Annotated in this window: 55 protein-coding genes (1 of these 55 cut by a window edge); 22 read left to right on the forward strand and 33 right to left on the reverse strand. The window is 68.7% G+C overall.

Features of this window, described 5'->3' with window-relative positions:
- Positions 1–76: 76 nt before the first annotated feature.
- The 3 genes from P3H15_RS03535 to P3H15_RS03545 are packed head-to-tail and all read left to right on the forward strand — an operon-like array spanning position 77 to position 2,372.
- Positions 77–619, forward strand: a complete 543-nt coding sequence (locus tag P3H15_RS03535) for a hypothetical protein (RefSeq protein ID WP_276136194.1) — start codon at positions 77–79, stop codon at positions 617–619.
- A complete protein-coding gene (locus P3H15_RS03540) occupies positions 619–942 on the forward strand; it encodes an NAD(P) transhydrogenase subunit alpha (RefSeq protein WP_276135970.1) in 324 nt (107 codons plus the stop codon). The genes P3H15_RS03535 and P3H15_RS03540 overlap by 1 nt, the downstream gene beginning before the upstream one ends.
- Positions 942–2,372, forward strand: a complete 1,431-nt coding sequence (locus P3H15_RS03545) for an NAD(P)(+) transhydrogenase (Re/Si-specific) subunit beta (RefSeq protein WP_276135971.1) — start codon at positions 942–944, stop codon at positions 2,370–2,372. Before P3H15_RS03540 ends, P3H15_RS03545 begins: the two co-directional genes overlap by 1 nt.
- Before the next feature lie 8 nt (positions 2,373–2,380).
- Here P3H15_RS03545 and P3H15_RS03550 read toward each other — a convergent pair whose 3' ends face one another.
- Complete coding sequence (locus tag P3H15_RS03550; RefSeq protein WP_276135972.1) at positions 2,381–3,682, reverse strand: glutamine synthetase family protein; 1,302 nt, start codon at positions 3,680–3,682, stop codon at positions 2,381–2,383.
- A 22-nt stretch (positions 3,683–3,704) separates the two neighbouring features.
- Positions 3,705–4,886 carry a CdaR family transcriptional regulator gene (locus tag P3H15_RS03555; protein ID WP_276135973.1) on the reverse strand — a complete coding sequence of 394 codons (1,182 nt, stop codon included), beginning with the start codon at positions 4,884–4,886 and terminating at the stop codon, positions 3,705–3,707.
- A 186-nt stretch (positions 4,887–5,072) separates the two neighbouring features.
- Here P3H15_RS03555 and P3H15_RS03560 point away from each other — a divergent pair, with 186 nt between their 5' ends.
- Together P3H15_RS03560 and P3H15_RS03565 are read left to right on the forward strand one after the other, a co-directional pair.
- The gene (locus tag P3H15_RS03560; RefSeq protein ID WP_276135974.1) at positions 5,073–6,809 is read left to right on the forward strand and encodes an aldehyde dehydrogenase family protein; all 1,737 of its coding nucleotides are present in this window, start codon (positions 5,073–5,075) and stop codon (positions 6,807–6,809) included.
- A gap of 48 nt (positions 6,810–6,857) precedes the next feature.
- Positions 6,858–8,447 carry a GMC family oxidoreductase gene (locus P3H15_RS03565; protein WP_276135975.1) on the forward strand — a complete coding sequence of 530 codons (1,590 nt, stop codon included), beginning with the start codon at positions 6,858–6,860 and terminating at the stop codon, positions 8,445–8,447.
- 70 nt (positions 8,448–8,517) lie between these two features.
- Here the strand turns inward: P3H15_RS03565 and P3H15_RS03570 are convergent, their stop codons facing one another.
- Entirely contained in the window at positions 8,518–9,111 is a 594-nt protein-coding gene (locus P3H15_RS03570; protein WP_276135976.1) for a C40 family peptidase, read from the reverse strand.
- Between the two features lie 243 nt (positions 9,112–9,354).
- On the opposite strand from P3H15_RS03570, the gene P3H15_RS03575 reads away from it, so the two are divergent.
- Positions 9,355–10,182, forward strand: a complete 828-nt coding sequence (locus P3H15_RS03575; protein WP_346348745.1) for an alpha/beta hydrolase — start codon at positions 9,355–9,357, stop codon at positions 10,180–10,182.
- 51 nt (positions 10,183–10,233) lie between these two features.
- On the opposite strand, the gene P3H15_RS03580 is transcribed toward P3H15_RS03575, so the two are convergent.
- The 7 genes from P3H15_RS03580 to P3H15_RS03610 all read right to left on the reverse strand — a co-directional run bounded on the left by P3H15_RS03580 (position 10,234) and on the right by P3H15_RS03610 (position 17,560).
- Positions 10,234–11,241 carry an ABC transporter substrate-binding protein gene (locus P3H15_RS03580; RefSeq protein ID WP_276135978.1) on the reverse strand — a complete coding sequence of 336 codons (1,008 nt, stop codon included), beginning with the start codon at positions 11,239–11,241 and terminating at the stop codon, positions 10,234–10,236.
- A gap of 17 nt (positions 11,242–11,258) precedes the next feature.
- On the reverse strand, positions 11,259–12,200 hold the full coding sequence (locus tag P3H15_RS03585; protein WP_276135979.1) for a TauD/TfdA family dioxygenase: 942 nt from the start codon (positions 12,198–12,200) through the stop codon (positions 11,259–11,261).
- Positions 12,201–12,273: 73 nt separating this feature from the next.
- Positions 12,274–13,230: a TauD/TfdA family dioxygenase gene (locus tag P3H15_RS03590; RefSeq protein WP_276135980.1), complete on the reverse strand. Its 957-nt coding sequence runs from the start codon at positions 13,228–13,230 to the stop codon at positions 12,274–12,276.
- Positions 13,231–13,344: 114 nt separating this feature from the next.
- Positions 13,345–14,076 (reverse strand): IclR family transcriptional regulator, encoded by a 732-nt coding sequence (locus P3H15_RS03595; protein ID WP_276135981.1) that lies wholly within the window; start codon positions 14,074–14,076, stop codon positions 13,345–13,347.
- A gap of 26 nt (positions 14,077–14,102) precedes the next feature.
- A complete protein-coding gene (locus P3H15_RS03600; RefSeq protein WP_276135982.1) occupies positions 14,103–15,398 on the reverse strand; it encodes an LLM class flavin-dependent oxidoreductase in 1,296 nt (431 codons plus the stop codon).
- A gap of 16 nt (positions 15,399–15,414) precedes the next feature.
- Complete coding sequence (locus P3H15_RS03605) at positions 15,415–16,644, reverse strand: acyl-CoA dehydrogenase family protein (RefSeq protein WP_276135983.1); 1,230 nt, start codon at positions 16,642–16,644, stop codon at positions 15,415–15,417.
- 28 nt (positions 16,645–16,672) lie between these two features.
- On the reverse strand, positions 16,673–17,560 hold the full coding sequence (locus P3H15_RS03610) for an LLM class flavin-dependent oxidoreductase (protein ID WP_276135984.1): 888 nt from the start codon (positions 17,558–17,560) through the stop codon (positions 16,673–16,675).
- A 216-nt stretch (positions 17,561–17,776) separates the two neighbouring features.
- On the opposite strand from P3H15_RS03610, the gene P3H15_RS03615 reads away from it, so the two are divergent.
- The 6 genes from P3H15_RS03615 (at position 17,777) to P3H15_RS03640 (ending at position 23,256) form a co-directional block, all read left to right on the forward strand.
- Positions 17,777–18,169 carry a DUF3592 domain-containing protein gene (locus P3H15_RS03615; RefSeq protein ID WP_276135985.1) on the forward strand — a complete coding sequence of 131 codons (393 nt, stop codon included), beginning with the start codon at positions 17,777–17,779 and terminating at the stop codon, positions 18,167–18,169.
- Positions 18,170–18,242: 73 nt separating this feature from the next.
- The gene (locus tag P3H15_RS03620; RefSeq protein ID WP_276135986.1) at positions 18,243–19,160 is read left to right on the forward strand and encodes an LLM class flavin-dependent oxidoreductase; all 918 of its coding nucleotides are present in this window, start codon (positions 18,243–18,245) and stop codon (positions 19,158–19,160) included.
- A gap of 150 nt (positions 19,161–19,310) precedes the next feature.
- Positions 19,311–20,324: a methionine ABC transporter ATP-binding protein gene (locus tag P3H15_RS03625; RefSeq protein ID WP_276135987.1), complete on the forward strand. Its 1,014-nt coding sequence runs from the start codon at positions 19,311–19,313 to the stop codon at positions 20,322–20,324.
- Complete coding sequence (locus tag P3H15_RS03630) at positions 20,321–21,010, forward strand: methionine ABC transporter permease (RefSeq protein WP_276135988.1); 690 nt, start codon at positions 20,321–20,323, stop codon at positions 21,008–21,010. Before P3H15_RS03625 ends, P3H15_RS03630 begins: the two co-directional genes overlap by 4 nt.
- A 36-nt stretch (positions 21,011–21,046) precedes the next feature.
- Positions 21,047–21,973, forward strand: coding sequence for a MetQ/NlpA family ABC transporter substrate-binding protein (locus tag P3H15_RS03635; protein WP_276135989.1), 927 nt, complete (start codon positions 21,047–21,049; stop codon positions 21,971–21,973).
- Positions 21,973–23,256, forward strand: a complete 1,284-nt coding sequence (locus P3H15_RS03640; RefSeq protein ID WP_276135990.1) for an LLM class flavin-dependent oxidoreductase — start codon at positions 21,973–21,975, stop codon at positions 23,254–23,256. The genes P3H15_RS03635 and P3H15_RS03640 overlap by 1 nt, the downstream gene beginning before the upstream one ends.
- Before the next feature lie 23 nt (positions 23,257–23,279).
- Here P3H15_RS03640 and P3H15_RS03645 read toward each other — a convergent pair whose 3' ends face one another.
- The 3 genes from P3H15_RS03645 to P3H15_RS03655 are packed head-to-tail and all read right to left on the reverse strand — an operon-like array spanning position 23,280 to position 25,006.
- A complete protein-coding gene (locus P3H15_RS03645; protein WP_276135991.1) occupies positions 23,280–23,990 on the reverse strand; it encodes a GNAT family N-acetyltransferase in 711 nt (236 codons plus the stop codon).
- A 9-nt stretch (positions 23,991–23,999) separates the two neighbouring features.
- Entirely contained in the window at positions 24,000–24,500 is a 501-nt protein-coding gene (locus P3H15_RS03650; RefSeq protein ID WP_276135992.1) for a flavin reductase family protein, read from the reverse strand.
- Positions 24,497–25,006: an NADPH-dependent FMN reductase gene (locus P3H15_RS03655; RefSeq protein WP_276135993.1), complete on the reverse strand. Its 510-nt coding sequence runs from the start codon at positions 25,004–25,006 to the stop codon at positions 24,497–24,499. Before P3H15_RS03655 ends, P3H15_RS03650 begins: the two co-directional genes overlap by 4 nt.
- A 199-nt stretch (positions 25,007–25,205) precedes the next feature.
- On the opposite strand from P3H15_RS03655, the gene P3H15_RS03660 reads away from it, so the two are divergent.
- Genes P3H15_RS03660 through P3H15_RS03670 form a run of 3 tightly spaced genes read left to right on the forward strand, consistent with a single transcriptional unit; the run spans position 25,206 to position 27,760 of the window.
- The gene (locus tag P3H15_RS03660) at positions 25,206–26,078 is read left to right on the forward strand and encodes a MetQ/NlpA family ABC transporter substrate-binding protein (RefSeq protein WP_276135994.1); all 873 of its coding nucleotides are present in this window, start codon (positions 25,206–25,208) and stop codon (positions 26,076–26,078) included.
- Complete coding sequence (locus P3H15_RS03665) at positions 26,079–27,101, forward strand: methionine ABC transporter ATP-binding protein (protein ID WP_276135995.1); 1,023 nt, start codon at positions 26,079–26,081, stop codon at positions 27,099–27,101. It begins immediately after the preceding gene.
- Positions 27,098–27,760: a methionine ABC transporter permease gene (locus P3H15_RS03670; RefSeq protein ID WP_276135996.1), complete on the forward strand. Its 663-nt coding sequence runs from the start codon at positions 27,098–27,100 to the stop codon at positions 27,758–27,760. Before P3H15_RS03665 ends, P3H15_RS03670 begins: the two co-directional genes overlap by 4 nt.
- Here P3H15_RS03670 and P3H15_RS03675 read toward each other — a convergent pair.
- The 8 genes from P3H15_RS03675 to P3H15_RS03710 all read right to left on the reverse strand — a co-directional run bounded on the left by P3H15_RS03675 (position 27,693) and on the right by P3H15_RS03710 (position 36,525).
- Positions 27,693–28,583, reverse strand: a complete 891-nt coding sequence (locus tag P3H15_RS03675; RefSeq protein ID WP_276135997.1) for an ABC transporter ATP-binding protein — start codon at positions 28,581–28,583, stop codon at positions 27,693–27,695. The genes P3H15_RS03670 and P3H15_RS03675 overlap by 68 nt on opposite strands.
- On the reverse strand, positions 28,576–29,442 hold the full coding sequence (locus P3H15_RS03680; RefSeq protein ID WP_276135998.1) for an ABC transporter ATP-binding protein: 867 nt from the start codon (positions 29,440–29,442) through the stop codon (positions 28,576–28,578). The genes P3H15_RS03675 and P3H15_RS03680 overlap by 8 nt, the downstream gene beginning before the upstream one ends.
- Positions 29,432–30,289, reverse strand: a complete 858-nt coding sequence (locus tag P3H15_RS03685; RefSeq protein ID WP_276135999.1) for an ABC transporter permease — start codon at positions 30,287–30,289, stop codon at positions 29,432–29,434. The genes P3H15_RS03680 and P3H15_RS03685 overlap by 11 nt, the downstream gene beginning before the upstream one ends.
- A 6-nt stretch (positions 30,290–30,295) precedes the next feature.
- Complete coding sequence (locus tag P3H15_RS03690; RefSeq protein ID WP_276136000.1) at positions 30,296–31,321, reverse strand: ABC transporter permease; 1,026 nt, start codon at positions 31,319–31,321, stop codon at positions 30,296–30,298.
- Positions 31,318–32,841: an ABC transporter substrate-binding protein gene (locus tag P3H15_RS03695; protein WP_276136001.1), complete on the reverse strand. Its 1,524-nt coding sequence runs from the start codon at positions 32,839–32,841 to the stop codon at positions 31,318–31,320. Before P3H15_RS03695 ends, P3H15_RS03690 begins: the two co-directional genes overlap by 4 nt.
- Before the next feature lie 36 nt (positions 32,842–32,877).
- A complete protein-coding gene (locus tag P3H15_RS03700) occupies positions 32,878–34,269 on the reverse strand; it encodes an LLM class flavin-dependent oxidoreductase (protein ID WP_276136002.1) in 1,392 nt (463 codons plus the stop codon).
- 150 nt (positions 34,270–34,419) lie between these two features.
- Entirely contained in the window at positions 34,420–35,784 is a 1,365-nt protein-coding gene (locus P3H15_RS03705) for an aminotransferase class I/II-fold pyridoxal phosphate-dependent enzyme (RefSeq protein WP_276136003.1), read from the reverse strand.
- A gap of 42 nt (positions 35,785–35,826) precedes the next feature.
- Complete coding sequence (locus P3H15_RS03710) at positions 35,827–36,525, reverse strand: alpha/beta hydrolase (RefSeq protein WP_276136004.1); 699 nt, start codon at positions 36,523–36,525, stop codon at positions 35,827–35,829.
- A 199-nt stretch (positions 36,526–36,724) separates the two neighbouring features.
- Here P3H15_RS03710 and P3H15_RS03715 point away from each other — a divergent pair, with 199 nt between their 5' ends.
- The 3 genes from P3H15_RS03715 (at position 36,725) to P3H15_RS03725 (ending at position 40,549) form a co-directional block, all read left to right on the forward strand.
- Positions 36,725–38,023 carry an O-acetylhomoserine aminocarboxypropyltransferase/cysteine synthase family protein gene (locus P3H15_RS03715; RefSeq protein WP_276136005.1) on the forward strand — a complete coding sequence of 433 codons (1,299 nt, stop codon included), beginning with the start codon at positions 36,725–36,727 and terminating at the stop codon, positions 38,021–38,023.
- 1 nt (position 38,024) lies between these two features.
- The gene (locus P3H15_RS03720; RefSeq protein ID WP_072944096.1) at positions 38,025–39,095 is read left to right on the forward strand and encodes an LLM class flavin-dependent oxidoreductase; all 1,071 of its coding nucleotides are present in this window, start codon (positions 38,025–38,027) and stop codon (positions 39,093–39,095) included.
- A 71-nt stretch (positions 39,096–39,166) separates the two neighbouring features.
- Positions 39,167–40,549: an FAD-dependent oxidoreductase gene (locus tag P3H15_RS03725; protein ID WP_276136006.1), complete on the forward strand. Its 1,383-nt coding sequence runs from the start codon at positions 39,167–39,169 to the stop codon at positions 40,547–40,549.
- Here P3H15_RS03725 and P3H15_RS03730 read toward each other — a convergent pair.
- Entirely contained in the window at positions 40,543–41,340 is a 798-nt protein-coding gene (locus tag P3H15_RS03730; RefSeq protein ID WP_276136007.1) for an SDR family NAD(P)-dependent oxidoreductase, read from the reverse strand. The genes P3H15_RS03725 and P3H15_RS03730 overlap by 7 nt on opposite strands.
- Before the next feature lie 161 nt (positions 41,341–41,501).
- Positions 41,502–42,926: an aldehyde dehydrogenase family protein gene (locus tag P3H15_RS03735; protein WP_276136008.1), complete on the reverse strand. Its 1,425-nt coding sequence runs from the start codon at positions 42,924–42,926 to the stop codon at positions 41,502–41,504.
- Between the two features lie 164 nt (positions 42,927–43,090).
- On the opposite strand from P3H15_RS03735, the gene P3H15_RS03740 reads away from it, so the two are divergent.
- Positions 43,091–43,723 carry a DUF4232 domain-containing protein gene (locus tag P3H15_RS03740; protein WP_276136009.1) on the forward strand — a complete coding sequence of 211 codons (633 nt, stop codon included), beginning with the start codon at positions 43,091–43,093 and terminating at the stop codon, positions 43,721–43,723.
- Between the two features lie 29 nt (positions 43,724–43,752).
- Here the strand turns inward: P3H15_RS03740 and P3H15_RS03745 are convergent, their stop codons facing one another.
- Positions 43,753–43,923: a hypothetical protein gene (locus P3H15_RS03745; protein ID WP_276136010.1), complete on the reverse strand. Its 171-nt coding sequence runs from the start codon at positions 43,921–43,923 to the stop codon at positions 43,753–43,755.
- 124 nt (positions 43,924–44,047) lie between these two features.
- On the opposite strand from P3H15_RS03745, the gene P3H15_RS03750 reads away from it, so the two are divergent.
- Positions 44,048–47,320 carry an arabinosyltransferase domain-containing protein gene (locus tag P3H15_RS03750; RefSeq protein ID WP_276136195.1) on the forward strand — a complete coding sequence of 1,091 codons (3,273 nt, stop codon included), beginning with the start codon at positions 44,048–44,050 and terminating at the stop codon, positions 47,318–47,320.
- A 42-nt stretch (positions 47,321–47,362) separates the two neighbouring features.
- Here the strand turns inward: P3H15_RS03750 and P3H15_RS03755 are convergent, their stop codons facing one another.
- The 3 genes from P3H15_RS03755 to P3H15_RS03765 form a co-directional block, all read right to left on the reverse strand.
- Entirely contained in the window at positions 47,363–47,818 is a 456-nt protein-coding gene (locus P3H15_RS03755; protein WP_072944086.1) for a tellurite resistance TerB family protein, read from the reverse strand.
- 106 nt (positions 47,819–47,924) lie between these two features.
- Positions 47,925–48,569, reverse strand: a complete 645-nt coding sequence (locus P3H15_RS03760; RefSeq protein WP_276136196.1) for a DNA alkylation repair protein — start codon at positions 48,567–48,569, stop codon at positions 47,925–47,927.
- A 107-nt stretch (positions 48,570–48,676) separates the two neighbouring features.
- On the reverse strand, positions 48,677–49,420 hold the full coding sequence (locus P3H15_RS03765) for a DUF429 domain-containing protein (RefSeq protein WP_276136011.1): 744 nt from the start codon (positions 49,418–49,420) through the stop codon (positions 48,677–48,679).
- A 210-nt stretch (positions 49,421–49,630) separates the two neighbouring features.
- On the opposite strand from P3H15_RS03765, the gene P3H15_RS03770 reads away from it, so the two are divergent.
- Positions 49,631–50,044 (forward strand): VOC family protein, encoded by a 414-nt coding sequence (locus tag P3H15_RS03770; RefSeq protein WP_276136012.1) that lies wholly within the window; start codon positions 49,631–49,633, stop codon positions 50,042–50,044.
- On the opposite strand, the gene P3H15_RS03775 is transcribed toward P3H15_RS03770, so the two are convergent.
- The 5 genes from P3H15_RS03775 to P3H15_RS03795 are packed head-to-tail and all read right to left on the reverse strand — an operon-like array spanning position 50,041 to position 54,350.
- A complete protein-coding gene (locus P3H15_RS03775; protein ID WP_276136013.1) occupies positions 50,041–51,198 on the reverse strand; it encodes a M20 family metallopeptidase in 1,158 nt (385 codons plus the stop codon). The two genes, P3H15_RS03770 and P3H15_RS03775, sit on opposite strands and share 4 nt — an antisense overlap.
- Positions 51,195–51,866, reverse strand: coding sequence for a DUF1028 domain-containing protein (locus tag P3H15_RS03780; RefSeq protein WP_276136014.1), 672 nt, complete (start codon positions 51,864–51,866; stop codon positions 51,195–51,197). Before P3H15_RS03780 ends, P3H15_RS03775 begins: the two co-directional genes overlap by 4 nt.
- On the reverse strand, positions 51,863–52,276 hold the full coding sequence (locus tag P3H15_RS03785) for a RidA family protein (protein ID WP_276136015.1): 414 nt from the start codon (positions 52,274–52,276) through the stop codon (positions 51,863–51,865). Before P3H15_RS03785 ends, P3H15_RS03780 begins: the two co-directional genes overlap by 4 nt.
- A complete protein-coding gene (locus tag P3H15_RS03790; protein WP_276136016.1) occupies positions 52,273–53,733 on the reverse strand; it encodes a 4-hydroxyphenylacetate 3-hydroxylase family protein in 1,461 nt (486 codons plus the stop codon). The genes P3H15_RS03785 and P3H15_RS03790 overlap by 4 nt, the downstream gene beginning before the upstream one ends.
- Positions 53,730–54,350: a flavin reductase family protein gene (locus P3H15_RS03795; RefSeq protein ID WP_276136017.1), complete on the reverse strand. Its 621-nt coding sequence runs from the start codon at positions 54,348–54,350 to the stop codon at positions 53,730–53,732. The genes P3H15_RS03790 and P3H15_RS03795 overlap by 4 nt, the downstream gene beginning before the upstream one ends.
- A 192-nt stretch (positions 54,351–54,542) precedes the next feature.
- Between P3H15_RS03795 and P3H15_RS03800 the strand changes: the two genes are divergently transcribed.
- Positions 54,543–55,451 (forward strand): dienelactone hydrolase family protein, encoded by a 909-nt coding sequence (locus P3H15_RS03800; protein WP_072944072.1) that lies wholly within the window; start codon positions 54,543–54,545, stop codon positions 55,449–55,451.
- Here P3H15_RS03800 and P3H15_RS03805 read toward each other — a convergent pair.
- Positions 55,409–56,020, reverse strand: the 3' portion of a protein-coding gene (locus P3H15_RS03805) for a hypothetical protein (protein WP_276136018.1). It continues 60 nt past the right edge of the window; 612 of the gene's 672 nt are visible here — the last part of the coding sequence; its start codon lies off the right edge, out of view; it ends in the stop codon at positions 55,409–55,411. The genes P3H15_RS03800 and P3H15_RS03805 overlap by 43 nt on opposite strands.

Below are 56,020 nucleotides of genomic sequence, written 5' to 3' on the forward strand. Positions count from 1 at the left end.
GCGCAGTACAGAATCAGCTTCCTCCCGGCCCGAAAGGGCCAGGCTTCCTCTGATTAATCCGGTGAAATCGAATGAAGTGTCGAGCGGCAGTAGTCAAAGGTGCCTGGTCGGTGTCCCTCGAGAATCGAGTGACGGTGAGCGCCGGGTGGCTCTGGTGCCGAAAACTGTGTCCGCTCTGATCGGCAAGGGCGTCGAGCGCGCGAAGCAGCAACGGGCTCTCGAAGATGCAATCAAAGGCTTCGACGTCGTGATCACCACGGCCCTGGTGCCGGGTCGTCCCGCCCCGCGTCTGGTGACTGCTGCCGCCGTCGAAGGAATGACGCCCGGCAGTGTCGTCGTCGACCTCGCGGGTGAAACCGGTGGCAACTGCGAGCTCACCGAACCGGGCCAGACCGTCGTCAAACACGGCGTGACCATCTGCTCGCCGCTGAATCTGCCGGCGTCCATGCCCGAGCACGGGTCCGAGTTGTGCGCGAAGAACATTTCCGCGCTGATCGAACTGATGCTCCTCGACGGCGGTGCCGGCGAAGGAACGGGGAAGGTCGCCGTCCTGGCTCCGGACTTCTCCGATGAGGTTCTGGCCGGCGCGTGCGTCACCCGCGAAGAGAAGGGCGCCTGATGTACACATCGCTTCTGGCGAACATCGCGATCCTGGTGCTGTCCGGGTTCGTCGGTTTCGCTGTGATCTCCAAGGTTCCGAACACCCTGCACACTCCGCTGATGTCGGGTACGAACGCCATCCACGGCATCGTCGTGCTGGGTGCGTTGGTCGTCCTGGGCAAGGTGCACGATCCGTCGCTCGGGTTGCAGATCATCTTGTTCGTCGCGCTCGTCTTCGGAACCGTGAACGTCGTCGGTGGCTTCGTGGTCACCGACCGCATGCTGGCGATGTTCAAGGCCAAGCCGGCCGCCGCGTCTGTGCCGAAGGATGGTGACCGGTAATGGAATACCTGGTCAATGGTTTGTACATCGTCGCGTTCGCGATGTCCATCTACGGTCTCATGGGCCTGACGGGCCCGAAGACCGCGGTGCGCGGTAACCAGATCGCCGCGGTCGGCATGGTCGTCGCTGTCGTCGCGACGCTGATCTCCATTCGCGATGCGCAGATGGGGAACTGGATCCTGATTGCCTCCGGCCTCGTGATCGGTGTCTGTTTGGGTGTTCCGCCGGCGCTGCGCACGAAGATGACGGCGATGCCGCAGTTGGTCGCACTGTTCAACGGTGTCGGCGGCGGCACGGTCGCGTTGATCGCGTACGCGGAATTCCTGGACTCGGACGGGTTCACCGCATTTCAGCACGGCGAATCGCCGACGGTCCACATCGTCGTCGCCTCACTCTTCGCCGCGGTGATCGGCTCGATCTCTTTCTGGGGCAGTGTGATCGCGTTCCTGAAACTGCAGGAGACCCTGCCCGGTCGTCCGATCGGAATCGGAAGGCTCCAGCAGCCGCTCAATGCTCTGCTGCTCATCACCGCAGTCGTGTTCTCGGTGGTCATCGGCATAAGGGCGATGTCACCGGAAGGCCCGACCGGCTCCCTGTGGATCGTGGGGGTTCTGGTGCTGTCGGGCATCCTCGGCCTGATGGTCGTCCTGCCCATCGGCGGCGCCGACATGCCCGTCGTCATCTCTCTGGTCAATGCGCTGACCGGGTTGTTCGCCGCTGCATCAGGTTTGGCACTGGACAACCAGGCGATGATCGTCGCAGGCATGATCGTCGGCGCTTCGGGCACCATCCTGACCAACCTCATGGCCAAGGCCATGAACCGGTCCATCCCCGCCATCGTCGCCGGTGGATTCGGGGGCGGCGGCGGTGATGTGGCAGCATCGGACGGCGTCGTGCGCACGGCCAAGGCGACCTCGGCCGCTGACGCCGCAATCCAGATGGCCTACGCCAACCAGGTCATCGTCGTACCCGGATACGGATTGGCTGTCGCGCAGGCCCAGCACGCCGTCAAGGACATGGCGAAGTTGCTCGAAACGAGAGGCATCGAGGTCAAATACGCCATTCACCCCGTCGCCGGGCGGATGCCCGGTCACATGAATGTTCTTCTCGCCGAGGCGGATGTCTCCTACGACGCGATGAAGGAAATGGACGACATCAACGACGAGTTCGCTCGCACCGATGTCACCCTCGTGATCGGCGCGAACGACGTCACCAACCCAGCGGCACGCAACGATCCGAGTTCACCTATTCACGGGATGCCGATCCTCAACGTCGACCAGTCGAAGTCCGTTGTCGTGCTCAAGCGTTCGATGAACTCCGGGTTCGCCGGTATCGAGAACCCGCTCTTCTTCGCCGAGGGCACGTCGATGCTCTTCGGTGATGCCAAGAAGTCGGTCGCCGAAGTCACCGAAGAACTCAAGGCGCTGTAGCGCTCGACCTAGGACGTCCACGAGTACCGGAAGCGTTGCGCGACCTCGTCGACCGGCTTGTCCCGGTACTCGGCGTGCTCGTAGCGCTTGACCGCCGCCAGCGCTTCCACGATGAGCGGACCGAACAAGTCCCGCGCGAGTGCCGAGGACTCGAATGCCCCGAGCACGTCGGACGGCAGGGTCGGGAGGAGGTCGACGGCGTGCGCGCCTGCCAGGTTCGCCGGGTCGACCGACACCTCGTCCGGTAGTGGAAACGCACCGGCGATCCCGTCGTGGGCGGCGCCGAGAATGGCGGCGCCGCTCAGGTACGGGTTCGCGGAGGGGTCGACGGGTTTGATCTCGAGGTTCGCGCCGTGCGGGTTCCCGGTGGTGTCCGTGCACAGGCGGACCGCGGCCTCGCGGTTCTCCAGCCCCCAGCAGCGCGACACCCCCGACCACATCCCCGGGCGCAACCGCAGATGCGACAGCGCCGACCCGGCGAGAACCGCCGTGAACTCGGGTAGCGCCCGCAGGATCCCGGCGATCGCGGCGCCACCGGCGGCCGTCAGCCCGTGCGGGCCCGGACCTCCGGACAGGATCGGCCGATCGTCCTTGGCGAAGGACACGTGCTGGTGGGCGCCGTTTCCCGCACCGCCCGCGACGGGCATGGGCGAGAACGACGCTCGCAGGCCCTGGGCGCGCGCGGTCCGGCTGATCAGTGCGCGGGCCAGCACCACGTCGTCGGCCGCCGTGACGGGGTCGGCGGGGGCGAGCGACACCTCGAACTGGTTGAGCCCGGCCTCGGCGTGGACCTGTTCGATCGGCAGCCCGGCCGTCGCTGCCGCGGCGAGCAGTCGTGCGAAGAATTCATCGTTCGCGAGAACGGCGTTCAGTCCGTACGCGGACCATTCGTCGGCCGTCGCCGCGTCGAACAGCGTGAACTCGATCTCGTGGCCGGTCCGCGCGCTCAGCCCGGATTCCTCCAGCCGCGCCGTCACCCGCCGCAACGCTTCCCGGGTGCAGGCGAGCGACGGCGTTCCGTCCTGCTCGGTGAGGCACGCCGGCGCCCAGTACGTGCCGTCGCCCAGATTTCTCACGTCGTCGGCGTCGATCCGCAGCCGAAGGTCGCCCACCACGGAGAAGGACGGCGTGAACGCGAGGTGGTCGTCGACGCAGAACACACTCCAGCTCGGCGCGGCGCCCGCACCGGCGTCGACGAACGTGGACAGCCTCGCGATGGGCAGCATCTTCGCCCGGGAGACCCCGGCCATGTCGACGATCGAGCCGACGACGCGGTCGGTGGGGGCGAAGTCGTTCCCTGCGCCGCGCATCAGTGCCTCGCCACCGCCCCGGTCACGAACCGAGCAGCTGGTGCGCCCGCAGACCGACGTACAGTTCGGCGGCGTCGATGGGGTCGGAGAAATCGCGTCCGGTGAGGGTGTGAATTCGGCGCAGCCGGTACAGGACGGTGTTGCGGTGGTAGTGCAACTGGGTGGCCGCCGCCGTCGTGGAGCCGCGGCAGGAGAACCAGGCGTCGAGAGTGGCGAGCAGGCTTTCCTGTTCCTCCGCGGGCAGGGCCAGCACCGGTCCGAGTATCTGGTTCGACGCGAGCTTCCCGGCGTCGGGAACACTGACCAGCAGCAGCGACACCGGCACCGACTCGTAGCGGGTGATGGTGCACCCGCCGTGCCCCGCGCAGCGGCGGGCGATCCGCGCCTGCTCCACGGCCCGGCTCGTCCCACCCGGACGTCCGAACGCCGAGCTGACGCCGATCCGTCCGTGACCGGTGCGGCCGAGGACGTCCAGCGCCGAATCGAGGACCTCGGCGGAAGCGGCCCACAGCAGCCCGACCCGGCCGTCGACCTCCGAGTCCCACACCGAGTCGACCCCCGCACCGCGAAGGTCCGACTGGACGACGTCCGCTGCGGACGGGGACGCCGCCGCCTCGGCGGACACGACGAGGAACGTGCTGTTCTCCGGAATCCGGAACGTGCGGAGCGCGTCGGCTGCGCCGGCCGGGTTGGCGGCATGGTCACCGAAGAGGGTGCGGATCAGCCGGCCCCGCGACTCGGCGTCCTCGCGGGCGCGCAGGTCGGCGGTCTCCCGGTAGGCCTCCGCGGCGCTGTCCGAGTAGACGTCCACCAGCGCCCACACCTGGGCGGCCATGTCGAGCAGCGCGTTGGTGGCGCGGCCCTCCGAGCGGTTCATCAGTTCGTCCCAGATCAGGCGACCACCAAGCCGGAACGCGTGGAGCAGCGCCGCGAGCGGCACCCCCTGTTCGGCCTTCAACTGTCCGGCCGCACGCGCCGCCTCCAGCCGGATCGGCGCACTGCCCGCGAGGTTGCCCAGCATCGCCGTGAGGTTGTCGACGCACGCCGCGTACAACTGCTCCGGGGTGAGGAGTGTCGCCTCCACGTAGCCGTGCTCGGCCGACAGGATGCGCGAGACGAGTTCCTCGGACAACTGGTCCACCGACTCCAGCATCGAGCCCAGAAGGTCGGTGGGCGAAGGCGCGACATCCGGGCTGACAGTCATCCGGCAAGACTATCCACCGGATGAAGTCGGCGCCATCCCCCTTTGTGCGACGGCATAGCCCCGGTGGGCTACATTCACAGCCGCTGCCTATGGCGCGGCGCCCGCAGCGGGGACGAGAATCGGTGTTCTACGCCACAGTTTGTGGCGCGGTCCATCATGCACTCGACCCGAGCGGAGCTGTCCACCGTGAGCACTTCAGAACCCGAGGTCACCTCCAACACCACCTCGCCGCACCCGGAGGTCGACGCGGCCCTCGCCGACCTCGCCGAGGGCGAGAAGACCTGGGCCGACCTCTCCCTCACCGACCGCAGAACACTCCTCGACAAGGTGCACGACCTCACCGTGCAGCATGCCGCCGACTGGGTGGACGCCGCGGTCGCGATCAAGGGCCTGGACCCGAAGTCGCCGCTGGTCGGCGAGGAATGGATGTCCGGACCGTACCCGCTGGCCACCGGCACCGCGGCACTGTCCGCGAGCCTGGCGAAGCTCGACGCCGGCACCAGCCCACTGGACGGCGCCACGTTCGGCACCGCGCCGGGCGGCCGCACCACGGTCAAGGCGTTGCCCCTGAACATCTTCGACAAGTTGCTGCTCAGCGGATTCAGCGCGGACGTGTGGCTGCAGCCGGGAATCGATCGTGCGACGGCACAGCGTGACGCCGGCCTCGCCCAGCGCGACCCGTCGCGGACGCAGGGCGTCGGCGTGGTCCTGGGCGCCGGCAACATCACCTCGATCGCCCCACTCGACACCCTGTACGAACTGATCGCGCACAACCGCGTCGTCGCCCTCAAGCTCAACCCCGTCACCGACCGCCTGCTGCCCGTGCTGACGCGGGTCCTCGAACCGCTCATCTCGATCGGCGCGGTCCGGTTGCTGACCGGCGGCGCGGACGTCGGAACGTACCTGGTGCACCACGACCTGGTCGACCACGTGCACATGACGGGCAGCGCGCTCACGCACGACGCGATCGTGTTCGGCACCGGCGAGGAAGGTGCGCGGCGCAAGGCGGCGAACGAACCCCTCCTCGGCAAGGCCATCTCCAGCGAACTCGGCGGCGTGTCCCCCACCATCGTGCTGCCCGGCGAATGGAGCCGCGCCGACATCAAGTTCCAGGCCGAACACATTGCGACGCAACGACTGCACAACGGCGGCTACAACTGCGTCGCGGCGCAGGCGGTGGTCGTGTCGTCCGAGTGGAAGCAGCGCGACGAGTTCGTGTCCGCCCTGAAGGAGGCGCTCGACAAGGCACCGGAACGCACCGCGTACTACCCCGGCAGCGACGCCCGGGTCGCCGGCGCCGTCGCGTCGTTCCCCACCGCGGCCCGGCTCGGCGAGAACGGCGGACGCGTCCTGGTCACCGATCTCGAGCCCGGCGCCTACGCCCCGCTCCTGCAGACCGAGTACTTCGCGCCGGTGCTCGGCGTGATCGACCTTCCCCACGGCGGCGCCGAGTTCGCGGCCCACGCCGCCGACCTCGTCAACGCGGACTTCGTCGGAACACTCGGGATCAACATCGTCGCGGCGCCGCAGACCATCCACGAGATGGGTGCGGAGTTCGACTCGCTGCTCGAGAGCCTCCGCTACGGGACCATCGCCGTCAACGCGTGGACCGGCGTCGGCTACCTGACCGCCACCGCCACCTGGGGAGCGTTCCCCGGCCACACCCTGAACGACGTGCAGAGCGGCATCGGCGTGGTGCACAACGCGCTCCTCATCGACCGGCCGGAACGAACCGTCGTCCGCGGCCCGTTCCGGCCGTCGCCGCGGTCCATCCTGAACCGCGAGATGTCCATCTCGCCCAAACCCCCGTGGTTCGTCACCAACCGAACCGCCGCCACGACTGGCCGATTGCTGACAGGATTTGCCGGTGCACCCTCATGGACCCGGCTGCCGGCGATCTTCGCGTCCGCGCTCCGTGGGTGAGGGCTGCGAGTCCTCGTCCCGTCACCCCCGTCGAAGTGGAGATGAACGATGAATCAGGAACTGTCTGTGGCCGACTACGTGATCGTGGGGTCGGGTTCGGCAGGTGCCGTGCTCGCCGACCGGCTCAGCGCCGACTCCGGCAGCGAGGTCGTGGTCCTCGAGGCCGGCTCCGAGGACAAGGACAAGTTCGCGCACATCCCCGCCGCCTTCTCGAAACTGTTTCGCAGTGAACTGGATTGGGACTACCTCACGGAGCCGCAACCCGGGCTCGGCGGGCGCACGATCTACTGGCCGCGGGGCAAGATGCTCGGCGGCTCGTCGTCGATGAACGCGATGATGTGGGTGCGCGGATTCGCCGCCGACTACGACGAGTGGGCCGAACTCTCCGACGACACGTGGTCGTTCAAAGAAGTGGTCAAATACTTCCGCCGCATCGAGAACGTGCAGGGCGCGTCGGACGCCGACAGCGGCGTCGGCGGGCCGATCGTCGTCTCGCACCAGCGGAGCCCCCGCGCCCTCACCTCGTCGTTCCTCGCGGCAGCCGAGGAGACCGGGTACCCCGTCGAACGGGCGAACACCACTCGGCCCGAGGGTTTCTCACAGACCATGGTCACGCAGAAACGGGGCGCGCGGTGGAGCACGGCCGACGCCTACCTGCGGCCGGCACTGAAGCGGAAGAACCTGACCGTCCTCACCGGCGCCCAGGCCACCCGGGTGCTGTTCGAGGGCTCCGCCGCCGTCGGCGTCGAGTACGAGAAGGACGGGGTGCGGCGCACCGTCCGCGCCGCGAAGGAAGTGATCCTCGCCGGCGGGGCGATCAACTCCCCGCAACTCCTCATGCTGTCGGGCATCGGCGACGAGGCGCAGTTGCGGGCGCACGGCGTCGCGGTGCAGCAGCACCTGCCGGAGGTCGGGAAGAACCTGCTCGACCACCTGGTGTCGTTCCTCGGTTACCGAGTCGACTCGGACTCGCTGTTCGCCGCGGAGAAGATCCCGGAACTGCTCAACTACCTGACCCGTCGCCGCGGCATGCTCACGTCGAATGTGGGCGAGGCGTACGGCTTCACGCGCAGCCGGGACGATCTGGCACTGCCCGATCTCGAGATGATCTTCGGGCCGGCACCGTTCTTCGACGAGGGCCTCATCCCGGCGACCGGGCACGCCGCGGTGATCGGCGCCATCCTCGTCAAACCCGAGAGTCGCGGCGAGATCTCGCTGAAGTCGGCGAATCCCCTCGCCAAGCCGATCATCGATCCCCGCTATCTCAGCGACAGCGGCGGAGTCGACCGACGGGCGATGCTCGAAGGACTGCGCCTGTGCGACGCCCTCGCGTCCGCACCCGCGCTGAAGTCGCGGCTCGGCAATCTGATTCGCCCGGCCGTGGAGCCGAGCACCCCGATCGACGAGATCCTCGAGCGGGCACTGCAGGAGAACGCGCACACGCTCTACCACCCGGTCGGGACGTGCCGCATGGGCAACGACGACGCGAGTGTCGTCACACCCGACCTGCGGGTTCGTGGGGTCGACAAACTGCGCGTCGCGGACGCGTCGATCATGCCCGCCATCATCCGCGGGCACACCCACGCACCGTCGGTCCTCATCGGTGAGCGGGCGTCGGATCTGATCCGCAACTCGTAGGGCGCTTCGCGCCCCGTGCGTGGTTTGCGAGTGCAGAGACTCGTTAACCACGCACGGGCGGCGGAGCCGCCTAGTAGCGGCGCGCCGCGTAGAACGGCATCGAATCGAGCGGCGACTGCTTGACGGGCTGCCCGGCGGTGGGCGCGTGGACGACCGTGCCGTTCCCGGCGTAGAGCCCGACATGCTCCGCCCCGTTGAACAAGACCAGGTCACCCGGTTGCAGGCTGCCCTTGTCGACGGGCGATCCCCCGTTCAACTGGTCGTACGTGGTACGGGGCACCGAGATGCCCACCTGCTTGTACGCCCACTGCACGAGGCCCGAGCAATCGAAGGAGTTCGGCCCGGTGGCGCCCCAGACGTACGGCGAGCCGATCTTCGACTCGGCGGCGGCGAGAGCCTGAGCACCGTGGGTGGCCGGCATCGCCGGCGGGGCCGGGACCGGTCCCGGCAGTGGCCCGGGGTTCGGAGCCGGAGCGGATGGAACCGGAGGCACTGGCGGTACACCCGGTACCTCGAATGTCCCAATTCCTGGGATGGTGATCGGCTCCGCTGCAGCGGGAGCGACGGGAAGCAGGAACGCTCCCACTCCCATACCGGCGGCGATCAGAAGACCGCCGGTCGAAAACTGCAGACGATTGCCCCGACGCAATCTATGCTTGGCCATTGAGCTGAGTCCTTCAATTTTTTGAGTCCGGCGACTTCCGTGCCGTTCGGACGAGACGTTAGATAACATCCCGGTCACGAACTCAGCGGACAACGGCCGAACGGCCCATACGTATACCTGTTTTTGCAATACAGGTAGATAACGATTCGATATCGAACCGACCGGTCCGGCACGAAACACCAGAAACAGGTATGCGTTCGGGTAGATCGGCCCGTTACCGACGGCATCCCCGTCGTCCACGCTGTGTGCGTGTCACTGACCCAGAACTCAGAACCCGAGATCTTCGGGGAACCCGCAGCTGCGGACGCCACGACCCTCACCGTCGTGGGTGCAGGCTCGCCCGTCGTCTTCCTGCACGGATGGGGACTCACCCCGCGGGTGTACGACCGCAGCCTCGCGATGCTCGCTCACCAGGGGCATCGCGTCGTCACGCCGACGCTCCCCGGCTTCGGCGGCACCCCCGATCATGCGCCCGAGGACCGCACCTTCGCCGGTTACGCGGCCTGGCTCGGACGGTTCCTCGACGACGCGGGAATCAGTGAACCGGTCACCCTGGTCGGCCACTCGTTCGGCGGCGGCGTCGCCATCCAGGCTGCCCACGACCTTCCGGAGCGGGTCGCGCGCCTGGTCCTGGTCAACTCCGTCGGCGGCGGCGCCTGGTCGTCCGACGGCTGGCACACCCGGCCCATCGACGAGCGACCACTGTGGGACTGGGGCGCCTCGGCCCTGGGTGAGGCGCTGTCGATCCGGACCATCGCGCACACGACGGCGTCGCTCGTCAACGGTTTTCTGCCCAACGCGTTACGGGATCCGGGTGCGGTCTGGCGAACGGCACACCTGGCCAGACGGGCGGATCTGCGCCACGAACTCGGCGTCCTCGCCGACCGGGGCCTACCGGTGTCCCTACTGTGGGGTCGCGGGGACCGGACAATTCCCCTCGCCAGCTTCGAGTCGATGAGAAAGGCGCTACGCAATCCTCGCGTCATTACCGTGACAGGCAACCACGGCTGGCTGATCCACGACCCCACCTCCTTCGCCGACGCCGTCCGCCGGGCACTCCACCGCCCGTGAGTGGTCGGCGAGTGCAGGGACTCGCTCACCACTCACGGGCGGCGGAGCCGCCTACGTTCCGCCCGGTTTCAGCACCCCCAACCGCACGCCCTGGTCGATCCAGATCTGGAACTCCCCGGGATCGATCACTCCCCCGGCCGCGGGCACGCCGGCACTCTTCCACTGCCGGACGAACTCCGTCGACTCGTTCCGCCCACGGCCCTCGACGATCTTCACGAAACGATCGACCACCTCCTCCTTCGGCACCGTCTGCGTCCACCGCACGGCGCGCGCGACGCCCTGCACGAAGTCGCGGACGGCGTCCTCGTTCTTCGCGATGAAGTCGTTCCGGAACACCACCGCCCCGATCCCCAGCGGGCCGGTGAGATCGACATCCGTGAACAGCGGCGTCAACCCGCCCCGGCTGAGCGCGGCGTCCTTGACGATCCCCCCGAGATTCCCCACGTCGATCTGCCCCGCCCGCAGTGCCTGTTCCGTGTTGTTCGGCGGCACCACGGTCAGCTCGACCTGGTTGATCTCGTCGTTGGTCAGGCCGGCGCGAAACAGCCATTCCTTGATGACGCACTCGTGGTAGGCGCCGAGGGTGTTGATTCCCACCTTCTTCCCGATCAGATCGCGGGCCGTCCGGATGGGGCTGCCGTCGAGGACGTAGTAGCCGTTGAAGCTGTCGGCCTCGGTGTCGCCGTCCGATCCGTATACCGACACGACCCCGGTCAGCGGTGCCCCGGCGTCGACGAGTTTGGCGATGGCGCCGTTGAAGGCCGCCCCGAAGTCGGTCTCCCCGGTGGCCGCGGACTGGATGCTCTGCGGCCCACTCGTCGTGTCCCCCAGCCACTCCAGGTGCACCTTCTCGAAGAACCCGAGATCCTCCGCGAGCTCGGGGAAGGTGACACTGGCCGGGCTACCCTCGTACCGCAGCACCGTCTTGCCGTCCGCCGTCGTCCCGCCGCCCGAGGACGACCCACCACATGCCGCGACCACCAGCGCCACGGCCGTGACCAGCGCCGCGGCGGCGAACGATCTGTTACGGCGCAACCCGATCGGCGACTCAGCGCTCATGTCGTCGTCCCCCTGGCTCAGTCGGAGCCGTGGAACGCGCTGCCGGCCACCGACCGCGACGGCTGACCGTCGACGCCAACCGGAACATCACCTTCGACGGTGGTGCGGTACAGCACCCGCACGACGTCGAGATGATCGAGATCCGCCGGCGCGAGGTGCGCGGTGATGCGGTTGTCCCATACCCCGATGCTGTTGTTCTGCCAGCGAACTCGAACCGTGTACGCGGGGTTCGTGACCTCCTCGAACAGCAGGTCGAGGATCCGGTCGCTCTGCGCCGGGGAGACGCCGAGGATGCGGCTCGTGAAGCCGGGAGTGACGAACAGCCCGCGCTCACCGGTCTCCGGATGCACGCGGACCACCGGATGCTCCGTCACGATCGGTTTCGTGGTGACGTTCTGTTCGGCGTCACTGCCCGCCTCCCAGCGCTTCTGCCGTCCCCCGAACCGGTGTTCGGCGCGCAGGCCGTCCACGAACGACTTCAACGACTCCGGCAGATTCGCGTACGCCGCCGCGAGATTGGTCCAGGTGGTGTCGCCCCCGACGTCCGGCACCAGTTCCGACCGCAGGAACGTGATCGCCGGCGGGTTCACCAGCGCCGAGACGTCGGTGTGCCAGAAGTTCGCGTAGCTGTACTTGCGGGCACCGCCGCGGGCCGCGTACTTGCGGCTGTCCACCTCCAGGATTTCCGGGTAGCCCTCAGGGGCGTTGTAGTCGTAGGGATGGGCGGGTGTCACCTTCCCGAAGTGCCGGGAGAACCGGATCTGCGCCGCGTGGTCGAGGGGCTGGTCGCGGAAGAACAGCACCTTGTGGTCGAGCAACGCCTGCCGCAGTCGTGCGGCGGCGGCCTCGTCCAGGTCACCCGCGAGATCCACACCGCCGACCTCGGCGCCGATATAGCCGGCGATGGGAGCGATCCGGAGCGCGGTGGCGACACCGGGACGGTCGTCGATAACTGTCATTTTCGTCTCCTTGGTTCTGTGCGCGGCTGACGAGTCCAGAGACTCGCTAACCGCGCACGGGCGGCGAAGCCGCCTACTTCTCGCCGCGGAACGCCGCACCGGCGATGGACGTGGATTCCTTGCCGTCGGGCCCGACGGGAACGTCGCCCTCGAGGGTGGTGCGGTACAGGACCCGGGTGACGTCGAGGTGGTCGAGGTCGGTGGGCGCGAGGTGGGCGGTGGCGCGGTTGTCCCAGAACGCGAGGCTGCCCGGCGCCCAGCGGAAGCGCACCGTGTAGGCCGGATTCGTCACCTCGGCGAACAGCAGGTCCAGCAAGCGGTCGCTCTGCGACGGCGACACCCCGACGATCCGCGCGGTGAACCCGGGCGTCACGAACAGGGCACGCTCCCCCGTCACCGGGTGAACCCGGACCACCGGGTGTTCAGTGACCAGCGGGTTCTCCCGCGTCTTCTGCGCGTAGCTGCTGTCCTCGGCCCACTGCGGGTGCCTGCCGCCGAACCGGTGCTCGGCGCGGAGGCCGTCGACGAGGCCCTTCAGTGAGTCCGGAAGACCCTCGTAGGCGGCGACGAGGTTGGTCCACTGGGTGTCGCCACCCTGCTCCGGGACGAGGTGCGCGCGCAGGATCGTACCGGCAGGCGGGTTGATCAGCGCGGTGACGTCGGTGTGCCACTTGTTGTCGTAACTGTACTTCTTGCGCCCGAACCGCTTCTCGTACTTGCGGCTGTCGACGGCGAGGATCTGCGGGAAGCCTTCGGGTGCTTCGTCGTCGTACGGGTGCGATGGCGTCACGTCACCGAACTTGCGGGAGAACGCGATCTGTTCGGCGTGCCCGATCTCCTGGTCGCGGAAGAACAGCACCTTGTAGCGATGCAGGGCGTCGCGAACCTGTGTTATCTCGTTGTCGGCCAGCTCTTTCCGGAGGTCGATACCGGAGATCTCGGCGCCGATGTGCCCGGCGACGGGACGGACCTCGAGCGCGGTGTCGGCGGACCGATCGGAGTCGGTGGGCGCTGCGGTGGTGACGGTCATGGGTACTCCTGGGTTTCGGGCTGAATCGATACGTCGCGATCATCATCGAATCCCGAACCACGTTGCTACAACGCTTTTTTCACAATGCGAAAAAGGTTCACCCTGAGTTTTTCCCTACCGGAACGCGGGAAATGCGGGTCCGGCGCCCGCACCGATCCGCGCCGCGACGCCCCGCATCGGCGGCACGATCTCCCGCACGAGATCGTCGGTGAGTCGCCGACGGAGCGCCTGGACCCCGAGCGCGCCGCGGGGCCGTCCGCCTGCGTCGAGAACGGGAACCGCGACGGCGAGCACGTCCCGGTTCTCGGCGGAGAAGGCTGCGGCGTACCCCTGCCGCCGGACCCGTTCGAGGTCCGAGGACGCCGGCACCGAACTGCCTCGCCGGGCGGACGCCGTGCCGAACGCCAGGATCGCCATGCCCATCGCGCTGGTCTGCAGTGGCTGACGCACCCCGGGCAGCTGATGCGTGCAGAACCGCTCGGGTGGGCGTGCGGAGAAGACGGTGACCGCGACATCGTCCTTGGCGACGGAGAGCGAGGCGGTCAGTTTCACCCGCGCGGCGAGCGAATACAGATGCGGGGCGAACGCTTCGGCTTCGTGCCGCCCCAGCGACGGCACGGCGAGGGAGATCAGGCTCGGCCCCACCCGATAGCAGTCGGTGTGCTCGTCGCGTTCGAGCAATCCGCCGCGGACGAGCGCCTGCACGATGCGGTACGCGGTGCTGACGGCCAATCCGGTGCGGGCGGCGAGCGCGCTGACCGTCAGGTCGGTGGAGCCGCCCTCGAAGCACGCGAGGACCGCGATCGCCCGCTCGACCGCCTGCGACCCCGACCGCGGTGCATTCACGAGGCCTCCTTACCGTCTGGACGCAGTCAGGCCGACCGCGCGGCGCGATACTCGGGAAGCGGCACCGCGAACCGGTCGCGCAGGGTCTTCTCCGCGTATTCGTGGCGGAACAGTCCCCGCTTGCGCAGCAGAGGCACCACTTCGTCGACGAAGGTGTCGAGGCCGGACGGGAACGCGTCGGGCATGAGGTTGAATCCGTCGGCCGCCTCGGCGCGGAACCACGCCTCGATGGTGTCGGCCACCTGTTCCGGGGTGCCGATGACGGCTCGGTGCCCGCCGCCGCCGTTCAGCTCGCGCAGGAGCTGGGCGACGGTCAGGTTCCGCTCCCGCGCCAGCCCGACCACCGATTCGCGGAATCCGAGGGAACCCGAGAACGTCGCGGGGTCGGGCGGCCCGTCCAGCAGCGACTGCGGGATCGGCTGGTCGAGGTCGAGTTCCGCGAGCGGGACACCGAGCGTCAGACTCAGCCGGTCCCAGCCGAACCGGGCGGGGACGTGTTCGCGGAGCTGCTCGTGTCGTGCGACGGCCTCCGCCTCCGTCGAGCCGATGACGGTGATCAGCCCGGGCAGGATCTTCACGTCGTCCGGGTTGCGGCCTGCCGCCCGCGCCACGTCCTTGACGTGCTTGTAGTGCCTGCGCGCGGAGTCGAGCGTCAGTTCTGCGGAGAACACGCCGTGAGCGGTGCGTCCGGCGAGCTCACGCCCGGCGGGCGATCCGCCCGCCTGCACGAGCGGCGGCTGCCCCTGCTCCGACGCCGGCGCCCGCAGCACGCCGTCGACGTCGAAGAACTCGCTGTGGTGCGATACCGGGACACCGCTGCGGGCGCTCTCCCACAGCGCGGTGACCACGTCGACGAACGCCTCGGCACGGCGGTAGCGGTAGTCGCGGTCCGGGATCTGGTCGAAGCCGAAATTGGCTGCCGCCGTCGGTGAATACGTGGTGACGACGTTCCACGCCACCCGGCCACCGCTGAGGTAGTCGAGGGAGAGGAAGCGTTCGGCGAGGTCGCGCGGGTCGTTGAACGTGGTGGAGGCGGTCCCGATCAGCCCCAGGTTCTCGGTGGCCGTCGCGACGGCCGCCAGGATCACCGACGGTTCCAGCGCCCGGGTCGGCTTCACCCGGGGGTTCTCCCAGAAGCCGGGACCGTCGGCGAGGAAGAACGCGTCGAGGGTGCCGCGCTCGGCGATCCGCGCGACCCCGGTGAAGTGGTCGAGATCGACGAACGAGTGAGCGTGCACGTCGTCGAGCGTCCACGCCCCGGGGGCGATGCCCACGTCGAGCACGTTCACGTTGAGCACCAGTTGGCGTCGGGAGCTACTCACGGCTTTGCCTTCCGAATCAGAAGAATCCGGTGTCGGGGAGCGGTGTCTCGTTGACCACGAGGTCGCCGATCACCCGCGCCTTGTACACCGTCGGGTTGTGGGAGAACAGGGTTCGCAGGTTCCGCCAGTGCCGGTCCAGGTGCGCGGACTCCCGGGTGGCCGAGGCACCGCCCACCTCGAACAACCGGGTCGCCGCCCGGAGCGCGACGTCCTCGATGGACACCTTCACCTTGGCGGCCAGGACCGCGGCGTCCTGCTCGAGCCGGGCGTCGACACCGGACGTGCGGGCGGCGTCCGCGGCCACATCCTGGGCTGCGGCGGCCGCGCGGACCACCGACTCCGCCGCGAACGCCGCCGCCGACAGCGTTCCGACGACCTCGAGCAACTGCGGGTCGTGCCGCGGTTCCTCGGCGGCAGCGAACACGAAACTGCGCTTGCGGCCGCGGATCAGCGCGGCCGACTCGGTCGTGACGGTGCGCAGGATCCCCGCCGCGATCGCGTGCAGGTACAGCTGAGGAAGCGCCTGACGTGGCCGGGTTTCCTCGTCGCCACCCCGGAACGGGAGGGTCTCGGACTCGGCGACGGCGACGTTCTCGAACACGGTCGTCCCGCTGCCGGTGTGACGCTGGCCGATTCCGTCCCAGTCGTCCTCGTGGACGATCCCGGCGCGGTCGGCGGGCACGATGGCGCTGAGCGCCTTTCCGTCCGGGACGTTGGCGGAGACCCGGATGAAATCGGAGTACAGCGACCCGGTGCTGTAGAACTTCACCCCGTCGAGGCGGTACCCGCCGTCGACCGGTGTCAGCGTGGATTCGAAACTGTACGAGCCGACGGCGCGGGTGCTCAGCTCAGAGGACGCGCCGCCGAACAGCTTGCCCGACACGACGTCCGGCAACCATGCGTCCTTGCGCTCGGTGCGCGGAACCCGCAGCAGTTCCTCGACGAAGGCGTAGTGGACCCGGATGATGTGCGGAACGTCGGGATCGGCCTCGGCGAGGTCGATCACCAGGTCGAACAGATCCTGCAGGGTGTACCCGCCGCCGCCCTGCTCGCGGGGCACGCGCACGGCCCCGAGGCGGTGCTCGCGGATCAACTCGACGGCCCGGTACGGTCCTTCGGTCCCGCCACCGGCACGCCGCCGCGCGGCGTCGGCGGCGATCTCGGCGATCACGGCCGCCAGTTCGGCGGAGCCGCGTGCGGGCGGACGCACCGCCTCCGGGGCGGGGGCCTCGGATACCGCTGTCATGGTGAATCTCCTGTCTACGGTGAAATGGTCAGCTGACCGGGAACGCGCTGCGGCCGCCGGACAGCACGGTCTCCGCCGCCTGCAGACCCAATCGGTCACGCAGGGTGGGCCGCGGGTCGTGGAGTAACGGGTCGCGCCGAACCGCGTCGAGCAGGGCGCGCAGATCGGTCGCCGTGAACCCTCGGACGATCACGCCGTCGGCTTCCGTCGCAGGCGGAGTGCTGTCTGGTGTCCACTGCCGGTCGATGAGCAGCGCCTGGTCCCGGGCGGCGTCCGGGTCGAAGTGCGCCCGGTACCGGCGCACCGAGTCCTCGTCCGGAAGGATCACCGCGTCGGCGGTGCGCCGCGCCGCGACCTGTTCGGCCTCGGTCGCGGGGCGCCAGAAGACGGGCGGCTTGCGTTGCGGCGGTTCGGGAACATTGAGTGGGCCGGAGACGGAGAAGATCCCCGAGTGATCGATGTGGACGATCCGTTCGGAGTCCGCGAAGATGCCGCGCTCGGCGTCGTCGACGATGCTGTCGCCGGGCCAGCTCTCCCACAACTTCCGGGCGACCGACACGGCATCGACGGCCGCGCCCACCGGGCCCGACCCGATCAGCCATCCGGCCCTGCCGTGGGATCCGTGGTCGAGGGAACCGAGCCGGCGCGCGAGGTTGAACGGGTGATCGCGGACGACGGCGCCGGCCACCACCAGTCCCACCGTGCTCGTGTGCCGGGCCAGGACGGTGGCGGCCACCGTCGCATCGATCGCCGGCTCCACCTCGTTCTCGTGGTCACCACCGAGAACGAGGAAGTCGATTCCCGATTCGTCGATGCTGCGCCCGAATTCTTCTCGCCGCGCCCGCTGCCTCGGGTCGAGCACGTGCGTGACGACGGCGGCGTCGAGCTGCAGCCCGACGACGGTATGGCGGCTCATGACGGTTCCCCTCTCCGTGATTGCCTTTTACCTTCCCAGCGCGTCACGCCGCGGACGAGCATTGCGCTCAGTCTGATTGTGAGTCGTGAGCAATCGAAACATTCTGCTCCACAGCGGTACTCACCTGCGCTCGGTCCAGGTGTCACATAGCGGTGTTCCGCTCACGCTGCGGGGAAGGCTGTACGACCCCACCGTCGCCGCCGTAACGTCGCCCGTGTGGTCACCGTCTGGATCATCGCGGGTGCGTTCCTCCTGTTTCGTGGGGTTCCGGGCGTCGTCGCGCTGTGGCGGTCCCGGTCGTGGATCGGGTCCGAATGCTCGGTCGTCGACGTACGGCCCGCGGTCACCTACGCGTACCGGGTCGGGGGCGACGAGTTCACCGGCCGGCGAAGGACATTCGATCCCGGTCCGGGACTCGGCGCCGCCGCGTCCGATTCCTCCGGGAACGAATTCGTTGCCGGACAGGTCCTCTGGCTGTGGTACGACCCGCAGGATCCGCGGTCCAGCGTCCTCCGGCGCAGTGCGTCCGTATCGATGTTGCTGGTCGCCCTGGGGCTGACGTCCCTCGCCTTCGCGACATCCACCCTCTTCTCAGGAGATGCCCCTTGACATCACTAGCGCTGACATCACTAGCGCTGACATCACGACAGCAGACCCTCGAACCGACACCGGGAGACCTCGGATGAGTGTGATCCAGCGCAGCAGGACCTTCTACGGACTCGCGCTCGGTGAGCACCTGCTCGTCGACGCCATCCGCCGCGGCCGGGTCGACGAACTCGCCGCGTTCGTCGACCGTACCGGGGCGGACTTCGTCCTCGTCGGCGTCGAACGGGTGTCGCGGACCGCGCCCCGGCCCACCGCGGCCCTGTCCCCCAGCGTGTCCGCCGCGGCGCTGATCGCCGCCACCGCCGACGTCGGGGTGTTCGTCACCGCCGTCCCCCACCTCGACCACCCGTACAACCTGGCTCGCCGCCTGGCCTCGCTGGACCACACCAGCCGCGGCCGCGTCGGCTGGCTCACCGGGGTGGAGGACCGGTCGGCGCCGGGCAACCTGGCCTCGGCGGGGGTGTGGATCGACGGCGGGCCGAGCCCCGCGGTGACGACGGACGCGATCCACGCCTCCCGCACACTGTGGGAGAGCTGGCCGGCCGACACGATCCGTGGACGCCCCGGCGACGTGCGCTTCGCCGATTCCGACCGCATCGTCTACGCCGACCACCAGGGGATCTTCGACATCGCCGGGCCCCTCAACGTCCCCACACCGCCGCAGCAGAAGATCCCCGTTGCGTGGTGGGCGGAGGAGGGCGACGACATCGTCTCCGCCGCAGAGGTTTCCGACATCGTCGTGCTGTCCGGCGGCGACGTCGACCGGTACGGCCCGGCCGTGCGTGAGCGCGCCCTGCTGTTCGTCGTCGACGACCCCGACGCCACCGGCGTGGACGGTCACATCGCGACCGTCACCGACCTCGACGCCGGCTTCTCCGCGTGGGCGAGGCCGTCTCGGCCCCGCGGGTACCGGCAGCGGTCGCTCCGGGCGACTCTGCGGCTACCCGATCCGGCGCCTGCCCCGACCCACCGCCGGCCGGTGTATCCCGGATAGTGAGCGCACCTTCTGATCAAGTCGATTCTTAGACATGACTTTCCGTTTACCCACGCCTATCGTTTCGGGAGCCCACTGGCCCACCCACAGGCCAGGACTCCCTCCCGGCGGCCGACCCGCGGTGCCGTCATCCGATACAGGTGGTGCAGCATGATCGAAGTCCGTTCCGTCACGAAACGATTCGGGAAGAGAGCCCGCTCCGTCGAGGTGCTCCACGACATCGACTTCACCGTCGGCACCGGCCAGATCGCCGCGGTGATCGGCCAGAGCGGGGCGGGCAAGACCACGCTGTCGCGCATCATCAGCCTGCTCGAGGGTCCGTCCGAGGGCCGCATCCTCCTCGACGGAACCGACGTCTCCGGGTTGTCCGAGCGGCGATTGCGGGAACAGCGCCGCGCGATCGGCACGATCTTCCAGGCGTCGAGCCTCCTCGCCCGCCGGACCGCCGCCGAGAACGTGGCGCTGCCGCTGGAATTCGCCGGCATCGGCCGCGCCGAGCGACGAGCGCGGGTGGCGGAACTGCTCGAGCGGGTGGGTCTGTCCGACAAGGCCGACCTCTACCCCCGGCAACTGTCGGGCGGGCAGCGGCAACGCGTGGGGATCGCCCGCTCGCTGGCGCTGGCGCCCAAGGTCTTGGTGTCCGACGAGGCGACGTCCGGACTGGACCCCGCCACCACCCGATCCATCCTCGCGCTGCTCCGCGAACTGCGCGACGACCTCGGGCTGACGATCGTGCTGATCACCCACGAGATGGACGTCGTCCGCCAGGTCGCCGACGTGGTCACCGTCCTCGACGCGGGACGGGTCGTGGAATCGGGCCCGGTGATCGACCTCCTGCGCGACCCGCGCTCCGAACTCGGCGTCGGGCTGCTCCCCGACCGTTCCCACATCACCGCGGAGGACCGGGACGTGCTGTGGCACGTCACCTACGGCTCCGACACCGTCCCCGCCAACTGGATCGAGCTTCTCGGCACGGCCACCGGCCGATCGATCGGGGTGCTGTCCGGGACCGTGGAGTCGGTCGGCGGACGCCCGGCGGGCCGGGTCACCATCTCGGTCGCCGGTGACCACCCCTCGGTCGGGGAGCTCCTGTCCTCGTGGGGCCTGCACGGAACACGGGTCGACAACGCCTCCGCCCCGGCCACCGAGGAGGCGGCGGCATGAGCGCCGACAGCGTCGTACTGGCCATCTCGACCCCCGTCGAGGAACTTCCCGAATTGTTCCTGCCCGCCCTGCAACAGACCGTGCAGATGGTCGGGATCACGGTGATCCTGGCCATCCTGCTGGGCACTCCCCTGGCGGTCGTGCTGCACAACACCGCTCCCCGCGGGCTGTTTCCCAACCCCGCGGTCAACGCGGTGGCCGGTTGGGTGGTCAATCTCGGCCGATCGCTGCCGTTCCTGGTGCTGATGGCCGCCATCATCCCGTTCACCCGCTTCGTCGTCGGCACGTCGCTCGGGGTGCAGGCGGCGGCCGTTCCGATGACGCTGGCCGCAACCCCGTACGTCGCGCGCCTGATCGAGAATTCGCTGCGCGACGTTCCACCCGAAGTGGTGGAAGTGGGACGCGCGTCGGCCGGCTCGAACTTCCAGATCATCCGCAAAGTGCAACTCCACGAAGCGGTCCCGACCATCATCGGTGCCCTGACGATCGCGTTGATCGGCATCCTCGACATGTCGGCGATCGCAGGCGCCGTGGGAGCCGGCGGCATCGGCAACCTCGCCATCGCGTACGGCTACAACCGATTCGACAACACCGTGATGATCACGACGGTCATCGCGCTCGTGGTGCTGGTCCAGGTCATCCAACTCGTCGGCGATCTGGCCGCCCGCCTCACCAACCGGCGCTGAGCCTTTCACTCCCACTCAGATCAGAGGACTACACCCATGACGATTCGACCCCGCTCGGTGACGCGCGCCCGCGCTGTCGCGGCAGGCGGACTGACGGCCACACTGCTGCTCCTCCTGACCGCGTGCGGCGCGGGCGGGAGCAACGACCGCACCGAGGGCGACGGCCCGCAGACCACGTTCAAGATCGGGTACACCGCCGGATCGATCCTCGACGAGAAGCTCGCCAAGGAGGTCGCGAAACTCGCTCCCGACCACGGCATCACCGTCGAACCGGTGCAGATCGAGGATTCGAAGCTCAAGAACCTCGCGGTCTCCCAGGGCGACATCGACGCCAACCACAGCCAGCATCAGGAGTGGATGCGCGTGCAGAACGAGGACGGCAACCTCGGACTGTATGCGGCCGGCGACTGGTACGTCCTGAAGTTTTCGGGCTATTCCGAGAGGTTCGACAAGCTCGAGGATCTCCCCAAGGGCGCGAAGGTCGCCATCCCCGATGACCCGTCGAATCAGGCGCAGGCTCTGCAGACCCTGCAGGACCTCGGCCAGTTGACGCTGAAGGACGGAGTCGACCCGTCCCGCGTGACCATCCGCGACGTGAAGGACAACCCGAAGTCGTTCGAGTTCACCGAGGCCGCGCTGGCACAGTTGCCGCGCACGCTCCCCGACGTCGACCTGGCGCTGGGCTGGCGTTCGAACTTCGATCTCGCCGACGTGCCCGACGACAAGATCGTCTTCAACGCCCCCGCCTACGAGCTGTATTGGATCGAGGTCGTCATCAACGAGAAGGACAAGGACAACCCCGACTTCGCGCCGCTGCTCGACACGTATCACGACCCGCGGATCGGCCAGCTGATCGACAGCGACCCGTTCTTCTCCCGGGTGGCGCAGAGCATCGAATCGGCGCGGGCCACCGACCGCAGCCAGACCAACGTCGACGGCGCCGCCGCGAAGCCCGCCGGCTGATGCCCGCGCAACGAGAGGTCATCCTCAACGTCAACGTGCTGGACGTGGGTTTCCACCCGTCCGCGTGGCGGGCCCCCGATCTGCATCCGACGTCGTTCATCGACCCCGACTACTACGCCGAGGTCGCGAGGATCGCGGAGCGCGGCACACTGGATGCGCTGTTCCTCGCGGACGGTCCCGCGCTCCGCGAGGATCCCGCCGTCAAACCGACCCGGGCCCTCGAACCCACCACCGTTCTCGGGGTGGTGGCGAGCGCGACGGAGCACCTCGGGCTGATCGGGACGGCGTCGACGACGTTCAACGACCCGTTCGACCTGGCGGACCGGTTTCTCTCCCTCGACGTCGTGTCCGGCGGGCGGGTGGCGTGGAATGTGGTGACCACGTTCCACGCCGGGACGGCCCACAACTTCGGTCTCTCGCGGATCCCCGACCGCGAGGCGCGGTACCGCCGGGCCTCCGAGTTCGTGGACGTCGTCACGGCGCTGTGGGAATCGGCGGCGACCGGAGTCCCGGTGCACCACGACGGGGAGTTCTTCCACGTGCACGGTGTGCTGCCCGTGCCGCCGTCGCCGCAGGGTCGCCCGCTGCTCGTGCAGGCCGGCGGTTCGCCGCAGGGCCGCGCGCTGGCCGGACGCAGCGCCGACGCGGTGTTCTCGGCGGAACTCACCCTCGACGCCGGGCGGCAGCACTACCGGGAGGTGAAGGACGTCGCGCGCGCGGCCGGTCGCGACCCCGCGTCGGTGAAGATCCTGCCCGGCCTCGTCACGGTGGTCGGCAGCACGGAGGCCGAGGCGATCGCCCGGTACGAGGACTGGGAGTCCAAGGCCGCCGACGGCTTCTCCTCCGAGCGGCTCGGCGGGATGCTCGGCGTCGACCTCAGCTCACTCGACCCGGACCGGCCGATCCCGGAGGACCTGCTGGTGGCGCCGGTCGACCCGTCGTTCTCCGGTTCCCTCGGGTTCCGGGAAGCCGTCGTGCGGCTGGCGTTGGAGAGCCGGTACTCGGTGTCCGAACTTCTGCGCAAGGCAGGCGGCTTCGGCCACCGGCTCGTCGTCGGGTCCCCCGAACAGATCGCCGACACCATCGAAGAGTGGTTCGTGGCAGGCGCAGCGGACGGTTTCAACCTGATGCCGGACGGATTCCCGTCCGGCCTCACCGATTTCGTCGATCATGTCGTGCCGCTGCTCCGCGAGAAGGGGATCTTCCGACACGAGTACGCGGAGTCCACCCTGAGAGGGCGCTTCGCTCCCCGTGAGTGGTTGACGAGTGCAGGGACTCGTTAACCGCGCACGGGCGGCGGAGCCGCCTACGCCGGTGTCCGGACCACCGTGAGTGCGGACTGCCTGCGCAGGGTGAAGCCCAAGCTCTCGTACAGCCGGATCGCCGTCGTGTTCGACTGCGCGGCGTGCAGGAACGGTGTCTCCCCTCGGGCGCGGATACCGGCTCCGACGGCACGGACGAGCCGGGCACCGAATCCGCGGCCCCGGAAACGCTCGTCGGTGCAGACCGCGCTGATCTCGGTCCAGCCGGGCGGGTGCAGCCGCTCTCCCGCCATGGCGACGAGTTCGCCGTCGACCCGAAACCCGAGGTAGGTCCCCATCTCGATGGTCCGCGGAAGGTACGGTCCGGGCCGGGTGCGGCCGATCAGAGCGAGGATCTCCGGAACATCGTCCGCGCCGAGGACTTCGGCGTCCGGGTCCGGCGCGACGTCCAGCGCGGTGCCGTCCATCTGGACCAGGCCGAAGGAGTCCAGGACCTCCCAGCCCGGCGGCGGCGTGTGACCGAATCCGCGGAGCGCGGCCGTCGCGGACGGGCCGAGCAGTGCCGCCAGATCCGCCCAGTCCTCGTCCACCAGGGTGTCCGGGTGGCCGACGTGCGGCGCGACGTCGGGGTGGTACCGCGCCAGCCTGCCCGACCACCGGGCGAAATGCGCGTGCTCACCGCGCAGGGATTCGCGAATCGCGTCGTCCAGAGGATGGACGTCCGTCTCGGCGGGCGCCGTCAGTTCCGTCGTCATCGCACTCGGTTACGACGCGACGGTGCGGAGCCAGCGGAACCGGCTGCGGTGGAACACGATCGGTTCGATCTCCGACTGCACCCGCAGCTCGTTGATCCGCAGGACCACGATCGCGTGATCGCCCGCGGGCACCTGCTGGGTGACGGTGGTGTCGAGCCACACCGACGCGCCGTCGATGAACAACGCACCGCCGTCGGTGGTCTCGGTGTCGAGGCCCGCGAACCGGTCGCCCGTCTTCGCGGCCAGCACACGCGCGGCCGCGTCGTGCGCCTCCCCGAGCACGCTGATCCCGACATGCTCCAAGTCCGCGAGCTTCGGCCACGTCGTAGACGCGTTCTGCACGCAGAACGCGACGAGCGGCGGCTCCAGCGACACCGGCACGAACGTGCTCGCCGCCATCCCGACCCGTTCACCGTCGACCTCGGCGCAGACGGCGACGACACCGCTCGGGAAATGCCCGAACGCCTCCCGGAGCGAAGTCTTGTCCAAGGTGCCGTCTGCCTGCGTCATGAGAGTTCCGTCCGGGTCCGGGCCGCCGCGGTGAGGATCGAACCCCACCGCTCGGCGTAGTCGGCGATGCGTGTGTCGGTCGTGTACGTGGTGTCGATGAGGTAGAGGCCCGGCGCGGGGGCGGTCGCGCCCAGTTCGACGAGCACCGGTTTGAGCAGCAGGTCCGGCGCCATGGCGTGCGCCGGGCCGGCTCCGAGCATCAGCGGCACCACCACGACGTCCTTCAGGCCGTCGCCGGTGGCGAACTGGTCGAGGAACAGTTTCAGCACGCCCGTGTACGACGCCTTGAAAGTGGGGCTCGCGAACACCACGAGATCCGACGAGGCCACGGTCTCCACCGCCGCCGCGACCTTCTCGTCACCCCACCCGAGCAGTCCCGGACCGAGCTCGATCACGTCGACCGTGGAATCCACAGCGGCACCCGTCACCGCGGCCGCGACCAGACCGGCCGCGTCCAGCGTCCGCGAACCGGGCTTGGGATTGCCGGCCACTACCGTTACCTTCATTGCTTCATCACCTTCCACATGTCTACGCTGCCACCCTAGAGCACGCGCCCGGTCCGGTCGAATACTGCTGGGCTGGAAGGAAAGTCGAACAACCCTCTTTCGAATCACGTCGATCGAAACCATTCCGCACCGCGCCCGCACGGGCTAGGTTGCCAGTGGCCGCAGTCCGTGGTCAGCCGATCGATCGTGGGGATTTTCCGTGAAGTTCAGCCGTTCTCTCGCCCTTGCCGCCGTTCCACTCCTGGCGGTACTGACAGCGTGCTCCGGCGGATCCGGCGGCGCCGACGGCGACACGGTGCGGATCGGAACCACCGAGGCCAGTGACCGCTCGTGGGAGATCTTCGAGGAGAAGGCGAAGGATGCGGGCATCACGCTCGACGTCGTGAACTTCTCCGACTACTCGCAGCCGAACATCGCCCTGTCGCAGGGGCAGATCGACGCCAACCTCTTCCAGCACCTGCAGTTCCTCGGCGAGTACAACACCGGCGCCGACGACAACCTCACCCCGATCGGCGCCACCCAGATCGTGCCTCTCGGCCTGTACTCGCAGAAGCACCGGAGTGTCGCCGACATTCCGCAGGGCGGGGAGATCGCCATCCCCAACGACCCCAGCAACCAGGCTCGTGCCCTGTTCGTGCTGAAGGGCGCCGGCCTGCTCACGCTGACCGGCGACAACCCGTCCCCCACACCCGCCGACATCGACGCGGGTGCGTCCAAGGTGAAGGTGACGCCGGTCGACGCCGCGCAGACGGCGCTGTCCCTCGCATCCGTGGACGGTGCGATCGTCAACAACACGTTCCTCGAGCGTTCGGGCATCGACCCCGCATCGGCCCTCTACAAGGACGACCCGTCGAGCCCCGCCGCCGAGCCTTACATCAACACGTTCGTCACCCGCGCCGAGGACAAGGACAACGCGACGTACCTCGAACTCGTGAAGATCTGGCACGACCCCGAAATCCAGGCCGCCGTGCGGGAGGAGTCGAAGGGAACGTCCGTCGAGGTGGAACGGGACGGTGCTCAGCTCCAGCAGATCCTGTCGCGGGTCGAAGAGGGAATTCGTTCGGCCAAGTAGATGACACCGATCGTCCGATTCGAATCCGTCACCAAATCCTTCCCATCGGGAAAGAAGACACTCACCGCCGTCGACGCCGTCGATCTCACCATCGAGCGAGGTGAGATCTTCGGGGTCATCGGCTACTCGGGGGCCGGGAAGAGCACGCTGGTTCGGCTGATCAACGGCCTGGAACGCCCGACGAGTGGGCGCGTCGTCGTCGACGACGTCGACATCACCGCGCTGCCGGAATCGAAACTCCGGCACGTGCGCGCGAAGATCGGAATGATCTTCCAGCAGTTCAACCTGTTCCGCTCCCGCACCGTCGCCGGGAATGTCGGATACCCCCTCGTCGTGGCGGGCTGGCCACGGCAGAAGCGCCGCGAACGCGTCGCCGAACTGCTCGCGTTCGTCGGTCTGTCCGACAAGGCGCGGGCCTACCCCGACCAGCTGTCCGGCGGGCAGAAGCAGCGGGTCGGGATCGCCCGCGCGCTGGCGACGTCGCCGGACCTGCTGCTCGCCGACGAGTCCACCAGCGCCCTGGACCCGGAGACCACCCAGGACGTGCTCCGCCTGCTCCGCAAGGTGAACCGGGAACTCGGCGTCACGATCGTGGTGATCACCCACGAGATGGACGTCGTCCGGGCCGTCGCGGATCGTGTCGCCGTCCTGGCGGAGGGTCGCGTCGTGGAACTCGGCACCGTGTTCGACGTCTTCTCGGAACCACAGGCGCCGGCGTCGAAGAGTTTCGTGAGCACGATCCTGCGCAACCGCCCGGAGCCCGCCGACCTGGACCGGCTGCGCGCACGTTTCGGCGGCCGGATCGTCACCGCCGACGTGCGGGACGGCAGCCGGATCGGCGACGTCCTCTCCGACGCGGGAGGGCACGGTGTCCGATTCGAGATCGTCTACGGCGGCATCACCACCCTGCAGGACCGCTCGTTCGGCAGTCTCACGCTCGAACTCGTCGGCCCCGACGACGGCGTCGACGACGTGATCCGCCTGTTGCGGGCCGTCACCGACGTCGAGGAAGTACAGGCATGACCACGAACTGGGACAAACTGCGCCCCGTACTGTTCGAATCCATCGGCACCACCATCTACATGGTGGTGATCACACTGGTGATCGGCGGGCTGATCGGGCTCGTGGTCGGGACGCTGCTGTACGCCACGCGGAAGGGCGGGATCCTCCAGAACACGGCCGCCTACACGGTGCTGAACATCCTGGTGAACATCGTGCGGCCGATTCCGTTCATCATCCTGCTCGCCGCACTGGGGCCCGTGACCCTCGCCGTGGTGGGCCGGACCATCGGCACCGAGGCCGCGATCTTCGTGATGATCATCGCGTCGTCGTTCGCCATCGCCCGCATCGTGGAACAGAACCTGGTGACCGTCGACCCCGGCGTGATCGAGGTGGCCCGCGCGATGGGTGCCGGTCCCCTGCGGATCATCGTCACCCTGCTCATCCCCGAAGCCCTCGGCCCGTTGATCCTCGGATACACGTTCGTCCTCATCGGCATCGTCGACATGTCCGCGATGGCGGGCACCATCGGCGGCGGCGGGCTCGGCGACTTCGCCATCGTGTACGGCTACCAGCGCTTCAACTGGCAGGTGACCCTCGTCGCCACCCTCGTCATCATCCTGCTCGTCCAGGCCTCCCAGTTCTTCGGCAACTGGCTGGCGCGAAAGGCCCTGCGCCGCTAGCGCCCGTGAGCCTCAACTCCCGGCGACGCTCGCGGGTCACGGCGCCACCGCTCAAGGTGGGCGCCGATCCGACGAGGAGCGCGGTGTAGGGGTGCTGGGGATCGGAGATCACCTGGCGGGTGGGTCCGTCCTCGACGATGTTGCCGCGGTAGAGCACGACGATCCGGTCGACCAGCGCCGCGACGGCCCCCAGATCGTGCGAGATGAACAGCTGAGCGAGCTGCCTCGAATGCCCGAGTTCAGTGAGCAGTTTCAGGATCTGGATGCGGTTGACCGAGTCGAGGGCGCTCACCGGTTCGTCGAGCAGCAGCAGCGCCGGATCCACCACGAGGGCCCGCGCGATCGCGATCCGCTGGCGTTGCCCACCGGACAGTTCCGCGGGAATCCGCGTCGCGATGCCGGCGTCGAGACCCACGCTGCCCAGCACCGCCGCGACCTTCGACCGCACGACGTCACGGTCCAGCCCGCCCCGCACGATCAGCCCCTCGGCGATCGACTCGCCCACCGGAATGTCCGGGTCGAGGCTCAGCAGCGGATCCTGGAACACGTATTGCACGGTCCCCGTGCGGCGGTGCGCCCGGCGTTGCGCCGCGGGCAGGTCGTCGACGCGCTGCCCGCGGATCTCGACCGACCCGGCCGTCGGGGTGATCAGGCCGAGAATCGTGCGGGCCAGTGTCGTTTTCCCGGAGCCGCTTTCACCGATCAGACCCACCTTCTCGCCGGCGTCGATGGTGAGGTCGACGCCGTGCAGAATCTGCTTTCGGGCGCCACGGGACCCGCGCTCCACCCGGACATCGGTCATGCGCAGCAACGGTTCAGACACGAGCCGCCTCCTGCCCGATGAACGACTCGAGGCCGTATTCCCGATGGTTGTCGACGAGTTGGCGGGTGTACTCGTGCCGGGGCGCGGTGAGCAGGTCCTCCGCTCGCCCGGACTCGACGACGGCGCCGTCCCGCATCACGATCACTCTGTCGCAGACCTGAGCGACCACCGCGAGGTCGTGCGAGACCAGGACGAGGGCGAGGCCCAGTTCTTGGCGCAGGTCCTCGAGCAGGTCGAGCACCTCCGCCTGGACGGTGACGTCCAGGGCGGTGGTCGCCTCGTCCGCGATCAGGAGTTCGGGCTCCGCGGAGACCGCGATCGCGATGAGCACCCGCTGAAGCATGCCCCCGGACAGTTCGTGCGGGTACTGGCGGTACACGGTGTCCGCGTCGGTCAGCCCCATCTTCCGGAACAGTTCGACGCCGCGTCGCCGCGCGTCGGCGCGGGACAGTCCGAGCGTGGACCGGAGCGCCTCGGCGAGTTGTTCACCGACGCGGATAGACGGGTTCAGGTAGGACGCCGGGTCCTGGAACACGGCGGCGATGCGGGTGCCGCGCAGGGGTCGCCACTGCTTGCGCCCGAGGTCGGTGAGTTCGATGCCGTCGAAGTCGATCGAGCCTGCGGTGACGTCGATTCCGCCGGGCAGGATTCCGAGGACGGCGCGGCAGGTCAGCGATTTTCCACTTCCCGATTCGCCGACGATCCCGAGCGCTTCCCCGGGTGCGAGGGAGAAGTCGACGCCGCGGACCAGTTCGGTTCCGTCGTCGAGGGCGATACGCAGATCGCTGACGGTGAGCACCGGCCTGCGGGGGCGCGTGGTGTCCGGTGCCGACGTGGCATCGAGTGTGTCAGTGGACATCCGAGGTAACCTCCTGTTTCCTGGGGGCGCGTCGTGCGGGGCGGCCGGTCGCGTCCCGCAGCGCGTCGGCGATGGCATTGAGCGCCCACACGGTCGCCACGATCAGCAGCGCGGGGACGACGGGACCGAACGGAACCTGATAGAGGTACTGCAGTCCGCTGGCGAGGAGTCCGCCCCAGGTGGGGTCCGGCGGGACGACACCGATCCCGAGGAAGGTCAGCGAAGACACGATGACGAGGCTGGCCCCGGTCATGGCGGCGAACGTCACCCCGACCGCGGGCAGCACCTTGCGCACCGCGTGACGGCGGATGATCCAGGACGTGTCGGCGCCCATCAGTTCGGCGGCCTCGACGTACTGGGAGTTGGCGACAGTCAGCGCCGCGGCACGCGTGACCCGGTAGAACGCGGGCGCGATGAGAATACCGACGGCGAACATCGCCTGTGCGAGCCCGTTTCCGAGCAGCGCGGTCATCGCGACGGCGAACACGAGGAACGGCAGCGTGATCAGCGCATCCATCAGCCGGAGCGTGAACCATTCCACGCTGCGCCCGAGGTACACCGACAGGAAGCCCGGGATCACGCCGAGAAGAAATCCGACGACGACGCATTGCAGCGCCGACAGCACCGACACGGTCGAACCCGCCAGCAGCCGGCTGAACACGTCCCGCCCGACGTTGTCCGTTCCGAGCCAGTGAGTTCCGCTCGGGCCCTGCAGAATTGCCGACGTGTCCTGCTCGAGCGGGTCGAACGGTGCAAGCGCGGGCCCGAAGACCGCGAGCACCACGATCAGCCCGAGGACGATCACCGCGACGCGGGCGGAGTGATAGCGCAGAATTGCTGTGAGCATGGGATGTCAGTCTCTCCGCTTGGTGGCCGGCTGCAGGACGCTCTGAGCGATGTTCACGACGATGTTGCAGAACAGCACGAACACGATCGCCACGACGAGCGTTCCCTGAACGATCGGAACGTCCCCGCGCAGCGCGGAGTCGGCGGCGAGGCGACCGAAGCCGGGCATCGAGAACATGGTCTCCATCACGACGGCGCCGCCGATGAGCGTGGGGATCTTCATGCCCAGGATCGACAGCGCGGGACCGCTGCCGTTGCGCAGGGCGTGCACGAACAGGATCCGTGACGGACCGATGCCCCGCACCACCGCGCCGGTGACGTAGTTCTGATCCAGTTCCGCGACCAGTCCGGTGCGGAGTTGCCGCGCGATGTCGGCGACGACGTCCATGCTCAGCGCGATCGCGGGCATGATGATCAGTGACAGCCAGCGGCCGAAGTTCTCGTCCGGCGGGACGTACCCGGCCGACGGCAGCCAGTGCAGCCCGACGCTGAAGACGAGGATCAGTCCGATAGAGATGACGAACGGCGGCAGCGTCGACGCCACCGACGTGTAGGCGGTGATCGCCCGGTCGAGCAGGCTGCCCTTGTGGACGGCGGCGAGCACCCCGAGTCCGACACCGAGGACGAGTCCGATGACCAGCGCGACACCGGCGATGGAGGCGCTGACGGCGAGGCGCTCACCGATCAACTCGCTGACCGGGATCTTGCTGAACCACGAGACACCGAGGTCGCCGCTCAGCATGCTCGACATCCAGTCGACGTACTGCTGCCAGACCGGCTTGTCCAGCCCGAATTCGGCGTTGATCCGGGCGATCGTCTCCGGGGTCGCGGCGTCACCGGCGATGCCGGCGGCCGGATTCAACCCGCTGGCCGCACCGAGCAGGAACGTGATCAGGGTGGAGAACAGGAAGACCGGGACCACGATCAGCACGGTGCCGAGCATGATCCGGGCGGCCGTGCCGAGCGCGCCCGCAGGCACCGGGAGAGCGAATGTCCTCCCGGTGCCTGCGGCCTCGATGTCTGCGGTGGTCACGAGACCGTGACACCTTCCCAGCGAACCTGGGACGGCAGGATGTTGAGGTTCTTCAGGTCCGGGTTGGACACGATGATCCACGGGTTGCTGAAGAGGTAGTTCGTCGGCGACTGCTCGACGCCGACCTTGACGGCCTGCCACAACCGCGGCTTGTACTCCGGGTCCTCGAGCGGAGTGCGGCGCACGGTGTCGAGTGCGGCGGTGAACTCCGGCGACGCGTGCGGGCCGCTGAGGTTCATGATGCCTTCCGGACCGTAGACGGCGAGCAGGTTCTGCACCGGGGATTCACGGCCGATGGTGCCGTCCGTGGCCAGCTGCGGGTTCTTCGCGATGTAGACCTCGCTCTGCCACGTCGACGAACCGGGCGGGACCACCTTGATCGTGGACTCGACGCCGATCTTCTTCAGCTGCGACTGCACGAGTTCCGCACGGTTGGTGGCCGCCGACTGCGCCGTGATCTCGATCGACAACTGCCCGGGCGCGTAGCCGGCCTCGGAGAGGAGACGAGATGCCTTGTCGGGGTCGTAGTTCCAGAGCTTCTCGATCTCGGGGTTGAACGCGAGGTAGCCGTCGGGGAACGGCTGGCTGGTGGTGCTCCCCAGCCCGTTCGTGATGACGTCGACGAATGCCTGGCGGTCGAATGCGTAGCGGAACGCCTCGACGATCTTCGGGTTGTCGAACGGGGCCTTGTTGAGGTTGATGGACACGTCGTTCGCGGCGAGCGACGGCTTCACGGTCACGTCGAGACCGGCGGCCTCGGCTTCCTTGGACTGCAACGCCGGCAGCGTCGCGAAGTCGATGGAGCCGGACTGGACACCGGCGACGAGTGTGGCCGGGTCCGGGGCGACGCTGAGTTCGAAGTGGTCGATGTGAATGTTCTCGGCGTCCCAGTAGTTCGGGTTCTTCTCGAAGTACGCGTGATCCTCGGCGACGAAGTCGGTGATCGTGAAGGGTCCGGCCCCGACCGGCCACACGCTGAGCTTCTGCGGGTCGGCGGCCGCCGTCGGGCTGGCGATCGCACCGGTGCGCCCGGCGACCAGGTACGGGATCTGGTAGTCGGCGTCGGCCAGGTGCAGCGTGACGTCGGTGGCGGTGTCCGCCGTGACCTCGGTGACGCCGGCGAGCTGATCGCGCAGGAACGAATCGTCCTGGGTCTTGCCCCGGTCGAAGAACGCCTTCACCGCCTGCGAATCGAGGGTCGTCCCGTCGGAGAACGTCAGACCGTCACGCAGGCTGAACGTCACCGCGGTGCCGTCGGCGTTGTACTTCCAGCTCTCGGCGAGCGACGGTTCGACGTTGCCCTCGGCGTCGAGCCGGGTCAGCGACGCATACGCGAGGCTGATGGTGTTGATGTCGTTTCCGGTCCGGCTCGTCACCGGGTCCCAGGAGGTGGGGAGGCTGAACGCCCATTTGACCTCGGCTCCGTCCGAGCTGCTGCCACCACCGCAGGCGGTGGCGACGAGACCGACTATCACTCCGAGTATTACGGCGCCGGCGATCCGCCGGCTCTTCTTGCTCACTGGGTGCTCCTGACCATGCAAAGGGGGGGTAGTGATTCAGACGCTCGCGGACAGCGACGCGGTGGTGCCGGGCAGCGGGGCGGGGTCGATTCCCTCACGCCGCGCCCGGGTGTAGCGGTTCTCCGCGAACGGCAGGCCGAGGTTGCCGCGCAGGGTGTCCTGCTCGTAATCCTCCCGGACCACCCCGCGCTCGCGCAGGATCGGCAGCACCTCGTCGACGAAGCGGCGGAACTGCGCCGGGTGACCGATGTGGATGTTGATGCCGTCGAGGGCGTGACCGTCCAGCCAGCGCTGCAATTCGTTCGCGACGGTCTCGGCGCTGCCGGTGAACGGTGACGTCTTCGGCGCGCTGAGCGCCTCGACGGTCTGCCGCAGCGTCAGCCCGCGGCCGACGGCGAGGTCGGTGATCTTCTTCGCCTGCGTGTAGAAGCTCCGCTCGGCGTGCTGCAAGGCCTCGGTGGGGAACGGTGCGTCGAGGTCGTACTGCTGGAAGTCGTGCCAGCCGAACGGCCGGCCGAGTTCCCGCAGCGACCGTCCGAAGTCGTTGTCCGCCAGCTGGGTCGTGCGTTCGATCTCGCGGGCGTCGGCGTCGGTGTCGCCCACGGTGACCGTGACGCCCGGCAGGATCACGATGTCCTCGGGGGCGCGCCCGTACGCCGCGGCCCGGTTCTTGATGTCGGCGTAGAACGCCACTCCGGCTTCGAAACTCGGGGCATGCGTGAAGATCCCGTCGGCGATGCGCGCGCCGAGGTCGCGGCCCTGGTCGGAGTCGCCGGCCTGGAAGATCACGGGCTGGCCCTGCCGTGAGCGTTCGATGTTGAGCGGGCCCACCACCGAGAAGTGCTCACCCCGGTGGTCGAGGGTGTGGAGCTTGTCCGCGTCGAGGAAGCGGCGGGCGTCCCGGTCGCGCGGAAACGCGTCGTCCTCGTACGAATCCCACAGCGCCTTGACCACCTCGACGTGTTCGAGTGCCCGGCCGTAGCGGGTGGCGTAGTCGTAATGCTCCTCGAGGCCGTAGTTTCCGGCGGTGCCCGAGTCGCCGCTGGTGACCACGTTCCAGCCTGCGCGGCCGCGGCTGATCAGGTCGAGGGACGCGAACCGTCGCGCGAGGTTGAACGGCTGGTTGAACGACGTGGTCAGGGTGCCGACGAGCCCGATGTGCTCGGTGGCCACGGCGAGCGCCGACAGCAGCGTCAGCGGCTCGAGCCGGTTCAGGTAGTGCGGGGGCGAGTCGGGGGTGATGAACTGGCTGTCGACGATGAACACGAGGTCGAACCGCGCCTGCTCCGCCAGACGCGCATACTCGATGTACCAGTCGATGTCGACGCTGGCGTCGCCGGGGATCTCCGGGTCCAGCCAGGTGTACGGGTGCCCGGGACCACCCGTGGGGGTGAGGACAGCTCCCAATTTCAGTTGCCGTCTCGTCATGTTCTCGCTCCTTCGTCGTTCGCGGTCAGGCACCTGCCTCGGCACGCCGCGTTGAAGTGTATGGAGCAAACAGACGCGTGCAGAGTATTAAATTCTCGATGTTTCAAAACATATTTCGTATGTCCCGCAGTGCTGCCGAACAAAGTCCGATCAGTCGAAGAACTCGCGCGACGACTCCGCGACCGCCGCCGCGACGACGTCGGCGAGCTGCCCGATCAGCTCGGCGTCGTCGGGCAACTGGGTGGCCGACAGGCGCAGGAGTTGCCGTGCGGGTGACCGCACGAACGACCGCGATCCCGCCCCCACGGAGATGCCCTGCCGCGCCAGTGCGACCAGCGCCGCGGTCTCGTCCGACACCGTCACCCACACGACCAGACTGTGCGGGCCCGCGAAAGCCTCGATGCCACGGTCGATCAGGGCCTCGAGCAGCGTCGTGCGCCTGACGGCGTAGCGTTCGTGCGCCGCCGTGACCGCGTGTTCGGCGTCGGCGCTGCCGATCAGGTGGGCGAGGGTGTTCTGCAGGATCCGGCTGTTCGAGCCGACGCCGTGACTGCGCACCTTCATGGCCTTCTCGATCAATTCACGGGAGCCGCCGAGGACGGAGGTCCGCACGTCGATCCCGTACGCCTTGCAGTAACTGCGGATCCGGACGACACGCTGCGGCAGGTCACACCCCAGCGACGGCGGTTGCTCCGGTTCGAGCGGTCCGATCGAGTCGTCCTCGACCACCCACACCGCCGGATGCCGTCGCAGCACGTCGGCGAGTTCGCGGGTGCGCCGCGCGCTGACCGCGTGGTCGACGGCGAACGGCGCCCCGGGCTGGAACACGAACGCGACCGCACCGGCCGTCAGTGCCTCGTCGAGCGCGTCCGGCCGGGGACCGTCGCGGTCGGCGCCGACGCCGACCGCATCCAGACCCAGATCGCGGAGGGTGTCGAGCACGCCCGGCCCGAGAGGCTCGTCGACCGCCACCCGGGACCCGGGCGGCGCCGCCGCCTCCACCGCCAGCAGCAGCGCCTCGGTGCCGCCGCCCGCCGTCGCCCACGCCTCCGGTTCGAACGGCCACCCCGGAGCGACGGCGTTGCGCAGACGCTCGGTCATCAGTTCCCGCCCGAACACATTCAACGTCTCGGCGTCCAGACTGGACAACAAAGCGTCGGACAGGGACGGCTGCAGCGCCAGGTCGGGTGCATTCTGCGCCAGGTCGACGCCGCGCCAATCGGGGATGCCGCGCTCGGGCACGCTGTCGAGCGGCGGGAGTACGACGGTGCCGCCGCGGCGGCGGGTCTGCACGAAACCTTGCTCCTGCAACCGGCCCCACGCGCTGACGATCGCACCGACACTGAGATCGGTCGCCTTCGCGAGTGCGCGGACGGTCGGCAGGCGGTCGCCGGGGCTCAGCTCACCCGACCGAATGAGGTCGGCGACGGCATCCGCGAGTTCCGCGGTGCGGCCGTCGATTCGTTCGAGCAACCATCCCGGAGCAATCGTCTCCGACTCCAGCACCGCTGACATCCACACCCCTTCGATCGACAACCACTACCGGCCCCGCCCGGGTCATTGCGCGAGTGCGCCCGCCGGTTCGCGGAGGAGGATGTCGGGCGTGCCGGGCAGTCGCAGACGCTCGAGGAACTGCACGATCTCGGCGGCGACGGACCGGTGGGACACGTCGTTGAGAATGTCGTGCCGCCCGTCGTCGACGACGACCACGCGGGCGCCCGGCAACGCGGACGTGACGGCGAGGACCTCCGCCGGCGGGCTGAGGACGTCGGCGCCTCCGTGGACGACGAGGACGGGAACCTGTACGTGGGTCAGCGAATCCGCGGTGGCGACCGGCGTCTCCGCGCCGAGCGTGCCGCGGTCGAGAGCGTCGTCCGCGGCCAGGACGCCCCGGTGCACCGGACACGCGGAGCGGATCTCGAGTTCGCCGTCCCACCCTCCGGTGAAGGCGTCGGTGCCCGCGACGAGGAGACCGGCGGCCACGACCCCGGACACGGCCGGATGGGTGGCGGCGAGGTCGAGCGCGGTGAGAGCACCGCTGTCCGACCCGACGACGGTGAGCGGGAGACCGGACTCGGCGTCGGCGATCACCCGAGCGGCCGCGGCGGGGTCGTTCTCCACCACCGCGACGCGGTAGCCGTCGAACGCGATCCGCCGGGCGAACCTGCGGTACACGTGAGCATGCTCACCTCGGCCGGCGACGACGATCACCGAGCCACGCGCGGTCGCTTCGGGTTCCAGCCAGTCGATGTCCACTGATTACCTCACTCGGGGTGGTTGTTCGCAGGATTGACTGCGTCACCCTGACTCACCCGCGCGCGGTGAAACAAGAGTAAAGCTCGAGCAGAACAAAACGCGTGTCTTCTCGTCGCACTTCGTGTTTTGTTCCGAACATATTCGTTTTGTAATCGACCCCCGGCCAATCAAGAGTATCGACGAAGGGACAGGCACACCGATGCCCGAGACCACAGGGTTCGCGACCCGGCAGGTCCGCACCGGCTATCAGCCCGGCACGCCGCAGAACACCGCGATCCCCCCGATCTACCAATCGGTTGCCTACGACTTCGGCAGCTTCGACCAGGCACGGGACATCTTTTCCCTGCGCCGCAAGGGAAACCTGTACAGCCGCACCGGGAACCCCACCCAGGCCGTGCTCGAGCAGCGGCTCGCCGATCTCGACGGCGGTGTCGCCGCGCTGGCCACCGGGTCCGGGCAGTCCGCCGTCGCGGTCGCACTGCTCACCCTCGCCAAGTCGGGGCAGCACATCGTCGCGGCGCGGCAACTGTACGGCGGCACGGTCGACCTGCTGACCGACACGTTCGCGGACTTCGGGATCGACGTCACACTCGTCGACCAGGACGACCTCGACGCCTGGCGTGCGGCCGCGCGCCCCGAGACCCGGGCCTTCTTCGCCGAGACGATCGGCAACCCCGTCGCCTCCGTCCTCGACGTCCGGGCCGTCGCCGACATCGCGCACCAGGCCGGGGTACCGCTGATCGTCGACAACACGATCGCCACCCCGTACCTGCTCCGCCCCAAAGACTTCGGTGCCGACATCGCCGTGTACTCGGCCACCAAGTTCATCGGCGGGCACGGAACGTCGCTGGGCGGGGTGATCGTCGACCTCGGTACATTCGACTTCGGCGCGGAGCCGCGGCGCTGGACCCAGTTCACCGAGCCATACCCGCGGATCGGCGACCTCGTGCTGTGGGACGAGTTCGGTCGCGACCGGAGCGCGTACCTCGTGTACGCGAAGACGAAGGTCGTCCACGACCTCGGACCCGCACTGTCCCCGTTCAATTCGTTCCAGCTGCTCCAGGGGCTGGAGACGCTGGACCTGCGGCTGGATCGGCAGGTCGGTTCGGCTCTGGCGATCGCTCAGTTTCTCGACGGCCACCCCGCGGTCGCGAAGGTCAATTACCCCGGCCTGCCGGAGAACCGGTGGTACGACGCGGCCCGCCGGTACCTGCCGCGGGGCGCCGGCTCGGTGTTCTCCTTCGATCTCGCCGTCGACGACTCGAAGGTGGCGAAGTTCGTCGACTCGCTGCAACTGTTCGCCATCGTCGCCAACATCGGCGACGCCCGCTCGCTGGTGGTGCACCCCGCCACCACCACGCACAGCCACCTCGACGACACGCAACTCCGCGACGCCGGATTCGGCTACCGCACCGTCCGATTGTCCATCGGACTGGAGAACCTGGACGACCTCGTCGACGATCTGCGTGCGTCGCTCGACGCCATCACGGAGGAATGACATGCATTTCGGCTACTGGACGCCCATCTACGGCGGGTTTCTGCGCAACCTGGGCGACGAAGGCATGCCCGCCACCTGGGACTACGTCAAAAAGCTGTCGCAGCTGGCGGACCGGCTCGGATACCACACCACCCTCGTCCCCGAGCTCTACCTCAACGACCGCAAAGGCGTCGACGCACCCAGCCTCGAGGCCTGGTCGCTGTCGTCGGCGATCCTCGCGGTCACCGAACAGCTCCGGGTGATGACGGCGGTGCGACCGGGGTTTCATCTGCCCGCGGTCACCGCGAAGGAGTCCGCGACGATCACCGACATCGCCGGCACCACCGATGCCGGTGCGGCACGGTTCGCGCTCAACGTCGTCGCCGCCTGGTGGGAGGAAGAAGCCCGGCAGTACGGCGGCGCGTTCACCCGGCACGACGACCGGTACCGGCAGGCCACGGAATTCGTCGACGTCCTCCGCGGACTCTGGGAGCACACCCCGTTCACCTACCAGGGCGAGCACTTCAGCGTGCGCGACTCGATCCTGTCGCCGAAACCCGCAATCCATCCCCCGGTCTTCGCGGGCGGGGAGAGCGAGAGCGGCCGCGAATCGATCGCGACGTTCGCCGACTCGTACGTGCTGCACGGCGGCACCGTCGAGGAGGTGCGCACCAAGATCGCCGACATGAACGCGCGTTCGCAACGAATCCACCAGCGGGACATGGCCGAATTCGGTATGTCCACGTATATCATCGTGCGCGACACCGAAGCCGAGGCCCGCGCCGAACTCGAACGCATCACCACCGTCGACCCGCACTCGCCCGGGTATGCGTCGTTCGAGGAGTTCGTGAAGAACTCCGAACTCGACGTCGAACTGTCCAGGCGCGAATACTCCGTCGGCACCCGCGGACTGCGCCCCGACCTCGTCGGCACACCGGAACAGGTCGCCGAGAAGATCCGCGCCTATCAGGACGCCGGCCTCACCCTACTGCTCATCCAGTGCTCCCCCGCCCACGAGGAACTCGAGCGCATCGCCGAGCAGGTGTTCCCGCTCGTCCCCACCCGTGAGTACTTGTTAACCACCGGCGGTTAACAAGTACTCACGGGGGCCTTGACCGGACCCCTCGTCGCGAGTAAGGATCGAAGAGCGCGAGGGGATTCGTCATGGCAGATATCGAAGTCGACTATTGCGTCGTAGGAGCCGGATTCGCCGGACTGACGGCGGCGCTGCGTCTGAAACAGGCCGGGCACACGGTCGCACTGATGGAGGCCCGCGACCGGATCGGCGGGCGCACGTTCACCGAAACGCGCGACGACGGTTCGTGGATCGACCGCGGCGGCGCGTGGATCGGGCCGGGGCAGGACCGGATCTACGCCCTGATGGACGAATTCGGCGTCCCGAGTTACAAGCAGTACACCGACGGCGAAGCCATGATGGTCGTCGACGGCAAGCAGTACCGGTACAAGGGCACGATTCCCCTGACGATGAGTCCCTGGGCCACCGCGAATCTCGGCGCCGTGTTCTTCGAACTCGGCCAGATGTGCAAGACGATCCCGCTCGAGGCGCCGTGGGAGGCGAAGAAGGCGGCCAAGTGGGATGCGATCAGTCTCGCGAAATGGCTCGGCGGCAACACGTTGTCCAAACCTGCCCACGACCTTCTCGAGACCGCGGTCGCCGGTTGCTACACGTCCGCCGCATCCGAGGTGTCGATGCTGTTCGTGCTGTATCAGATGGCGTCCGGCGGCGGTCCCGGTTTCGTTCTCGGTGTGAAGGAGGCGGCCGAGGATGCGCGGCCGGTCGGCGGGATGGGGGCCGTCTACCGTCCGATGGCAGCCGAGATCGGCGACGCACTCCACCTGTCGCAACCCGTCCGGGACCTCGCGCAGGACGACGACGGCGTGACTGTCCGCTCCGCGGACCTGGCCGTGCGGGCGCGGAGAGCGATCGTCGCGGTGCCTCTCGCCATCGCGAGCCAGATCCTCTACGAGCCCCTGCTCCCGATGGATCGGTCGTTCCTGCACCAGAGGATGCCGAGCGGCGCCGTCATGAAGATCGCCGTCGTCTACGACGAACCCTTCTGGCGCGCCGACGGATTGTCGGGGCAGTCGGCGGCCCCCGACTCCCCCGCGACGATCACCATCGACGCGTGCACCGACACCGGACGACCCGGAGTTCTGTGCGTGATCGTCGAGGGACCGATCGCCCGCACGCTGGGGACGCTGCCCGAAGCGGACCGGAAGAAGGCGGTACTCGGCGAGTTGACCGCACGGTTCGGGGCCCCGGCGGCCTCCCCCGTCGACTACATCGAGCAGAACTGGAGTCTGGAGCGGTACTCCGGCGGCGGCATGCTCAGCCACGCGCCGACGGGGGTACTCACCCAGTTCGGCCACGCCCTCCGCGAGCCGTGCGGTCGCATCCACTGGGCGGGCACGGAGAGTTCGTCCGTGATGTGCGGCTGGGTCGACGGCGCCGTCCGCTCCGGTGAACGCGCCGCCCGCGAAGTCACCCAGCGCGACGACGTGCTGTCACCCGCCCGGGCTCAGTAGTAGACGGCGCCCGGCGCACCCCCGCCGACCGCAACCGCGTCGCCGGTGATCCCGACGCTGCGCGGCGACGCCAGGAACGTGACGACATCCGCGACCTCGCTCGCGTCGATCAGCCGGTGGATCGAGTTGGTCGCCAGCCGCGACTCCAGTTCGGCTACGGGCACCCCTTCCGCCTCGGACTGCTCCGTCAGCCGGTCGACGAGTCGTTCCGTCCGCGTCAATCCGGGATGCACCACGGTGACGTTGACGCCGTGCGGTCCGAGTTCGTCGGCGAGGTTCTTCGTCAGCGCCGACACCCCGACGTTCCGGACGGTCTGCGCGATGGAGTTGGCCTGGCGTGCACCGAGCCCGCTGATGTTGATGATCCGTCCCCACCCCTGCTCGACGAGGTGCGGTGCCACCGCGCGGGCGGTCCGCAGATAGCCGAGCACCTTGATCTCGAGTTCGCCGCGGACCACGTCGTCGGTGGTGGACGCGAAGTCGCTCGGCTTGCCCGCACTCCACGGTGTGGCCGCCGCGTTCACGAGAATGTCGACGCCGCCGAGTTCGTCCACCGTTCGCTGCACGAGGGCGCGCACCGACTTGTCGTCGCCGGTGTCGGTGGGTACCCCGATGATCCGCCGGCCGGTCTCCTGCGACAGCGTCTTCGCCGCCAGTTCCAGCGCCTCGGCGCCCCTGGCCGCGAGCACCACGTCGACCCCCTCCGACGCGAGGCTGCGCGCGATCGCGAGACCGATTCCGCGGCTGCCGCCGGTGACGACGGCCCGCTTGCCGCTCAGACCGAGATCCATTGTGTTCTCCTCATCTCCGCTGTCCACCCCTCGATTCGAGGGTAGGACCGCGACGGCGGGGAGTCACGGATTCGGGTCAGCGTGAGGCCAATTGCGCTCCGCACCCGTGCGTGGTTAGCGAGTCCAGAGACTCGTCAACCACGCACGGGCGGCGAAGCCGCCTACCGCTGGATCGACTTGATCTCGAGGAACTCCTCGAACCCGAGGACCCCGGCCTCGCGACCGATGCCCGACTGCTTGTACCCGCCGAACGGGGCGTTGGTGTTGAACGCGCCGCCGTTCACCTCGACCTGGCCTGCGCGCAGCTGCCGCGCGACGCGGTCGGCCCGCTCCTTGTCTCCGGACCAGACGCCGGCGGCGAGCCCGTATTCCGTCGCGTTGGCGATCCGCACCGCGTCCTCCTCGTCGCGGTACCCGATGATCGACAGGACGGGACCGAAGATCTCCTCCTTGGCGATGGTCATGTCCTCGGTGACGCCGGAGAACACGGTGGGGCCGACGAAGTAGCCGGAATCCTGGCCGGTCTCCCGCCCGTCGAGGACGGCGCGCGCGCCTTCCGCAATGCCTTGTTCGATGTAGCCGCGCACCCGCTTCAGCTGGTTCGAGTTCACCAGCGGCCCGAGCACCGACGTGGCGACCGTCGGGTCGCCGACCGAGTAGTTCTGCGCGACCTTTGCCGCGATGGCGGAGGCCTCGTCCACCTTGTCCGCGGGGACCAGCATCCGGGTGAGCGCCGAACAGGTCTGGCCGGAGTTGAGGAAACACTTGGCGACTCCGTCGGTGACCGCCTTCGTCAGGTCGGCGTCGTCGAGGATGACGTTGGCCGACTTGCCGCCGAGTTCGAGTGCCACCTTCTTCACTGTCTCTGCCGCGACCACCGCGACCCTCTTGCCCGCCCGGGTGGAGCCGGTGAACGAGACCATGTCCACCTCGGGGTGGCCGGCGATCGCCTCGCCCACGACGGGCCCGAATCCGCTGACGAGGTTGAACACGCCTGCGGGCAGACCGATTTCGTCGAAGATGTCGGCGAGCGCGTAGGTGGCGAGCGGCGCGACCTCGGTCGGCTTGAGCACCACGGTGCAGCCCGCGGCCAGCGCACCGCCGACCTTCAGCACCACCTGGTGGAGCGGGAAGTTCCACGGGGTGATCGCACCGACGACACCGATGGGTTCGCGCACGATCAGCGAGTTGCCCACCTCGTGGGCGTCGAAGTCGTAGGTGGCGGCCAGTTCGGCGAACGCGGCGAGGTTCGCGAGGGGCATCCCGATCTGGATGGGCTTCGCGAATCCCAGCGGCATGCCCATGTCGCGGGACACCAGAGCGGTGAAGTCGTCGAGGCGCTCCTTGATCAGGCCGGCCGCCTTCCGGAGGTACTCGCCGCGTTCCGTGCCGCTGAGCGCGGACCATGCGGGAAACGCGGCCCGCGCGGCAGTCGCGGCGCGATCGACGTCCTCGGGGGTGCCCTCGGCGACAACCGCAATGACGTCCTCCGTGGCCGGGTTGACCACGTCGATCCGGCCCGTCCCCTGCGAATCGACCCAGGATCCGTCGATGTAGATCTTGGTCCGGTCCAGAACTTCGCTCATCGGTCTGCCTCCAGTGAAAGTGTCGCGGATCCCCCTGCGCCCCGCAGCCTACGACCGGAATCCTCCAGCACGGGGCGAATGCGATCTCCCCGAACCACACACCGGGACGCCGCCGATCGCGGACCATCGACGTACGCCGCACAGTCAGCAGGAGGAGCGATCAGATGCGCACGCAGTCACCGGCACGCACCCTTCTCGGAGTACTCGCGATCGCCGCCGCACTCACCGCCTCGGCGTGTGGCTCGACGGACGAATCGGGGACCGCCGAACCCTCGCCCGGCGGCCTCACCTCGACGACTTCGGAGGCAGCCACCACGACAACCACCACCACCACCACCACCGCGTCCGCGTCCGCGCCGACCGGGACGACCGCACCGCACCCCGACCGCTGCCTGATCGGCGAACTGCAGGTGACGCTCGGCCAGCCCAGCGGGGCCGCCGGATCGCAGGAGATCCCGCTCGTCTTCACCAACACCGGCACCCGCGACTGCATCCTCCACGGATACCCCGGGGTGTCCTACGTCGCGGCCCCGGACGGCCCGCAGGTGGGTGCGGCGGCCGAGAGGGACGGCGGAACGGAGACTCCGGTGACGGTGGCTCCGGGCGCGCGGGCCACCGCTGCCGTGCGTGCGACGGTGGTGCAGAACTATCCCGCCGACACGTGCGGCCCCACGCCGGTGGCGGGTTTCCGGGTGTACCCGCCGAACGACACCGGTTCGGTGTTCCTCCCCTACCCCACCACCGGCTGTTCGCAGACCGGCGTGAAACAGCTGTCGGTGCAGCCCGTCACGGGGTGACCTTGTTCACCCGCACCGGGTGAATCGGCTCACCGCAGGCCCGACCTACGGTCGGGATAGACGTGGTCGCGCAGGAGGAGGGCGGAGGCATGTTCGAGATCATCCGCGAAGTGCATTCCGAGGTTCGGCACCGCCGCGGCCCGCGGCACCACCATCATCTCCTCACTCGTCCGGAGCGCCGGTGGCGGATCATGAGACACCTCCTGACGTGACCATCGGGGGCGGGAATCCCTCCCCCCAGGGCTGTTCCTTGCCTTCGCTCACCATCGGCGCGGATGGGTACTATCCGACGTCGTGACTGACAGCAGGCTGGAATCGGCGAATGTGTCCGGAGACGACTCGGACGAGTCGCCGATCGGGACCCCGCCCCAGTCGTCTCCTCTCGGTCAGTCGGTTCGCTCCGCCCGTCTCCTCGCCATCGTCGCGTCCCTCTTCGGTGTACTGCTCACGTTGTCGCTCCCGTTCCTTCCGGTCGAGCAGGACAGCGCCACCCTCACCTGGCCGCAGAACGGCAGCACCGGAAGCGTCGAGGCACCGCTCGTCTCCTACGCGCCACTGAGCCTCGACGTGCGAATCCCCTGTTCGACGGTCGGCGAACTCGCCGACCGCGGCGGGCTGCTGACCTCCACCGCCCCCGAGGGTGCCGCCGACGCCGGGAGGTACGGGCTCGTCGCCAGGGCGAATCCGGCGACCGCGGACGGTCCCGGCCGCGTCGAGGTGGTGCTGCGGAACCAGGTCCTGCTGTCGTCGCCGTTGGACGGGCTACCCGCCGACTGCACGCTCGTGGTCTCCTCGGATTCGACGCGGACCACCGCCGGATTCGTGACGGCAGGCCAGGACGCCCCGACCGTCGTCGACGGCGACCTCCGCCCGCAGATGGTGGGCATCTTCAGCGACCTCGACGGGCCGGCGCCCGACGGACTGGAGGTGACGGCTCAGATCGACAGCCGGTTCTCGTCGACGCCGTCGACGATCAAGTTCGTGGCCATGGTGGTGGGTGCGCTGGCCACGATTCTGGCCCTGGTGGCACTGCACCGTCTCGACAACGTGGACGGTCGCCGGGCACGGAGATTCCTGCCCACCCGCTGGTGGTCGTTCGGGGCCGTCGACGCCGTCGTTATCGGCACGCTGGTGCTGTGGCATTTCATCGGCGCCTCCACCTCCGACGACGGCTATCAGTTCAACATGGCCCGCACCTCCGAGGCCGCGGGCTACATGGCCAACTACTTCCGCTGGTACGGCGTCCCCGAGGCGCCGTTCGGGTCCCCGTATTACGACGTCCTCGCGGTGCTGGCGAACATCACGCCGGCGAGCCCGTTCGTGCGTCTGCCCGCGCTGCTCGCCGGCATCGTCGCGTGGCTGGTGATCAGCCGTGAGGTGGCACCGCGACTCGGCGCCGCCGTCCGGGGCAACCGGCTCGCGCTGTGGACCGGCGGACTGGTGTTCCTCGCGTTCTGGCTCCCCTACAACAACGGTCTGCGGCCCGAACCGATCGTCGCGGTGGGTGTGCTGCTGACGTGGTGCTCGGTGGAACGCGCCGTCGCGACCCGTCGGCTGTTGCCCGCCGCGGTGGCGATCCTGGTCGGCGCGGCGACGCTGACCGCGGGACCGTCCGGGTTGATCTGCTTCGGCGCCCTCGTCGCGGGCGCCCGCCCGATCCTGCAGATCGTGATCGCGCGGGCCAGGACAGTGGGATACGTCGCATTGCTCGCGCCGCTCGTGGCGTCGGGAACCGTGATCCTGGTAGCGGTGTTCGCCGACCAGACCCTCGCCGCCGTCATGGAGATGCAGCACGTCCATGCCATCGGCCCCAACGTCCCCTGGTTCGACGAGTATCTCCGCTACCAGTACCTGCTGAACATCTCTGTCGACGGTTCGCTGTCGCGGCGGTTCGGTGTGTTCGTGATGGTGCTGTCCCTGGCCGTGACGGTGCTGGTGATGCTGCGCAAGGGTGGCCGGATTCCCGGGACGGCGACGGGACCGTCGCGGCGGCTCATCGGCATCACGCTCGCCGCGATGGGCCTGATGATGTTCACGCCCACCAAGTGGACGCACCACTTCGGTATCTACGCGGGTCTCGCCGGGTCGCTCGCCGTCCTGGCGTCGGTGGCGGTGAGCACCTCCGTGGTGCGCTCGCCACGCAACCGCGCCCTGTTCGCGGCCACCGTGCTGTTCCTGCTGGCGATGTGTTTCACCAGCACCAACGGGTGGTGGTACGTGTCCAGTTACAGCGTCCCGTGGTGGGACAAGCCGGTGTCGATCGCCGGACTCGGTGCGGGCACGATCCTGCTCGGCGCCACCCTGGTGATGCTGCTGATCGCGGGGTGGTGCTACTTCCGCGAGCCCTACACGCGGGGCGACTCCGTGCGCAGGCGCCGCGTGTGGGCACTCCCGCCGTTGACGGTGGCGGCCGCCGCGATGGTGCTGTTCGAGGTGCTGTCGATGGCGAAGGGCGCGGTCGCGCAGTACCCGGCGTTCTCTCTCGCACGCTCCAATGTCGACGCCGTCACCGGCGCACCGTGCGGCCTCGCCAACGACGTCCTGCTCGAGACCGATCCCAACGCGTCACTGCTGCAACCGCTGTCCGGTAACGCGGCGACCGCACTCGCGGGCACCGGCAGCGTCGGCTTCAGCCCGAACGGTGTCGCCGGAGACCTGAGCGCCGACGAGGAATCGTCGGATGCGGGTGTCGCCAACTCCGTCAAGACCGACAACACCGAGCAGACGACGTCGAGCAACGCCGCGGGCACCGGCGGCGGCGCCGGCGCGGTGGGCGTCAACGGCAGCGCCGTGGCATTGCCGTTCGGACTGGACCCCGCGAGCACCCCGGTCCTCGGCAGTGACGGCAGCGACGGCGACGCGTCGCTGACCACCGGCTGGTACCGACTGCCCGGTGCCGAATCGGATTCCGGTGCCGGTGACCTCGTCTCCATCGCCGCGGCGGGTCGCATCCGCTCCGTCGACGCGGACGGCGTCGTCACCTACGGCCAGAACCTCGAGGTGGAGTACGGCACCGCGCAGCAGGACGGCACGGTCGCGGTCGCAGGACGGGTGACGCCGATCGACATCGGTCCGGCGCCGTCGTGGCGCAATCTGCGGGTGCCGCTCGATTCCCTGCCGGCCGAGACGGATGTCATCCGGCTGGTGGCGTCGGACACGGACAGCGATCCGCAGCAGTGGCTGGCGGTGACACCGCCGCGGGTTCCGCGGACGCAGACACTGAACGACGTGATCGGATCCGAATCACCGGTCATGATCGACTGGGCTGTGGGCCTTGCCTTTCCGTGCCAGCGACCGTTCGATCACCGGGCCGGTGTCGCGGACGCGCCCGAGTACCGGATCCTCCCGGACCGTCCCGGCGCGATCATGACCAGCCTGTGGCAGGACCGGTACGGCGGCGGCCCCCTCGGCTGGATCGAGATGACCCGGGCGAGCCGAACCATACCGTCGTATCTGAAGAACGACTGGGACCGCGACTGGGGCGGAGTGGAGCAGTACTCCCCCCTCGACGCCGGTGCGACGGCCGCGGAGATCGACACCACCGGGACTCAGCGTTCGGGACTGTGGAATCCGGCGCCGATCATCACCGCCTACTGAGCGGTCGGTGACGCGCCCGCACCGGGCGCGTCACCGTTCACCTCAGAGTTCGAATTCGGCCGGCGCGATGCCGACGGCGAAACAGGCATCCCGCACCACGTTTCGTTCGTTCTGGTCGAAGTTGCCGTCGGCGCCGCCGATGACGATGCCGATCTGGATGACGGCCCGAGCCTGATCCTGCTTGGTCTTCAGCTTCGCGATGGTGGCGGTGGCCTCGATCTTGCCGAACTCGAAATCGGACTGCAGCTTGCTGCAGTACCAGTCGAACTTCTGGCTCAGCTCGTCCGACGGGAACACACTGAGCGCCTCGTTGCTGGTGATCAGCCCCGCAGTCTTCTGCCGCTCGGACGGGTCGATGGTCCCGTCCGCCGCGGCGATGAGGGCGCACATGGCCATCGAGGCGTTGGCGAACTCCTTGTTCTGGAACTGCGCCGTCTTCGTCTTGAGCTGGCCGTTCATCTCGAACGCCTTTGCCTTCAGCTGATCCCAGAAAGCCATTGGACTCCTTCTTCGTGTGCCCACGCACGGTGCGTGTGGTGTCCAATTTGCCAGGTTTCGCGGGCGGACGTCGCCGCGGTCGGTCTACCAGCGCAGTCGCATGCGGCTAGCTCTGGGTCTGACGGCGGACGATCTCGTTGATCCAGATCGGCGCGTACGGGGACGTGCACTTGGGCGGGGTCGGGTAGTCCTTCAGGACTTCGAGGCGTTCGCCGATGCCGATCGCGCGAGCACGCAGCTCGGGGTGATGGATGCCGATGTTGGCGAGGCATTCGTTCATCGCCCACTGCAAGCGGTCCGGCGCGTCCTTCATGTGCGCCTCGATCAGGTCGAGGAGTTCGGGCAGATCGAGGTCGCCGGAGTCCTTCGCCACGCGGTCGCTGGTCAGCGCCCACCCCGCGCTGGCGACGACCGGGTCGGCGTCGGCGAACCACGCGACGCGCAGTTCTTCGACGTGCGGGCTCTTCTTGACGACGTAGCTGACGAGCCAGCCGTGCACCTTGGGGACGCGTGCGTCACGGAGCATGGCGTCCAACTCGGACGCGGAGTACGCCTTGGGGCGGCAGATCAGGATCGCAACGAGACGGGCCGCGGTGTCACCCGTCCCCCACAGCTCACCGGCGAGATCGTGCTGGGTCTTCAGACTCTTCGCGACTGCGCGCAGCTTGGTGAGGTTGACACCGTGGTCGTCGCCGTGGCGTTCGTTCACGGCGCGGATCTTCGGATCTTCCAGGGCCGCCAGTTCCGCCATCACGTCGCCGACACTGGCCTGCGGTACCGCACGAGTCGCCACAACGATCTCCTCTCCTTCTCCGCCCGACAACGCGCCCAGCTTACGTCGACCGTGTGCAGGACCTCCTACGGCCGCAGCGACTGCAGGCCTGCCGTCGGCACGTGAATCCACCCCTCCCGCTCGGCGACGTCGCGGTCGCCGCCTTCGGGTAGTGCCGTGCAGCCGAGAGCCGCGGCCCGCGCGATGACGGCGGCCAGCACGGCGTCCAGGGCGTCGTCCGATTCACGGCAGATCGTCTGGAATGCACCGAGTTCCATCCAGTCCGCGGCCGTGAGAAACGCGTCCACCAACTCTCCCAACGTCCCCCGGTGCTGCACGCTCTTGTACCCGCGTGAGACCAGCCCCCAGGTGCGCAGCGCTGCCGCCGGATACGCCTCCACCACCCGCCCGTCGACGCGGCCGACGTCGACGCCCAGGTCGCCGAGTTCGGCGAGGATGCCGGCGCAGCGCAAGGCGACGTGTGCGATGAGGTCCGCCGACACGCTGAGCGGCGCTATTCCCGTCGCGGCCTGCACCACGAGGTCGGTGCGCCGCTTGGTCAGCGGACGACGTCCCTCGCGGGTCGCGAGACCGCCGGTTGCGGGCAGTCGGCCGGCGTGGTGTTCGGACACCATCCGGACGAACGCGTCGGGCCAGCCGAACGGTGCGTCGATACCGGCCCTGTCGCACGCCAGGACAGCCTCGGCGATGGCATCGTTGCCGACTCCCAGCCGGATCGACTCGACGCGGGCCACGCCGTCGGACCAGTCGACGACGGCCAGGGCCGTTTTCTTCGACTCGGCCGCCAGGTCGACTCCCACGGTGCGCACCGGACCAGGCTAGACCCCGGCCCGGGAATCGGTGCTGACCTGGCATTACGGTTATATTCGCGGTACTGCTCGCGGCGGTGTCCGCTCCGACCCGCGTCCCGGTCCGGGCGCCGAATGTTTGGGCTGGGTTTCGCGTTGTCCACCACCGGCGCCGCCGCCTCGTTAGGGTCGAAGCACACCCGCGTTCACCGGAGCAGAGAGTAGTCGCAGATGTCCAGTTTCCCGGGCCTCACCCACGTCGCGATCACCGTGTCCGACCTGGCGGCCAGCACCGCCTGGTACACAGCATTGTTCGGTTCGGCGCCCGTCCTGGACGAGGACGAGGAATCGGGGACGTTCCACCACACGGTGTTCGCCCTCGACGGGGGCATGCTTTTCGGCCTGCACACCCATCCCGACAGCGGCCCCCCTGCGAGGTTCGACGAACGGCAGGTCGGGCTCGACCACATCGCGTTCGCCTGTTCCCCCGACGCACTGCCCGGGTGGGTGGAGCGGCTCGACGCACTCGGGATCGAACACGGGGGCATCAAGACGGCGCACTACGGGTCCGGAATCTCGTTCCGCGACCCCGACAACATTGCGCTGGAGTTCTTTGCGCCTCCGGCACCCGTGAGTACTTCTTAACGTCGGGCGGTTAATAAGTACTCACGGGTGGCGGAGCCGCAGGCCGCGTCGTGCAGGGTCAGGGCCAGCGCGAGGGCGCCGTCGACGGCGGCGCGGTCGGCGGCGGGTGCGGCGCTGGCCGCAGCGAACTCGGCCTGATGGTTGACGGCGGGTGCCGAGTCGATGCCGATGTAGGGGTGGATCGCGGGAATCACCTGCGAGACGTTGCCCATGTCTGTGGAGGCCCGGTTCATCAGCGAGTCCGGGCCGGTGCGGAACACCCGGCCCAGTCCCTCCGCGTGCCGGACGTACGACGCGAGCAGCGTTTCGTCGGTGCGGAACTCCGAGTACGGTTCGCTTTCCGGGGCGATGGTCAGTTCGCAGCCGGTGGCGACGGCACCGGCCTCGAAGCAGCGGGCGACACGGGGTTCGATGCGGGCCAGCTCCTCCAGGGTCTCGGCGCGTACGTACCAGCGACCTTCGGTGCGCTGGGGAATGGCGTTGGGCGCTTCTCCCCCGCGGGTCATCATCCCGTGCACACGCGCACTCGGCGGAAGCTGTTGCCGGAGTAGCCCGATGGCGACCTGCGCGACGGTGAACGCGTCGGCGGCGTTGACGCCGCGCTCCGGGTATGCCGCCGCGTGCGCGGCCTTGCCGTCGTATCGGATGTGGCTGTGGGACACCGCGTACGGCTCGGCACGGGCGACGTCGACGGGTCCGGGATGGGCCATGACGGCGGCGTGGACGCCCTCGAACGCCCCGCGTTTCAGCATCTCGATCTTGCCGCCCCCGCCTTCCTCGGCCGGGGTGCCGAGCACCGACAGGGTGATGCCGAGGTCGTCGACGAGCGGCGCGAGGGCCAGCGCCGTCCCCACCGAGATGGCGGAGATGACGTTGTGCCCGCACGCGTGGCCGAGGCCGGGAAGCGCGTCGTATTCCGCGCACACCGCGAGGTGCAGCGGCCCGGTCCCGACGTGCGCGCGGAACGCGGTGGCCAGCCCGACGTACTGCTGCTCCACCGCGAAGCCGGCGTCCGCGAGCACACCGGCGACCCGGACGCACGAGCGTTCCTCCTCCCACGCGACCTCCGGGTGGGCGTGCAGGTCGTGCGACAGCGCCAGGATCCGGTCTTCGGCGCGCCTGACGCCGTCGCGAATCGCGGTGTCGGCGTTCACAGGTCACCCGGCACGCCGTAGGACGGGGCGGCCGTGGGGTCGACACCCCGCACCCGGTAGTCCCGCTTCTGCGGTTCCCACACCGTCCACAGCCGGCGCAGTTCGCCGACCGGGTCGTCGTGCCAGTCGACACGCAGATCGGTGACGGCCCACGGCACGTCCTCGACCACCTGCATTCCCGCGGAGTGCACGGGTCCGGCCTCGCCGCCTGCGGTGACCGCGGCGGTGAGGCCGTCGAGCAACCGGCCCTCGAACGTCGGGGCCGTGCTCGACACGTAGCCGAACAGCAGCGACCGGATGACGCCTTCGTCGCGGAGCATGTTGCCCGCGACGGCGGCCCCGCTGCCCTGCGCGCTGCTGTGGATGCCCAGCGTCTGCGCGCCCGAGTGCACCGCGGTGCCACCGTCCGCATCGACGACGACGATCTGCCGGTACTCCGGAAATTTCTCTTGCGCGAGTACCGATTTCAGCGCGGTCTCCGCGTTCTCACCCGATGCGAGCGCGTCCAGGCCGAGCGGTCCCAGCTGCGGATTGGTGACGTTCTGGGACGCGACGACGCCGACGCCGGACCGCACGTGCAGGCAGCGCGACGCCACGGCGGGACTGGAGGAGCACACGACCATCCCGAACGCGCCCCCGGGGTCACGGGCGACGAGTGAGAACGTCATGAGCTGATCACCGCCGTCGCGTCGATCTCGACGAGCCATTCGGGCCGGGCCAGGGCGTCGACGACGATGCCGGTGGATACCGGGTGCACACCCTTCAGCCAGCGCCCGACCACCCGGTAGACGGTCTCCCGGTACCGGACGTCGACGAGGTAGATGGTGACCTTGACGACGTCCTCGAGGCGGCTGCCCGATTCCTTCAGCAGCATCGCGATGTTCGCCATCGCCTTCTCGGCCTGGGCCTCGACGTCGCCGATTCCGACGGACTCCCTCGTGTCGAGGTCCTGGCCGATCTGCCCGCGGAGGTACACGACGCCGCCGGCGACGACGGCCTGCGCGAGATCGTTGTCGAGGTTCTGTTCCGGGTACGTCTCGCGGGTGTTGAACGGGCGGATGCGGGTGTGGGTGGTCATGCCGCACCTCCGTCGACGTTGTCCGACAGCCCCGCCGCGGCCTTGACGAGGCCGAGCGGCCCGTCGAAGTCGAAGTTGCGGTACACGGCGGCGAGCTGAGCGAACGGCGGCGACTGGGCGAAGAGCTGGAACGTCAGCCGGTGTCCGGCGTAGTCGCTGTTGAGCAGGTCGCGGGCGAACGCGAGGAGCTTGCGACGGTCGTCGGCCACCCAGTTGTCGTTGATCGAGTAGAACTTCTCCAGCCACGGCGCGACGTCCGGGTCGGCGAATGTGGCGGCGTCCGGGGTGATGCAGATCTGGCCGCCGCACAGTTCGCGGGCGATGTGCATCATCGCGGGCAGCTGGCTCAGCGCCATCACCCGACCGGTGTAGAGCAGCGACTGGTTGGGCATGAGCAGACCGCCGGGGCTGGGCTCGGCCAGCGAGATCGCGGCGGTGAGGTGGGCGTTGATCGTCTCCCGGTAGCACGCGAGCTGGGCGAGCTTCTCCTGCACGGCCTGCTGCTTCTCGAGTCCGCTCTGCTTGACGTTCCACAGCGCCGATCCGATCATGAGGTCGGCGAGGTGCAGGGTGCGCTGCACGAACGGGAACGCGCTGTAGCGGTGCAGGGTGGAGCGAATGAATGTCGCGGCCCGGGTATGCCGGTAGAACAGCACGTCTTCCCAGGGGATCTCGACGTCGTCGAACACGACGAGGGACTCGACCTCGTCGACCCGGTTGGCGAGCGGGTAGTCGGCGGCCGGTGCGCGGCCGGCGAACCCGTTGCGGGAGATGTACTTCAACCCCGGCGCACCCATGTCGAGCACGAATCCGACGGCGTAGTCGGACAGTTCGTTGTTGCCCCAGTTCGCGATGGTCGGCTTGGTGAACGCCTGGTTGGAATACGCGGCGGCGGTCTCGTACTTAGCGCCGCGCACGACGATGCCGTTGTCGGTCTCCTTCACGACGTGCAGGAGCATGTCGGGGTCCTGGTCCTGCGGGGCCTTGGACCGGTCGCCCTTGGGGTCGGTATTCGCCGACACGTGGAACGGATCCTCCCGAACCGACCGCTCGAGATGGCGGCGGATGTTCTCCGAGAAGCGCGGGTCCACCTCGTTGAGGACGTCCTGCCCGTCGAACAGCGACCACATCTCACCGATGGTCTCGTCACCGACCCGGGTGACCACACCCCGGGTGTCGTCGAGCACCAGGTCGACGGCGGCGCGCTTGTCGAGCCAGTCCTGCTGGGTGCGGGGCAGCTTGTTGGCGACGGCGTTGCGTTCACCGGAGTCGGGGTCGACGTACGTCATCGCGTCCTGCGTGGCCTCGTCGTGTGCGAGGTCGTAGATGCGGGCCCGGACGTCGACGATCGGTTTGAACATGGGATGGTCGGCAACGTCCTTGACGCGTTCCCCGTCGACCCAGACTTCACGGCCGTCTCTGATGGAATCCCTGTATTCGTCACCGGTGCGGATCATGTCGTGCTCCTGGTCCTGGGCGCGGGGTGTGCGTCCGGGTAGTCGGGAAAGGTGGAAGGTTCGAATGCTGCGGGCTTGCTGTAGGTGCGGGAGGCATAGACGAGTGGTTCCCCCGGGTGCGATTCCACGGCGGCGACACGCCCGATGTAGACGCGGTGGGTGCCGGCGTCGATGACCTCGTGGACGGCGCAGTCGAACGACGCGATCGCGTCGTGCACGCGGGGTGAACCGGATGCGGCGACGGTCCAGTGCCCGCAGGTGAAGTCCCACCGCTGCTTGCCGGGCCAGGGACGGCCCGCGAATGTGTCGGCGACGTGATCGTGCTGGGTGGCAAGCACATTGACGCAGAAGACGCCGTTCTCGGAGATCGCGTCGTTGACGGGGCTCCGTCCGTGGAGGCAGACCAGCACCAGCGCCGGGTCTGCCGACACGGAGCACATCGCGCTCACGGTCTGCGCGGCGCGCCCGCCGGGACCGTCGGTCGCGACGACGGTGACCCCGGTCGCGACGGCGCCCATGGCCGTGACGAAGTTCGCGGTCGAGTTGTCCGGCACCGGTGGGGCCACCGATGTTCGGGCCGTCGTTTCGACGGTTGAGTGGGGGTCGGCGATCGGCATGACGGGCTCCTTTCTGTGTGCGGTGAGCGGGGAGTTCGTGCCGTGGAACCAATCTTGAAGTCCACGGCGAAATCTGTACAACACAGATAAGTGGAGCACTGCATAACGAAAATCGATGCAGCGCGAACGGGTGACCCGCAGCGTTCGGACCAGCGATAATTCCTACATCAGCCGATGCGGACGGGGACGATCATGACGCCACTGCAGCGCTACATAGCCGAAGAGATCGCGATCGACCACGCCGACGGGCTGCTGACACGCCGGGAGGCGCTGCGCAGGCTCGGACTCATCGGCCTCGGCGTGGCGGCGGCGACCTCCCTGCTCGCCGCGTGCTCCAGCGGCAGCGACGAGCAGTCGTCGACGTCGGCGCCGGTGACACCCGGTGGAGCGACACCCCCGCCGCCCGGAACGGCCGACGCCGTGGGCACCGAGGCCGTGACGTTCGCAGGCCCGGACGGACGGGTCCTGCAGGGCGCCTGGGCCGAAGCGGCCACGCCCCGCGGAACGGTGCTCGTGATCCACGAGAACAAGGGCCTCACCGACCACATCCGTTCGGTGGCGGGCCGATTCGCCGGTGCCGGCTACTCGGCGCTCGCCGTAGACCTGCTGTCGGAGGAGGGCGGGACCGCGACGTTCACCGACCAGGCCCAGGCCACCGCCGCGCTGGCCACCGTGCCGCCGGAACGCTTCGTCGCCGACATGAAGTCCGGGGTCGACGAACTCGGCCGCCGGGTACCGGACAAGAAGGCGGCGGCGGTCGGGTTCTGCTTCGGCGGTGGGATGGTATGGCAACTCCTCGCCTCCGGCGAACCGCGACTGGCCGCGGCCGTCCCCTTCTACGGTCCCCTGCCCGAGGGCGCGGACTTCTCCGGGTCGAAGGCCGCGGTCCTCGCCATCTACGCGGAGCTGGACGCGAGGGTGAACGCCTCCCGCGACGCCGCCGCCGCGGCACTCGCGAAGGCGGGGCTGCCGCACGAGATCGTCACCGTTCCGGGCGCCGATCACGCGTTCTTCAACGACACCGGGCCCCGGTACAACGCGACCGCGGCGGCGGAGGCCTACGAAAGAGTCCTCGCCTGGTTCGGCGAATACCTGGGGTGAGGCGGGCGCATCAGCAGCGCCGCCACCAGGAAGCAGACGGCTCCCACGAACGTGCCCAGGTCCGCGACCGTCGCATTCTTCAGCACATCCGTGCCCGGCACGATGTACGCGCCGACCGCGGACACCCCGAACGCCACCGACCCGATCATGTTCAGCCAGGTGCTGCGCCAGTTGCGGGCGTGCGGATCCCACAGCTTGTCGGTTTCGGTGGTGGCCACCACCGCCAGACCGCTGGCGACCAGGAACGCCGTCGACCCGAAGAGGTCGGGCCGCCACCCCCACACCCGGTCCTGTTCGGCGGTGAGCCCCTGGATCAGAGCGACCGCCGTACTCACGTTGAACAGGAGGGTGCCGACGAACTGGATCAGTGCGGCCCACCAGTCGTAGCGTTCCACCCGGTGCGATTCCGCCCCGGGCACCGGTCGGCCGCTGAGCGACAACTGGATGAACCCGGCGACGGTGAAGAACAACGATCCGACGAAGTAGGTGATGTTGTCGAGTTCCGGGCCGACCGCGTCGCCGTACACCCGCGTGGCCGCGAGTCCGAACAGGAAGGAGCCGATGACGAA

The organism is Rhodococcus sp. T2V (genome assembly GCF_029269925.1).
GTDB classification, from domain to species: Bacteria; Actinomycetota; Actinomycetes; order Mycobacteriales; family Mycobacteriaceae; genus Rhodococcus_F; species Rhodococcus_F koreensis.

Bases quoted from the DNA above. Each gene is read 5' to 3' on its own strand.
- P3H15_RS03540 (WP_276135970.1), top strand. From the start codon at position 619: ATGTACACATCGCTTCTGGCGAACATCGCGATCCTGGTGCTGTCCGGG.
- P3H15_RS03545 (WP_276135971.1), top strand. From the start codon at position 942: ATGGAATACCTGGTCAATGGTTTGTACATCGTCGCGTTCGCGATGTCC.
- P3H15_RS03550 (WP_276135972.1), bottom strand. From the start codon at position 3,682: ATGCGCGGCGCAGGGAACGACTTCGCCCCCACCGACCGCGTCGTCGGC.
- P3H15_RS03555 (WP_276135973.1), bottom strand. From the start codon at position 4,886: ATGACTGTCAGCCCGGATGTCGCGCCTTCGCCCACCGACCTTCTGGGC.
- P3H15_RS03565 (WP_276135975.1), top strand. From the start codon at position 6,858: ATGAATCAGGAACTGTCTGTGGCCGACTACGTGATCGTGGGGTCGGGT.
- P3H15_RS03570 (WP_276135976.1), bottom strand. From the start codon at position 9,111: ATGGCCAAGCATAGATTGCGTCGGGGCAATCGTCTGCAGTTTTCGACC.
- P3H15_RS03580 (WP_276135978.1), bottom strand. From the start codon at position 11,241: ATGAGCGCTGAGTCGCCGATCGGGTTGCGCCGTAACAGATCGTTCGCC.
- P3H15_RS03585 (WP_276135979.1), bottom strand. From the start codon at position 12,200: ATGACAGTTATCGACGACCGTCCCGGTGTCGCCACCGCGCTCCGGATC.
- P3H15_RS03590 (WP_276135980.1), bottom strand. From the start codon at position 13,230: ATGACCGTCACCACCGCAGCGCCCACCGACTCCGATCGGTCCGCCGAC.
- P3H15_RS03605 (WP_276135983.1), bottom strand. From the start codon at position 16,644: ATGACAGCGGTATCCGAGGCCCCCGCCCCGGAGGCGGTGCGTCCGCCC.
- P3H15_RS03610 (WP_276135984.1), bottom strand. From the start codon at position 17,560: ATGAGCCGCCATACCGTCGTCGGGCTGCAGCTCGACGCCGCCGTCGTC.
- P3H15_RS03620 (WP_276135986.1), top strand. From the start codon at position 18,243: ATGAGTGTGATCCAGCGCAGCAGGACCTTCTACGGACTCGCGCTCGGT.
- P3H15_RS03625 (WP_276135987.1), top strand. From the start codon at position 19,311: ATGATCGAAGTCCGTTCCGTCACGAAACGATTCGGGAAGAGAGCCCGC.
- P3H15_RS03630 (WP_276135988.1), top strand. From the start codon at position 20,321: ATGAGCGCCGACAGCGTCGTACTGGCCATCTCGACCCCCGTCGAGGAA.
- P3H15_RS03635 (WP_276135989.1), top strand. From the start codon at position 21,047: ATGACGATTCGACCCCGCTCGGTGACGCGCGCCCGCGCTGTCGCGGCA.
- P3H15_RS03640 (WP_276135990.1), top strand. From the start codon at position 21,973: ATGCCCGCGCAACGAGAGGTCATCCTCAACGTCAACGTGCTGGACGTG.
- P3H15_RS03645 (WP_276135991.1), bottom strand. From the start codon at position 23,990: ATGACGACGGAACTGACGGCGCCCGCCGAGACGGACGTCCATCCTCTG.
- P3H15_RS03650 (WP_276135992.1), bottom strand. From the start codon at position 24,500: ATGACGCAGGCAGACGGCACCTTGGACAAGACTTCGCTCCGGGAGGCG.
- P3H15_RS03655 (WP_276135993.1), bottom strand. From the start codon at position 25,006: ATGAAGGTAACGGTAGTGGCCGGCAATCCCAAGCCCGGTTCGCGGACG.
- P3H15_RS03665 (WP_276135995.1), top strand. From the start codon at position 26,079: ATGACACCGATCGTCCGATTCGAATCCGTCACCAAATCCTTCCCATCG.
- P3H15_RS03670 (WP_276135996.1), top strand. From the start codon at position 27,098: ATGACCACGAACTGGGACAAACTGCGCCCCGTACTGTTCGAATCCATC.
- P3H15_RS03680 (WP_276135998.1), bottom strand. From the start codon at position 29,442: ATGTCCACTGACACACTCGATGCCACGTCGGCACCGGACACCACGCGC.
- P3H15_RS03685 (WP_276135999.1), bottom strand. From the start codon at position 30,289: ATGCTCACAGCAATTCTGCGCTATCACTCCGCCCGCGTCGCGGTGATC.
- P3H15_RS03700 (WP_276136002.1), bottom strand. From the start codon at position 34,269: ATGACGAGACGGCAACTGAAATTGGGAGCTGTCCTCACCCCCACGGGT.
- P3H15_RS03705 (WP_276136003.1), bottom strand. From the start codon at position 35,784: ATGTCAGCGGTGCTGGAGTCGGAGACGATTGCTCCGGGATGGTTGCTC.
- P3H15_RS03715 (WP_276136005.1), top strand. From the start codon at position 36,725: ATGCCCGAGACCACAGGGTTCGCGACCCGGCAGGTCCGCACCGGCTAT.
- P3H15_RS03720 (WP_072944096.1), top strand. From the start codon at position 38,025: ATGCATTTCGGCTACTGGACGCCCATCTACGGCGGGTTTCTGCGCAAC.
- P3H15_RS03725 (WP_276136006.1), top strand. From the start codon at position 39,167: ATGGCAGATATCGAAGTCGACTATTGCGTCGTAGGAGCCGGATTCGCC.
- P3H15_RS03730 (WP_276136007.1), bottom strand. From the start codon at position 41,340: ATGGATCTCGGTCTGAGCGGCAAGCGGGCCGTCGTCACCGGCGGCAGC.
- P3H15_RS03735 (WP_276136008.1), bottom strand. From the start codon at position 42,926: ATGAGCGAAGTTCTGGACCGGACCAAGATCTACATCGACGGATCCTGG.
- P3H15_RS03740 (WP_276136009.1), top strand. From the start codon at position 43,091: ATGCGCACGCAGTCACCGGCACGCACCCTTCTCGGAGTACTCGCGATC.
- P3H15_RS03755 (WP_072944086.1), bottom strand. From the start codon at position 47,818: ATGGCTTTCTGGGATCAGCTGAAGGCAAAGGCGTTCGAGATGAACGGC.
- P3H15_RS03760 (WP_276136196.1), bottom strand. From the start codon at position 48,569: ATGGCGGAACTGGCGGCCCTGGAAGATCCGAAGATCCGCGCCGTGAAC.
- P3H15_RS03770 (WP_276136012.1), top strand. From the start codon at position 49,631: ATGTCCAGTTTCCCGGGCCTCACCCACGTCGCGATCACCGTGTCCGAC.
- P3H15_RS03780 (WP_276136014.1), bottom strand. From the start codon at position 51,866: ATGACGTTCTCACTCGTCGCCCGTGACCCCGGGGGCGCGTTCGGGATG.
- P3H15_RS03785 (WP_276136015.1), bottom strand. From the start codon at position 52,276: ATGACCACCCACACCCGCATCCGCCCGTTCAACACCCGCGAGACGTAC.
- P3H15_RS03790 (WP_276136016.1), bottom strand. From the start codon at position 53,733: ATGATCCGCACCGGTGACGAATACAGGGATTCCATCAGAGACGGCCGT.
- P3H15_RS03795 (WP_276136017.1), bottom strand. From the start codon at position 54,350: ATGCCGATCGCCGACCCCCACTCAACCGTCGAAACGACGGCCCGAACA.
- P3H15_RS03800 (WP_072944072.1), top strand. From the start codon at position 54,543: ATGACGCCACTGCAGCGCTACATAGCCGAAGAGATCGCGATCGACCAC.